At 60.8% G+C, this 55,817-nt stretch carries 51 protein-coding genes and 1 pseudogene; 30 read left to right on the forward strand and 22 right to left on the reverse strand.

The genetic code is table 11. The features are described from left to right. A pseudogene (locus PSEUDOMOFG3G_RS08385) lies at positions 1-265 on the reverse strand (phage infection protein); the annotation flags it as partial. 263 nt (positions 266-528) lie between these two features. Between PSEUDOMOFG3G_RS08385 and PSEUDOMOFG3G_RS08390 the strand changes: the two are divergent. Further along, a complete protein-coding gene (locus PSEUDOMOFG3G_RS08390; RefSeq protein ID WP_076384000.1) occupies positions 529-1,158 on the forward strand; it encodes a glutathione S-transferase family protein in 630 nt (209 codons plus the stop codon). Between the two features lie 105 nt (positions 1,159-1,263). On the opposite strand, the gene PSEUDOMOFG3G_RS08395 is transcribed toward PSEUDOMOFG3G_RS08390, so the two are convergent. The 5 genes from PSEUDOMOFG3G_RS08395 to PSEUDOMOFG3G_RS08415 form a co-directional block, all read right to left on the reverse strand. After that, positions 1,264-1,800 carry a membrane integrity-associated transporter subunit PqiC gene (locus PSEUDOMOFG3G_RS08395; RefSeq protein ID WP_139049624.1) on the reverse strand — a complete coding sequence of 179 codons (537 nt, stop codon included), beginning with the start codon at positions 1,798-1,800 and terminating at the stop codon, positions 1,264-1,266. Between the two features lie 17 nt (positions 1,801-1,817). Next, entirely contained in the window at positions 1,818-3,476 is a 1,659-nt protein-coding gene (locus PSEUDOMOFG3G_RS08400) for an intermembrane transport protein PqiB (RefSeq protein ID WP_107322626.1), read from the reverse strand. Next, positions 3,457-4,116: a paraquat-inducible protein A gene (locus tag PSEUDOMOFG3G_RS08405; protein ID WP_047227758.1), complete on the reverse strand. Its 660-nt coding sequence runs from the start codon at positions 4,114-4,116 to the stop codon at positions 3,457-3,459. The genes PSEUDOMOFG3G_RS08400 and PSEUDOMOFG3G_RS08405 overlap by 20 nt, the downstream gene beginning before the upstream one ends. After that, entirely contained in the window at positions 4,113-4,709 is a 597-nt protein-coding gene (locus PSEUDOMOFG3G_RS08410) for a paraquat-inducible protein A (protein ID WP_047227759.1), read from the reverse strand. Before PSEUDOMOFG3G_RS08410 ends, PSEUDOMOFG3G_RS08405 begins: the two co-directional genes overlap by 4 nt. Positions 4,710-4,778: 69 nt before the next feature. Beyond that, complete coding sequence (locus tag PSEUDOMOFG3G_RS08415; RefSeq protein WP_047227760.1) at positions 4,779-5,219, reverse strand: CBS domain-containing protein; 441 nt, start codon at positions 5,217-5,219, stop codon at positions 4,779-4,781. 247 nt (positions 5,220-5,466) lie between these two features. On the opposite strand from PSEUDOMOFG3G_RS08415, the gene PSEUDOMOFG3G_RS08420 reads away from it, so the two are divergent. After that, a complete protein-coding gene (locus tag PSEUDOMOFG3G_RS08420) occupies positions 5,467-7,830 on the forward strand; it encodes a DNA polymerase II (RefSeq protein WP_076384003.1) in 2,364 nt (787 codons plus the stop codon). A 144-nt stretch (positions 7,831-7,974) separates the two neighbouring features. Here the strand turns inward: PSEUDOMOFG3G_RS08420 and PSEUDOMOFG3G_RS08425 are convergent, their stop codons facing one another. Together PSEUDOMOFG3G_RS08425 and PSEUDOMOFG3G_RS08430 are read right to left on the reverse strand one after the other, a co-directional pair. Next, a complete protein-coding gene (locus PSEUDOMOFG3G_RS08425; protein WP_047227762.1) occupies positions 7,975-8,796 on the reverse strand; it encodes an aldo/keto reductase in 822 nt (273 codons plus the stop codon). A gap of 108 nt (positions 8,797-8,904) precedes the next feature. After that, positions 8,905-10,056, reverse strand: coding sequence for an aldose epimerase family protein (locus PSEUDOMOFG3G_RS08430; RefSeq protein ID WP_139049625.1), 1,152 nt, complete (start codon positions 10,054-10,056; stop codon positions 8,905-8,907). Positions 10,057-10,351: 295 nt separating this feature from the next. Between PSEUDOMOFG3G_RS08430 and PSEUDOMOFG3G_RS08435 the strand changes: the two genes are divergently transcribed. The 3 genes from PSEUDOMOFG3G_RS08435 (at position 10,352) to PSEUDOMOFG3G_RS08445 (ending at position 12,818) form a co-directional block, all read left to right on the forward strand. Continuing rightward, positions 10,352-11,101 carry a hypothetical protein gene (locus tag PSEUDOMOFG3G_RS08435; RefSeq protein ID WP_047227764.1) on the forward strand — a complete coding sequence of 250 codons (750 nt, stop codon included), beginning with the start codon at positions 10,352-10,354 and terminating at the stop codon, positions 11,099-11,101. A 102-nt stretch (positions 11,102-11,203) separates the two neighbouring features. Next, positions 11,204-11,989: a sulfite exporter TauE/SafE family protein gene (locus PSEUDOMOFG3G_RS08440; protein ID WP_047227884.1), complete on the forward strand. Its 786-nt coding sequence runs from the start codon at positions 11,204-11,206 to the stop codon at positions 11,987-11,989. A gap of 280 nt (positions 11,990-12,269) precedes the next feature. Next, positions 12,270-12,818, forward strand: coding sequence for a DUF4174 domain-containing protein (locus PSEUDOMOFG3G_RS08445; protein ID WP_047227765.1), 549 nt, complete (start codon positions 12,270-12,272; stop codon positions 12,816-12,818). A 21-nt stretch (positions 12,819-12,839) separates the two neighbouring features. On the opposite strand, the gene ampC is transcribed toward PSEUDOMOFG3G_RS08445, so the two are convergent. After that, a complete protein-coding gene (gene ampC, locus PSEUDOMOFG3G_RS08450; protein WP_139049626.1) occupies positions 12,840-13,988 on the reverse strand; it encodes a class C beta-lactamase in 1,149 nt (382 codons plus the stop codon). Between the two features lie 252 nt (positions 13,989-14,240). On the opposite strand from ampC, the gene PSEUDOMOFG3G_RS08455 reads away from it, so the two are divergent. Both PSEUDOMOFG3G_RS08455 and PSEUDOMOFG3G_RS08460 read left to right on the forward strand, forming a co-directional pair. Further along, positions 14,241-15,119 (forward strand): Dyp-type peroxidase, encoded by an 879-nt coding sequence (locus PSEUDOMOFG3G_RS08455; protein WP_139049627.1) that lies wholly within the window; start codon positions 14,241-14,243, stop codon positions 15,117-15,119. Positions 15,120-15,209: 90 nt separating this feature from the next. Then, positions 15,210-15,956 carry an SDR family oxidoreductase gene (locus PSEUDOMOFG3G_RS08460; RefSeq protein WP_076384007.1) on the forward strand — a complete coding sequence of 249 codons (747 nt, stop codon included), beginning with the start codon at positions 15,210-15,212 and terminating at the stop codon, positions 15,954-15,956. Positions 15,957-16,106: 150 nt separating this feature from the next. Here PSEUDOMOFG3G_RS08460 and mapR read toward each other — a convergent pair whose 3' ends face one another. The 3 genes from mapR to PSEUDOMOFG3G_RS08475 form a co-directional block, all read right to left on the reverse strand. Then, the gene (mapR, locus tag PSEUDOMOFG3G_RS08465; RefSeq protein ID WP_047227769.1) at positions 16,107-17,516 is read right to left on the reverse strand and encodes a GntR family transcriptional regulator MpaR; all 1,410 of its coding nucleotides are present in this window, start codon (positions 17,514-17,516) and stop codon (positions 16,107-16,109) included. A gap of 164 nt (positions 17,517-17,680) precedes the next feature. Further along, positions 17,681-19,093: a cytochrome c oxidase accessory protein CcoG gene (gene ccoG, locus PSEUDOMOFG3G_RS08470; RefSeq protein ID WP_047227770.1), complete on the reverse strand. Its 1,413-nt coding sequence runs from the start codon at positions 19,091-19,093 to the stop codon at positions 17,681-17,683. Positions 19,094-19,339: 246 nt separating this feature from the next. Then, on the reverse strand, positions 19,340-19,576 hold the full coding sequence (locus PSEUDOMOFG3G_RS08475; protein ID WP_139049628.1) for a DUF3203 family protein: 237 nt from the start codon (positions 19,574-19,576) through the stop codon (positions 19,340-19,342). Positions 19,577-19,712: 136 nt separating this feature from the next. On the opposite strand from PSEUDOMOFG3G_RS08475, the gene PSEUDOMOFG3G_RS08480 reads away from it, so the two are divergent. Next, positions 19,713-20,213, forward strand: a complete 501-nt coding sequence (locus tag PSEUDOMOFG3G_RS08480; RefSeq protein WP_076384010.1) for an MgtC/SapB family protein — start codon at positions 19,713-19,715, stop codon at positions 20,211-20,213. A gap of 87 nt (positions 20,214-20,300) precedes the next feature. Here PSEUDOMOFG3G_RS08480 and PSEUDOMOFG3G_RS08485 read toward each other — a convergent pair whose 3' ends face one another. Next, complete coding sequence (locus tag PSEUDOMOFG3G_RS08485; protein WP_171061344.1) at positions 20,301-20,465, reverse strand: hypothetical protein; 165 nt, start codon at positions 20,463-20,465, stop codon at positions 20,301-20,303. A 221-nt stretch (positions 20,466-20,686) separates the two neighbouring features. Here PSEUDOMOFG3G_RS08485 and PSEUDOMOFG3G_RS08490 point away from each other — a divergent pair, with 221 nt between their 5' ends. From PSEUDOMOFG3G_RS08490 to glgB, 3 genes are all read left to right on the forward strand, one after another. After that, on the forward strand, positions 20,687-22,687 hold the full coding sequence (locus PSEUDOMOFG3G_RS08490; protein WP_139049629.1) for an alpha-1,4-glucan--maltose-1-phosphate maltosyltransferase: 2,001 nt from the start codon (positions 20,687-20,689) through the stop codon (positions 22,685-22,687). Positions 22,688-22,876: 189 nt separating this feature from the next. Beyond that, positions 22,877-26,221: a maltose alpha-D-glucosyltransferase gene (gene treS, locus PSEUDOMOFG3G_RS08495; protein WP_047227774.1), complete on the forward strand. Its 3,345-nt coding sequence runs from the start codon at positions 22,877-22,879 to the stop codon at positions 26,219-26,221. An 11-nt stretch (positions 26,222-26,232) separates the two neighbouring features. Then, a complete protein-coding gene (gene glgB / locus PSEUDOMOFG3G_RS08500) occupies positions 26,233-28,467 on the forward strand; it encodes a 1,4-alpha-glucan branching protein GlgB (RefSeq protein ID WP_139049630.1) in 2,235 nt (744 codons plus the stop codon). Positions 28,468-28,598: 131 nt separating this feature from the next. On the opposite strand, the gene gudD is transcribed toward glgB, so the two are convergent. Then, entirely contained in the window at positions 28,599-29,942 is a 1,344-nt protein-coding gene (gene gudD / locus PSEUDOMOFG3G_RS08505; protein WP_139049631.1) for a glucarate dehydratase, read from the reverse strand. Positions 29,943-29,987: 45 nt separating this feature from the next. Between gudD and PSEUDOMOFG3G_RS08510 the strand changes: the two genes are divergently transcribed. Then, entirely contained in the window at positions 29,988-30,158 is a 171-nt protein-coding gene (locus PSEUDOMOFG3G_RS08510) for a hypothetical protein (RefSeq protein WP_157952136.1), read from the forward strand. Positions 30,159-30,246: 88 nt separating this feature from the next. Then, the gene (locus tag PSEUDOMOFG3G_RS08515) at positions 30,247-30,960 is read left to right on the forward strand and encodes a FadR/GntR family transcriptional regulator (protein WP_139049632.1); all 714 of its coding nucleotides are present in this window, start codon (positions 30,247-30,249) and stop codon (positions 30,958-30,960) included. A 387-nt stretch (positions 30,961-31,347) separates the two neighbouring features. Here the strand turns inward: PSEUDOMOFG3G_RS08515 and PSEUDOMOFG3G_RS08520 are convergent, their stop codons facing one another. The 3 genes from PSEUDOMOFG3G_RS08520 to PSEUDOMOFG3G_RS08530 are packed head-to-tail and all read right to left on the reverse strand — an operon-like array spanning position 31,348 to position 33,940. Continuing rightward, a complete protein-coding gene (locus PSEUDOMOFG3G_RS08520) occupies positions 31,348-32,529 on the reverse strand; it encodes an acetyl-CoA C-acetyltransferase (RefSeq protein WP_139049633.1) in 1,182 nt (393 codons plus the stop codon). Between the two features lie 11 nt (positions 32,530-32,540). Then, positions 32,541-33,206 (reverse strand): CoA transferase subunit B, encoded by a 666-nt coding sequence (locus PSEUDOMOFG3G_RS08525; protein ID WP_003180355.1) that lies wholly within the window; start codon positions 33,204-33,206, stop codon positions 32,541-32,543. A 35-nt stretch (positions 33,207-33,241) separates the two neighbouring features. After that, positions 33,242-33,940, reverse strand: coding sequence for a CoA transferase subunit A (locus tag PSEUDOMOFG3G_RS08530; RefSeq protein WP_047227779.1), 699 nt, complete (start codon positions 33,938-33,940; stop codon positions 33,242-33,244). Positions 33,941-34,107: 167 nt separating this feature from the next. Between PSEUDOMOFG3G_RS08530 and PSEUDOMOFG3G_RS08535 the strand changes: the two genes are divergently transcribed. Beyond that, positions 34,108-35,010, forward strand: coding sequence for a LysR family transcriptional regulator (locus PSEUDOMOFG3G_RS08535; protein ID WP_139049634.1), 903 nt, complete (start codon positions 34,108-34,110; stop codon positions 35,008-35,010). 120 nt (positions 35,011-35,130) lie between these two features. Here PSEUDOMOFG3G_RS08535 and PSEUDOMOFG3G_RS08540 read toward each other — a convergent pair whose 3' ends face one another. Beyond that, positions 35,131-35,970, reverse strand: coding sequence for an NAD-dependent protein deacetylase (locus tag PSEUDOMOFG3G_RS08540; protein WP_139049635.1), 840 nt, complete (start codon positions 35,968-35,970; stop codon positions 35,131-35,133). A gap of 192 nt (positions 35,971-36,162) precedes the next feature. Between PSEUDOMOFG3G_RS08540 and PSEUDOMOFG3G_RS08545 the strand changes: the two genes are divergently transcribed. The 11 genes from PSEUDOMOFG3G_RS08545 to PSEUDOMOFG3G_RS08595 all read left to right on the forward strand — a co-directional run bounded on the left by PSEUDOMOFG3G_RS08545 (position 36,163) and on the right by PSEUDOMOFG3G_RS08595 (position 44,890). Then, a complete protein-coding gene (locus tag PSEUDOMOFG3G_RS08545; protein ID WP_139049636.1) occupies positions 36,163-36,672 on the forward strand; it encodes a ferritin-like domain-containing protein in 510 nt (169 codons plus the stop codon). 61 nt (positions 36,673-36,733) lie between these two features. Continuing rightward, positions 36,734-36,997, forward strand: a complete 264-nt coding sequence (locus PSEUDOMOFG3G_RS08550; RefSeq protein ID WP_047227782.1) for a hypothetical protein — start codon at positions 36,734-36,736, stop codon at positions 36,995-36,997. Positions 36,998-37,038: 41 nt separating this feature from the next. Beyond that, positions 37,039-37,233, forward strand: a complete 195-nt coding sequence (locus PSEUDOMOFG3G_RS08555) for a metallothionein (RefSeq protein ID WP_047227783.1) — start codon at positions 37,039-37,041, stop codon at positions 37,231-37,233. Between the two features lie 291 nt (positions 37,234-37,524). Beyond that, positions 37,525-37,839 (forward strand): general stress protein, encoded by a 315-nt coding sequence (locus PSEUDOMOFG3G_RS08560; protein WP_047227784.1) that lies wholly within the window; start codon positions 37,525-37,527, stop codon positions 37,837-37,839. Positions 37,840-38,169: 330 nt separating this feature from the next. Beyond that, complete coding sequence (locus PSEUDOMOFG3G_RS08565; RefSeq protein ID WP_047227785.1) at positions 38,170-39,051, forward strand: manganese catalase family protein; 882 nt, start codon at positions 38,170-38,172, stop codon at positions 39,049-39,051. A gap of 109 nt (positions 39,052-39,160) precedes the next feature. Further along, positions 39,161-40,090 (forward strand): ZIP family metal transporter, encoded by a 930-nt coding sequence (locus PSEUDOMOFG3G_RS08570; protein ID WP_047227786.1) that lies wholly within the window; start codon positions 39,161-39,163, stop codon positions 40,088-40,090. Between the two features lie 249 nt (positions 40,091-40,339). Then, entirely contained in the window at positions 40,340-40,996 is a 657-nt protein-coding gene (locus PSEUDOMOFG3G_RS08575; protein WP_107322635.1) for a hypothetical protein, read from the forward strand. Further along, positions 40,993-41,424 (forward strand): phage holin family protein, encoded by a 432-nt coding sequence (locus PSEUDOMOFG3G_RS08580; protein ID WP_076384020.1) that lies wholly within the window; start codon positions 40,993-40,995, stop codon positions 41,422-41,424. Before PSEUDOMOFG3G_RS08575 ends, PSEUDOMOFG3G_RS08580 begins: the two co-directional genes overlap by 4 nt. Further along, a complete protein-coding gene (locus PSEUDOMOFG3G_RS08585; protein WP_139049637.1) occupies positions 41,421-42,221 on the forward strand; it encodes a DUF3618 domain-containing protein in 801 nt (266 codons plus the stop codon). The genes PSEUDOMOFG3G_RS08580 and PSEUDOMOFG3G_RS08585 overlap by 4 nt, the downstream gene beginning before the upstream one ends. Positions 42,222-42,347: 126 nt before the next feature. Next, complete coding sequence (locus tag PSEUDOMOFG3G_RS08590) at positions 42,348-43,754, forward strand: saccharopine dehydrogenase C-terminal domain-containing protein (RefSeq protein ID WP_139049638.1); 1,407 nt, start codon at positions 42,348-42,350, stop codon at positions 43,752-43,754. 116 nt (positions 43,755-43,870) lie between these two features. Next, a complete protein-coding gene (locus tag PSEUDOMOFG3G_RS08595) occupies positions 43,871-44,890 on the forward strand; it encodes a hypothetical protein (RefSeq protein WP_139049639.1) in 1,020 nt (339 codons plus the stop codon). Between the two features lie 8 nt (positions 44,891-44,898). Here PSEUDOMOFG3G_RS08595 and PSEUDOMOFG3G_RS08600 read toward each other — a convergent pair whose 3' ends face one another. Next, positions 44,899-45,093 carry a hypothetical protein gene (locus PSEUDOMOFG3G_RS08600; protein ID WP_047227792.1) on the reverse strand — a complete coding sequence of 65 codons (195 nt, stop codon included), beginning with the start codon at positions 45,091-45,093 and terminating at the stop codon, positions 44,899-44,901. A gap of 279 nt (positions 45,094-45,372) precedes the next feature. On the opposite strand from PSEUDOMOFG3G_RS08600, the gene glsB reads away from it, so the two are divergent. Further along, complete coding sequence (gene glsB, locus PSEUDOMOFG3G_RS08605) at positions 45,373-46,281, forward strand: glutaminase B (protein ID WP_047227793.1); 909 nt, start codon at positions 45,373-45,375, stop codon at positions 46,279-46,281. Between the two features lie 55 nt (positions 46,282-46,336). On the opposite strand, the gene PSEUDOMOFG3G_RS08610 is transcribed toward glsB, so the two are convergent. Together PSEUDOMOFG3G_RS08610 and PSEUDOMOFG3G_RS08615 are read right to left on the reverse strand one after the other, a co-directional pair. After that, entirely contained in the window at positions 46,337-46,666 is a 330-nt protein-coding gene (locus PSEUDOMOFG3G_RS08610) for a hypothetical protein (protein ID WP_047227794.1), read from the reverse strand. A 649-nt stretch (positions 46,667-47,315) separates the two neighbouring features. Next, a complete protein-coding gene (locus PSEUDOMOFG3G_RS08615) occupies positions 47,316-49,262 on the reverse strand; it encodes a DNA topoisomerase III (RefSeq protein ID WP_139049640.1) in 1,947 nt (648 codons plus the stop codon). A gap of 241 nt (positions 49,263-49,503) precedes the next feature. Here PSEUDOMOFG3G_RS08615 and PSEUDOMOFG3G_RS08620 point away from each other — a divergent pair, with 241 nt between their 5' ends. From PSEUDOMOFG3G_RS08620 to PSEUDOMOFG3G_RS08635, 4 genes are all read left to right on the forward strand, one after another. After that, positions 49,504-49,911 carry a response regulator gene (locus PSEUDOMOFG3G_RS08620; RefSeq protein WP_047227796.1) on the forward strand — a complete coding sequence of 136 codons (408 nt, stop codon included), beginning with the start codon at positions 49,504-49,506 and terminating at the stop codon, positions 49,909-49,911. Positions 49,912-50,024: 113 nt separating this feature from the next. Next, a complete protein-coding gene (locus PSEUDOMOFG3G_RS08625) occupies positions 50,025-50,546 on the forward strand; it encodes a sigma-70 family RNA polymerase sigma factor (protein ID WP_047227797.1) in 522 nt (173 codons plus the stop codon). Between the two features lie 26 nt (positions 50,547-50,572). Then, positions 50,573-51,502 (forward strand): FecR domain-containing protein, encoded by a 930-nt coding sequence (locus PSEUDOMOFG3G_RS08630; protein ID WP_257220693.1) that lies wholly within the window; start codon positions 50,573-50,575, stop codon positions 51,500-51,502. 101 nt (positions 51,503-51,603) lie between these two features. Further along, the gene (locus PSEUDOMOFG3G_RS08635; RefSeq protein WP_139049641.1) at positions 51,604-54,081 is read left to right on the forward strand and encodes a TonB-dependent receptor; all 2,478 of its coding nucleotides are present in this window, start codon (positions 51,604-51,606) and stop codon (positions 54,079-54,081) included. Positions 54,082-54,123: 42 nt separating this feature from the next. Here PSEUDOMOFG3G_RS08635 and PSEUDOMOFG3G_RS08640 read toward each other — a convergent pair whose 3' ends face one another. Beyond that, the gene (locus PSEUDOMOFG3G_RS08640) at positions 54,124-55,746 is read right to left on the reverse strand and encodes an MFS transporter (protein ID WP_047227800.1); all 1,623 of its coding nucleotides are present in this window, start codon (positions 55,744-55,746) and stop codon (positions 54,124-54,126) included. Between the last annotated feature and the right edge of the window lie 71 nt (positions 55,747-55,817).

Genomic DNA, 55,817 nt, shown 5'->3' on the forward strand with positions numbered 1-55,817 from the left:
GTTGCAGACGATCGGAACCACCTTCAGCAACGCGGTTCTGTTGCAGGCGATCGGAACCACCTTCAGCAACGCGGTTCTGGATCAGACGATCAGAGCCACCTTCGGCAACGCGGTTCTGGATCAGGCGATCGGAGCCGCCTTCGGCAACACGTTTTTCGATCAGTCGATCAGAACCACCTTCGGCAACGACCGGGTGGGAGGAGGCGGCGAATGCGTTGGCTGCCAGTACCGAGAAAGCGAGGCTGAGGATGATTTGGCGTTTCATGATGGTGTGCTCCGGGGATGCAGTGGGTTGGTGTGGAGCCATTGTTGTCCGGAGCGACAATCAAGAGAACTTCATTGGCCTGATGGTGAATATCGACGGCGGTGATACCTCGCCGAGCGGTTGGCAAGCAATATTGATGTTGACTGATCCGCCGACATCGCGGGCAGGCTCGCTTCCATGGAGAGTGCGTGTCGTCTGCCGGGTGGAACACTGGCGGGCCCGCGGGTTCTACCGGCTACCCCCCAAGCGCAGGAGGCAAGTTCATGTATCAGTTATTCGGCTACAGGCAATCCGGCTCTTCGGCTGTGGAGATCGCCCTGTGCCTGTGTGGCGTGCCTTATCGCCGTGTCGATGCCTATTCGACCGAAGACAACGAGGCGTCGAAAGAGCTACAGGCATTGAACCCTCAGAAGCAGGTCCCGACCTTGCAATTGCCGGACGGTTCGGTGCTGACCGAAGCCGCGGCGATTCTGATCCATCTCGGGCTGGTGTTTCCTGAATCGAAGTTGCTGCCGGACGATCCGACCCAACGTGCTCAAGCCATACGGGGCCTGGTCTATATCGTCGCCAATTGCTACACGCCCATCGGCATCATCGATTTTCCAGAGCGCTGGCTGGTCGACGCGGATGAAGCGACCCGGCAGCAATTGGTGTCGGGCACCCGACAGCGGCTACATCGCAACTGGGCGCTGTTTGCCGACCAGTTTGCGGCTCGTCCTTTTCTCAGCGGTGCCGAGCCGGGAGCGCTGGATATCCTGGCCGCCGTGGTCACGAAGTGGGAAGACACGCGGGAGGCCATGCTGAATGCCCGACCGCCGTTCTACGAGCTACTGGAGCGCATCGACCGCCATCCGCGCATTGCGCCGGTGCTGTCGCTGCACTGGCCCTTGTAGGCGCTGTCGAGCGCAGCGAGGCTGCGGTTTTTCCGAGTAGCAAACGAAAGATCAAAACAGAAAGATCGTCCAAACGCGGCCCGAGCCTTCGGCAGCGCCTACGGGTCAAGGGCATGTCATTTTGGTGGCGGCTTGCTCAACGAGGCCGACAAACTGCCGCACATTTTGCTGATGGGCCGTCACCAGCTCATCGATGCTGCTCCCCGCCGGCGTTTGCAGGCTGTTACGGCAGGTCAGGGTATGGGCTTCGTTGCCCAGGTCGCGCAGGCGCCACTGCACGTCCATGCGGGCATATTGGCCGGGGATCGAATCGAAGCGCTGCACATCCACCCGCAGCAATAACTTCGCTGCGCCTGGGTTGCTCAGTTGTTCGTCCAGGCTGCTGCGCAGTTCATCGGCCAGACTGGCGCCCCACCATTGCGTTTCCAGGATCGCCAGCCCGCTGTTGCCTTGGCGGATGACCATTTGCGCGCGGTCCACCTGAGGCGGAACGCTCACCTGCTCGAGCTGGATGTCCATGTTCGTGCGTGGCTGGCCGGCAGGTTGAGCCGGGCTTAGGGTGTGGTACTGGATCGGATCGCCGCGGCAGGCAGCAAGCAGCAGCACCAAGGCAACCAGGGGGAGTTTCAGCATCAGCGGCATGGGGCGTGCTCCTGTGGTCATTCGTTCGCCGGCAATGTGAGGTTCTGCGCCGGTGCATCCTTGGGACGGCCGCGAAGCAGTGATTCGGGATGGCGGCTCAGGTAGTCGGACAGCTCGCGCAACGAACGCGACATGCGCCCAAGATCGTCCAGGGTCTGCGTCAGTTGTTCGCGTTGCGGCGAATCTTCGGCCAGGGTCGAGTTGGCCGATTGCAGGGTCTTGCTCACGTCCTGCAACGTGTTTTGCACGCTTGGCAGGGTCTTGCTGTTGAACTGGGCCAGACCTTTGCGCAATTCAACCAGGTTGCCGTTCAGGTTGTTGGCAACGCTTTCGAGGGGCAGCTTGTTGATTCGCTCGACCATCGCCTGCAGTTGTTCCTGCAGTTGCTGGAGACTGCCCGGGATGGTCGGTATACGGACCGGGCGGGCGTTGGCGTCGAAAGTGACTTTTTCGGCCTTGGGGTAGAAGTCCAGCGAGATGTACAACTGCCCGGTCAGCAGGTTGCCGCTACGGGCCTGGGCACGCAGGCCGCGTTCGACGAAACTGCCGATCAGGCGAGCGCCGGCAGCTTCGTCATCCGGGTTGTGATTGAGCGCCTTGAGCAGTTTTTCATGGGCCTTGCCCAGGCGCTGAGGGTAGAACACCACGCCGACATTGACCGGGAAGCTGCGCAGCTTCTCGTCGAAATCCAGATTGATAGCTACGACCCTGCCCACTTCGATGCCCAGGAATTCGACCGGCGCTCCGACCCGCAATCCGCGCAATGCCTGATCGAAGCGTAAAGCCAGGTATTGCGCCTTGCCATCCGGCGGGGCCAGGGCGCTCTGCTGGTCGGCAAACAGCTCGAACGTCTTGTCCTCGCTAGCGGGGCTGTCGTTGGGACTGTATTCCGGTGCCCGAAATGCGATGCCGCCCACCAGCAGCGCCGAGAGTGACTCGGTCTTGACCGCAAAGCCGTTGGCACCGACGTTCACGTCCACGCCGCTGACGTTCCAGAACCGGGTGTTTTCGGTGACGTAGACATCGTTGGGGGCATTGACGAATACGTCGATGTTGACCCCTTTGCCATCGGCATCCAGCGCATAGGACACCACTTGGCCCACCGGAATCTTGCGCAGGTACACCGGCGAGCCGATGTCCAGTGAACCGAGGTCCTGGGAATGCAGGGTGAAGCGCTTGCCCGGTTCACCGTAGGTGATCGGTGGCGGGGCTTCCAGGCCGGTAAAGGACTTGGCACGAACCTTCGATTGACCGGCGTCGGCCCCGATGAAATCCCCTGACAGCAGGGTATCGATCCCGGAAATTCCGCCGGCTCCGATGCGCGGCCGTACCACCCAGAACACCGAGTCCTCGTGCGTGAAGGTCTCCGCCGTCTTGGCCAGCTTGACCGTGGCGGTGACGTTCTTCTGGTCGTCGCTCAATTGCACGTCGGTGACCTGGCCGATGACCACGTTGCGATATTTGACCGGTGTCTTGTTGGCGGTCAGGCCCTGGCCGGTCTTGAAGGTGATGGTGATGGTCGGACCTTCCTGCAGCCAGTTGTTGACCACCAGGGACAACCCTACCAGCACCGCGATGATCGGCACTATCCATACCAGCGACACCGTCCAGCGGCGGCTGGTGACATGGGCGCGACCTGGTGCCGGTTGCTGCCCGTCAGTGGCTTGCGACTTCATCCATGGCCTCCTCGGATGGTTGGGTGTCCCAGATCAGGCGTGGGTCGAAGCTCATGGCCGACAGCATGGTGAACAGCACCACGAGGCCGAAAAACAGGATGCCCGGTCGCGGCTCGATATCGCTCAGTGCCTGGAATTTCACCAGCGCCGCGACCAGCGCCACCACCAGCACGTCGAGCATCGACCAGTAGCCGATGACTTCCACCAGCCGATACAGTTTCGCCCGCTGGACCTGGGCCCAGGTGCTGCGCCGCTGCACGGTGACCAACAGCAAGGTCAGTACCACGAACTTGATGCCTGGTACCGCGATGCTGGCGATGAAAATGATCAGGGCGATGTCCCAGGCGCCGCCCTGCCAGAACTCGATGACGCCACTGATGATGGTGCTGTCGGCGCCATCCCCGAGCATCTGGGTATTCATCACCGGCAGCAGGTTGGCCGGAATGTAGAACACCAATGCCGCCAGCATGTAGGCCCAGGTACGGGTGAGGGTGTCGGGTTTGCGCCGGTGCAACGGGGCGTCGCAGCGGGGGCAGGTCTCGGGCTCGTCGCTCATGTCACAGGCCAGGCCACAGCTGTGGCACAGGCACAGGTTCAGGTCGCGGGCCAAGGGCGGGGGAGGCAACGGTTCGCGGTTCATAGGTTGTCCCATAAATCGCGCACATCGCGTCCGGCGATGCGGATCATCAGCAGGCTCAGGGCGGCCAGGGCAAACAGGCCGATGCCCGGCAGTACGTCCAGCAGCCCGGCGAGTTTGATCACCGCCACCAGCGCACCCAACAGGCACACCTCCAGCATGCTCCACGGCCGCAGTGCTTCCAGGCTGCGCATGCACAGACTGAACCCCGGCGCCCGTTGATTGGCGTAGGCATAGGCCAGCACCCAGATCAGCAATACCAACTGAAAGACCGGGGCAATGATGATCGCCACCGCGGCCACCAGGGCGATGAAGGTGATGGGGCCCTGGCTCAGGGCCACGATGGAATCCCACAGCGTCGCGCTGTTGCTCAGGCCCTGGAGACGGATGCTCATCACTGGATAGATGTTGGCGAAAGCCCACAACACCGCTGCCGTCACACTCAAGGCCAGGCGCTGTTCAATGGTCAGGCCGTTGTAGCGCTGAATCACCGCGCCACACCGCACGCACGAGGCTTTCTGATGCGCAGCGAGCACCATCGGCTCGTACACCGCATCACAATGTTCGCAAATGATCAGTCGGTCGGTATCGGCCATCGGGATGCTCGGCAGGACAACTCCTTCAATATAGAAGGAGGTTGGGATTGAGCAACCCGCCCGAACGGGTCATTCGCCGCGAATGTATTGCTCCAGTTGTCGGATCAGGTCCGCCTGCTCGGCAATCGCTTCCTTGACCAGGTCACCAATGGACAGCAGACCCACGAGTTTGCCGTCTTCGACCACCGGCAAATGCCGCAAATGTTTTTCGGTCATGATGCTCAGGCAGGTTTCGACATTCTGGTGGGGGTCTATCGTAATCACGGGTGACACCATGATATCGCTCACTTTGGTGCCTACTGAGGAGCGGCCATGCAAGACCATTTTGCGCGCGTAGTCGCGCTCACTGATGATCCCCAGTACTTCGCCGTTCTTCACCACCAGCAGGGCACCGACGTTTTTCTCGGCCATGCGCATCAGGGCCTGCAGCACCATGTCGTCCGGTGAAATGGTGTGCACTTGCTGGTTTTTCTCGTCTTTGATCCGGAGCAACTGCGCGACGGTTTTCATGGGGAAGCCTCAGGTGTTGTTTTTGCAGGTGGTTTAAGAATCGTAGACCCAACGGCGCAGAGCAAGCGGTAAAGCGGCAGTCAGTCGTCCAAAAACGTCATTGTCGGTGAGTTCACCACCGAAGTGAGGCCATGCACTGTTGGGGCGAGGGATTTATCGCCACTGTGGGGGCAAGCCTTGCTCCCACAGATAAATCCCCTCACCACAGGTAGAATCGTCGCTTACGCAAAAAATCGAGGTTGCAGCGGTGGATCTACAGCAGGGCTTCGTCCTGACCCGGCATTGGCGCGATACCCCGGCCGGCACCGAAGTCGAATTCTGGCTGGCGACCGACACCGGCCCCCGGCGCGTGCGCTTGCCGGTGCAGCCGTCGGTGGCATTCGTGCCACAGATTCAGCGCGGTCAGGTCGAAGCCTTGCTGCAAGGGGAGAAGGACGTTGAATTGCGACCCCTGGACCTGCTGGATTTCGAGCATCGACCGGTGCTGGGCCTGTATTGCCGGCAACATGCCCAACTGATGCGCCTGGACACCACCTTGCGCCGTGCCGGCGTGGAGGTGTTCGAAGCTGACATCCGTCCGCCGGAACGCTACCTGATGGAGCGTTTCATCACCGCGCCGGTCTGGTTCGGTGGCACAAAGGCCGCTGAGGGCCTGCTGCTGGACGCCCAGATGAAACCGGCGCCCGAGTATCGTCCGCCTTTGCGTCTGGTGTCCCTGGACATCGAAACCACCGCCCAGGGCGATTTGTACTCCATTGCCCTTGAAGGCTGCGGCGAGCGTCAGGTGTATATGCTCGGCCCGCCCAATGGCGACGATACTGCCGTGGATTTCCAGCTCGAATATTGTGAATCGCGCACTTTGCTGCTGAAGAAACTCAACGATTGGTTCGCCCGTTTCGACCCTGACGCGATCATTGGCTGGAACCTGGTGCAGTTCGATTTGCGCGTGTTGCATGAGCATGCCCGGCGCCTGGCTGTGCCGCTACGCCTGGGGCGAGGCGGGGAGGAGATGCAGTGGCGCGAGCATGGCGCGCGCAACAATCACTTTTTCGCCTCGGCGGCAGGCCGGCTGATCATCGACGGCATTGAGTCGCTGCGTTCGGCGACCTGGAGTTTCCCTTCGTTCAGCCTGGAGAATGTCGCCCAGACGTTGTTGGGAGAGGGTAAGTCCATCGACAACCCGTACCAGCGCATGGACGAGATCAATCGCATGTTTGCCGAGGACAAACCGGCCCTGGCCCGTTACAACCTCAAGGACTGTGAGCTGGTGACGCGGATCTTCGCCAAGACCGAGCTGCTCAAGTTCCTGCTGGAGCGGGCCAGTGTCACCGGTCTGCCGGCGGACCGCAGCGGTGGTTCGGTGGCGGCCTTCACACACTTGTACATGCCACTGATGCACCGCCAGGGTTTCGTCGCGCCGAACCTTGGCCAGCGCCCGCCCGAGGCCAGCCCGGGTGGTTTTGTCATGGATTCCCAGCCGGGGCTCTACGAGTCGGTGCTGGTGCTGGACTACAAGAGCCTGTATCCGTCGATCATCCGCACCTTCCTGATCGACCCGGTAGGCCTGATCGAAGGCCTGCGCCACCCGGACGAAAGCCAGTCGGTGCCAGGTTTTCGCGGGGCACGTTTCTCCCGCACGCGGCATTGCCTGCCGGCCATTGTGGCGCGGGTAGCCGAAGGCCGGGAAACCGCCAAGCGGGAACACAATGCACCGCTGTCCCAGGCATTGAAAATCATCATGAACGCCTTCTATGGCGTACTCGGTTCCAGTGGCTGTCGTTTCTTCGATCCGCGGCTGGCGTCCTCCATCACCCTGCGGGGTCACCAGATCATGCAGCGCACCCGGCAGTTGGTCGAAGCCCGGGGGCATGTGGTGATTTACGGTGATACCGACTCCACGTTCGTCTGGTTGCGCCGGGCCCACGGCCAGGAAGAGGCGGCGTCCATCGGCCAGGAACTGGTGGCATACGTCAATCAGTGGTGGCGCGAACACGTGCGTGATGAGTTCGGGCTGGAGAGCGCACTGGAGTTGCAGTTCGAAACCCATTTCAAACGTTTTCTGATGCCCACCATTCGTGGCGCGGAAGAGGGCAGCAAGAAGCGCTATGCCGGGCTGGTCACCCGCGCCGACGGCAGCGACGAGATCGTCTACAAGGGCCTGGAAACCGTGCGCACCGACTGGTCGCCGCTGGCCCGGCAGTTCCAGCAGGAGCTGTATGGGCGGATCTTCCACCGCAAGCCTTACCAGGATTATGTGCGCGATTATGTGCACCAGACCCTGGCCGGAGCGTTCGATGATCGGCTGGTCTACCGCAAGCGCTTGCGCCGGCCTCTGGAAGACTATGAACGCAACGTACCGCCGCATGTGCGCGCCGCGCGGCTGGCTGACGAGTTCAACCAGCGCCAGGGCCGTGCGCGGCAATACCAGAACGGCGGGTGGATCAGCTACGTGATCACTGTCGCCGGCCCTGAGCCGCTGGAAACCCGCAGCGCGCCGATCGATTACGACCATTACGTGACCAAACAGCTGCAACCGGTGGCGGACGCGATTCTGCCGTTTGTGGATGACGATTTCTCGACCCTGGTGGGGGGGCAGATGGGCTTGTTCTGACGGATGCGCCAGTGTTGCGGGCGGGAGGCTTTTGTGGCGAGGGCGCTTGCTTCCGCTGGGGCGCGTAGCGGCCCCTTCTGGCGGTTGCTGCGCAACCGAGCGGGAGCAAGCTCCCTCGCCACAAAAGCGCTTTGCTCGTGAGAACTAGACCATCGCCAAGCGCTGCTTGCCTTCGGGCTGCGGGAATATCAAATCCAGCGCCGCCAGATCCTGGGGTGCGAGCTTCAGGTTGGCCGCTTCGGCGTTCAAGCGCACATGTTCGCTCTGAACGGCTTTGGGAATGGCAATGACATTGTCTTGGCGCAACAGCCAGGCCAGGGCGATCTGCGCTGGGGTTGCGCCATGGCGTTCGGCGATCTGCCCCAAGGTGTGGTCCTTGAGCAGTTGCCCGCCCTGGCCGACCGGGCAGTAAGCCATGACTGGCATGCGCTGCTGTTGGCACCAGGGCAGCAGGTCGAATTCGATGCCACGCTCCTGCAGGTTGTACAGCACCTGGTTGGTGGCGCAGGCCGGTGAAGCCAGTTCTTCAAGGTCCGCGACATCAAAATTCGACACGCCCCAGCGGCCGATCTTGCCTTCTTCGCGCAGGCGTTCGAACGCTTCGACGGTTTCTTCCAGCGGGTATTGCCCGCGCCAATGCAGCAGATAGAGATCGATGTAATCGGTGTCCAGTCGGCGCAAACTGCGTTCGCAGGCAAGCGCAATGCCTTTGCGGCTGGCATTGTGGGGATACACCTTGCTCACCAGGAAAACCTGGTCCCGCAGGCCGGTGATCGCTTCCCCAACGACCTCTTCGGCGCCGCCCTCGGCGTACATCTCCGCCGTGTCGATCAGCGTCATGCCCAATTCAATGCCCAGGCGCAGGGCCGCCACTTCCTTCTTGTGAAGGGACGCTTCTTCACCCATGCGCCAGGTGCCCTGGCCAATCACCGGTACGGCCTCGCCAGCCAGTTCCAGAGTCCTCATGTCTACCTCCTGTTTGCAGAACATCAGACGTGTGGCAGCAGGATAGACCAGGTGTTCAAGGTTGATCGTCCCCACCGCCGTGGGAACGATCTTTTCGAAGGGCAGGATTTATTGCGCGGAGAACTTCAACACCATGGTCTGGGTGTAGGTCTGGCCGGGGTCAAGCCGGGTCGATGGGAAGTTCGGCTGGTTTGGCGAGTCGGGGTAGTGTTGGGTTTCCAGAGTGAACGCGCCCCAATGCGGATAGACCTTGCCGTGCTTGCCCTTGATCGTGCCGTCGAGGAAGTTGCTGGTATAGAACTGCACGCCAGGCTCGGTGGTGTAGAGCTCCAAGCGCCGTCCGGACTGTGGGTCGTAGACATCAGCGGCCAGTTTGCTCACGTCACCCTTGGCGTCAAGTGCCCAGTTGAAATCGAAACCGCCCTGTTTGGGTTCGGCGAATTTGAGCTGCGGGTGATCGGCCTTGATATGGGTGCCGATGGCGGTGGGCTTGGTGAAGTCCATCGGCGTACCGGCCACGGGGGCCAACTCACCGGTGGGGATAAGCTTGTCGGTCACCGGGGTGTAATGGGCGGCATGCAGGGTCGCGACCTGTTTGAGTATGTCGCCGTTACCGGCACCGGCGAGGTTGAAATAGCTGTGGTTGGTCAGGTTCAGCACCGTGGGTTTGTCGGTGGTGGCCTGGTACTCGATACGTAATTCGTTCTGTTCATTGAGGCTGTAGGTGACATCTGTTTTCAGTGCGCCTGGGAAACCCATCTCGCCATCCGCCGACAGGTAGGTCAGGGTCACGCCCACCGAGTCCTTGTCGTCATGGGGTTCGGCCTTCCAGACGCGCTTGTCGAAACCTTGCGGTCCGCCGTGCAGGGAGTTGCTCTTGTCGTTCTGCGGCACCTGGTAGCGCTTGCCGTCCAACTCGAATGCGCCGCCAGCCAGGCGATTGCCGAAGCGGCCAATGGTTGCGCCGAAATACACATTGCCGTTCTTCTGGTAACCCTGCACATCGTCGAAGCCCAGCACAACATCGGCGGCCATACCGTTCTTGTCCGGCACGATCAGTGACTGGAGGATCCCGCCGTACGTGATGACAGTAGCCTCCATGCCGTGGCTGTTGCGCAGGACGAATTTTTCCACCGCGGTACCGTCGCTGGTCTTGCCGAACGCTGCGCGTTCATTGCTCAGGCCGGCGGCCTGGGATGCAGAGGTGGCGATCATCAGAGACACTCCGAGAGCCGTGAGCAGATGTCTGGATTCAAGCATGGTGTGACCTTCCTTCCTGTCTTGTTGTTGTTTGGAACGCGGGTCGAGTCCGGTGTTTAGTCGGACAGCGATGAAGGTATATTTGGTTAGTAGTCTTTCTATTTGAAAGACTAGAAGGGATATATAGCCATTAATCGCGATTAATCAATTAAAAAGTCATACTAATTGAGCGGAGCGGATCTTTCCCATCTGTGTGGTTTTCCCTCGTCCATCGCACTTTTACGTTTTTTGCCGCTCTATCCATGGCCAGGAAGCGGCGACCCCCACCGCCTCCCCAAGCCCAGACCGAGACTCGATGGCCGGTGTTTTTCATTTCGTGATGGTGTCGCGACGTCGCTGTTCAGCGCTGTTGGCCGGCGTGTTGATGTTGCTTGGCGGCGGTTGCAGTCATCAGCAGGGGCAAGACATGGTCACGCAGTTCAGCAACACCAGGCCTCAGGAACTGCTGCAGACCAGCGTTGACCGCATGGCCACACTGGCGATGCATGACAACCTGCAAAGCCTCTATCTGCTGATGAACAAGCTTTATCTGCGCAACCCCGAAGAGTTGCGCAAGTCCGGATTTCTCGACGCCCGTGCCGCGGAAAAGCAGGTGCGCCTGGCCATCGAGCAGCAACAGCCGTTACCGACCCTGGGCGGCAAGAAGGACCTGGCCGCCCTGAGCTATGCCATGAGCCCTGAGTTCCTGGGGGATCGGGTGGGGGCGTTCATCTACGCCATTGGCAGCATGCTGGTCACGGCCCATGGCAATCGTCTCGAGTTCTACATGACCGACGCGATCGACCCACGCTTTGTCAGCAACGCGGCGCGCAACATCGAAAAAGCCACTTGGATACTCAGCCAACGACTGGACAAAGACGGCAAACCGCTGCTGTTTTCCAATGAGATTTCGGAGGAGGGCAGCAATCTCAGCTTTGCCGTGGAGTTTGGAAAAATCGTTGCGCGCCTGGACCTGCTGACCCAAATGCTGGACGAGCGCTACCGGCGGATCGGTCTGAACTATGCCCAGAGCCTGCTCTTTCTTAACTTCCTGCCGGTTCAGTAACGTCAGAGGAAAAGGGAATAAAGATAGATCACATTGGTATAGGTGGTTATAAGAAAAATCGCTATGCTCGCGACCAGATTTTATTTCATGCGGTCGCGCTTAATGGATTTCGGTAATGTCGGTTTAGTCATAGCGGGCTTGGTCGTCGGCTTTATCGTCGGGATGACCGGCGTGGGCGGCGGTTCGCTGATGACCCCCATTCTGTTGTGGTTTGGTATCAACCCTGCAACCGCAGTGGGTACCGATCTGCTGTACGCGGCGATTACCAAGTCCGGCGGTGTATTGGTTCACGCCAAGAACCGCAACATCGATTGGGCCATCACCGGCTGGCTGACCTTGGGCAGTGTGCCGGCGGTAGGATTGACGCTGTGGTTTCTCAGCAGTCTGCACAGTTCGCCCGACGCCATGAACGCGATCATCAAGCAAGCCCTGGGTTTTGTGCTGTTCGCCACCGCCCTGGCGATTCTGTTCAAGAAACGCCTCCTGCAATTTGCCCATGATCGTGCGGGCGGCCACTACAATCCCACCGGCTCGCGGCTCAATGTACTCACCGTCGTCACTGGCCTGATATTGGGCGTCATGGTCGCACTGACCTCCATTGGCGCTGGCGCACTGGGCACCGTCGCACTGTTCATTCTCTATCCATTCCTGGTCACCAAGCGCCTGGTGGGCACTGAAATCGCCCACGCCGTACCGCTGACCCTGGTCGCTGGCCTGGGCCACGCCAGCATGGGCAACATGGACTGGCACATCCTGGGTTATCTGCTGGTCGGCTCGTTGCCGGGCATCTACCTGGGCAGTCACTTGTCGGGCCGCATTTCTGATGAGGTGCTGCGCCCATGCCTGGCAGTGATGCTGGCGATGATCGGGTTCAAGTTGGCGTTCTAACTAACCTGCGCACCAATCAATGTGGGAGCGAGCCTGCTCGCGATGAGGCCGGTACAGCAGAACATCTGCTTGATTGACTGTGCGCCATCGCGAGCAGGCTCGCTCCCACATAAGTTGTGCCCGACTCCTGTCACGAAATTGTTCATCTCCCACGCCACGGTTGCGCAATGACCCCTCTGGCCTAAGCTTCAAGGCAGGCAGGCGCGGTATTGGGCGACTGTCGCGGAACAATCGCCGCCATGCGCAATCAGTACAGCGTAGATATCAAAAGGAGAGGCGCATGCTCATTCGGTCGTTGACCTTCGCTACCTTGTTGGCCATTGCAGGTCCCTTGTTCGCCGCGGATGGCGACTCACCCTTGGCCGCGGACAAGGGCAAATCCCGCCCCTTGATTGTCATCGCGCCGAGCACCGTCGATCCTGCATGGGTCAGCCTGAAAAAAGCATTGGAGGAACCGGCCGGCAAACAGGGTTTTTCCGAGCGCAACCTGGTGCTTTACACCGTGCTCAACACGATGGGGCAGCGCGATGGCAAAGACCTGGACCCGCAAAGCACCATGGCGCTGATCCGGTCACTCAGGTTGGGGGCCGGTGCCCAGACCAAGATCATCCTGGTGGGCAAGGACGGAGAAAAGAAGCTTGAGCACTCGGGAGCGATTGAGCTGAAGGACATCTTCGACACCGTCGATAAACTGCCCCCAGCAGAAAAGGAAGCGGCGGCGCCAGCCCCGACTCCCGCGCCTGAAGCTGCGCCGGCCCAGGAAGGCAAGGGTGCCAAGGCAGGCAAGACGGGCAAACCGATGACTGCGCCGAAGCCGCTGGAGGATTGATCGGTCAGGCGATGGTGGCGCCTATCGTTTCTCCAGCGCCGTCAGGATCTTGTGCGCGGCCTTCACCCGTTCCTCGATCGGGTAGTTTTTGTTTGCCAGCATCACGATCCCCATATCCTTTCCAGGAACGAACGCCGCATAGGCACCAAAGCCACCGGTCGAGCCAGTCTTGTTGATCCAGCTGTCGGCCGGCGCAGGCAGGGGTGGGTTGAGCGGCTCCACTTTTTGTGGCATCAGGGCCATCTGCGGTGCATTGCCGGCCAATAGCGCGTCAAGCGTGACGGGGTAGGGGTAGAACTCCCAACCCAACCCCTGGGTCATGCCATTGGCCTTGTAGAACCCGGTATGCGTCGTAGCGATGGCCTGTCGCAGATCGGCGTCCAGCTTTTCAGGCCGCAGGTTAGCCTCGATGAAGCGGATCAGGTCCGATGAACTGGTTTTCACGCCATAGGCCTCGGCGTCCAGCGCTCCCGGTCCGACCCGCACTGGCTTGCCGTCCTTCGCGTAGCCTTGGGCGTAACGGCTCAATTGATCCTTGGGCACCCGTACATAACTGTGCTTGAGGCCTAATCCCGGCATCAGTGTCTGTTCCATCACCTCATCGAACGGTCGTTCCAGGCTGCGGGCCGCCAGGTAGCCGAACAGGCCGATGCTCGGGTTTGAATAGAGCCGCTGGGTACCGGCCGGATAGAGTGGTTTCCAGGTCTTGTAGTAACTGAACATCCGGTCCGGATGGTCCGCTTCGCCAGGAAACTGCAACGGCAGGCCACCCGGCGTGTAGGTGGCAAGGTTGAGCAGGCTGATGCCTTGCAGGGCGCTGCCGCTCAGCTCGGGGGCGAAGCGACCGGCCGGGTCCGACAGCGACAGCTTGCCTTGGGCCTGGGCGTAGGCACCGAGGGTGGCGGTGAAGGTCTTGCTGACCGAGCCGATTTCGAACAGCGTCTGGTCGGTCACCGCCCGCTTCGTGTCCTTGGAGGCCACCCCGTAATTGAAGTAATGACGTTCACCATTGTGAGTGATTGCCACGGCCATGCCGGCGATGTCCTGTTGTTTCATCAAGGGCTGGATCACGGCATTGACGGTGTCTTCAACGCGCTCCTGGGCAATGCCCGTTGTTGTGCCGCAGGCGATGAAAAAAGCGCCCGTAAGTATCGATTTGGCAATGTGCATGTCTGACCGTTCTCCATGAGTCCTGAGGGTGCCAGCCGCTCTGCCAGCAGCTTTGGGGGCACCCAATCTAGGGAGTTTTCCGATGTCCGGCAATCGGGATCCTTGCAGTTCGAACCGGGTTCCGAGTCATCTGACCGGGTTGCAAGAGACTTCCTACGAAAATCTTTAGCGTCCTGGCCTTCGACAGCCCATGGCAAACCACACAAACCACTGGTCGCCGGGTAAACTTGCGCTCTTTCTAAAGGAGTCCACATGAGTTACTACCAGCCCGGCATTCTCGCCACCCCTGTTCCGCCTCAGGCCCGTCACTTGTTTTTTGCCCTGGAATCGGTCGAGGCGCTGCCGGCTGCGATCGATAAGCTTTTGTTGCAAGTCGATGATCGAGTAGTGATCGGCCTGGGCGAGTCGCTGGTCCAGGCGCTGGGTGCGCAGGTCGAAGGCCTGCGGGCGTTTCCGGCCCTGGCCGGCGTGGGCGTGGACAACCCTTCGACCCAGCACGCGCTGTGGTGCTGGCTACACGGCGAAGACCGTGGCGAGCTGCTGCACCGCAGCCGTGCCATCGAGGCCGCTCTGGCCCCGGCGTTGCGCCTGGTGCAGATGAACGAAACTTTCCGTCATATGACCGGCCATGACCTGACCGGTTATGAAGACGGCACTGAGAACCCTCACGATGAAGCGGCCATCGCCGCTGCCCTGGCTCAAGGTGTCGATGGAGTGCGCGGTGGCAGTTTTGCGGCGATCCAGCAGTGGCAACACGATCTGGATGGTTTCGCCGCCATGCAACCCCATGAGCGCGACAACATCATGGGCCGGCGCCTGAGCGACAACGAGGAAATCGACGATGCCCCGGAGTCGGCCCACGTCAAACGCACCGCCCAGGAAAGCTTCGCCCCGGAAGCCTTCGTCGTACGCCGTTCCATGCCGTGGATTGAAGGGGATCGCGCAGGCCTGATGTTCCTGGCGTTCGGTTTCTCCCTCGACGCTTTCGAGGCTCAACTGCGGCGCATGAGCGGCCTGGAGGACGGTATCACCGACGGCCTGTATCGCATGAGCCGGCCGATCACGGGGGGCTACTACTGGTGCCCGCCGTTGCTGGATGGACGTCTGGATCTGCGGGCTTTGGCTCGCTGAGCCAAGCGCAAGCACAACGGCTTGTGCAAAAGCGCAGCGTGAACGCTATTCTTGGGCCGGACGTCTATCCGTGCAATGGGGAGAGCAAACGTGGATAAGGTCATCGTTATCACCGGTGGCGGCCGCGGGATCGGGGCGGCCACGGCGCTGTTGGCTGCCGACCTGGGCTATCGGATCTGCATCAATTACCAGTCCGATGAAGGCGCCGCGCAGGATGTGCTCGGACAGGTCCGGGCCAAGGGTGCCCAGGCGATTGCCGTGCGGGCGGATGTCAGCATCGAAGACGAAGTGGTCGCGCTGTTCGACCGTGTGGACGCTGAGTTGGGTCGCGTCACCGCTTTGGTGAACAACGCCGGCACGGTCGCCCACAAGTCCCGACTCGACGAAATGTCCGAGTTCCGCATTCTCAAGATCATGAAGACCAACGTGCTGGGGCCAATCCTCTGCGCCAAGCACGCGGTGCTGCGCATGTCGCCCAGGCATGGCGGGCAAGGTGGCAGTATTGTGAACGTCTCCTCGGTGGCCGCCCGCCTGGGCGCGCCGGGCGAGTATGTCGACTACGCGGCCTCCAAAGGCGCGCTGGACACGTTCACCATTGGCCTGTCCAAGGAAGTCGCTGGAGAAGGTATCCGCGTCAATGCGGTTCGCCCAGGTTATATCTACACCGATTTTCATGCCCTCAGCGGCGACCCGGACCGGGTCAGCAAGCTGGAGTCGGCAATCCCCATGGCCCGTGGCGGCCGTCCCGATGAAGTGGCTGAAGCGATTATCTGGTTGCTGTCGGACAAGGCTTCGTATGCGACCGGGACGTTTGTGGATTTGGGGGGCGGGCGCTGAGCTTTGAAATATCAGTTGTCGGTTCTGCCGCCATCGCGAGCAGGCTCGCTCCCACATGAGATCTGCTGAGTAGCTGAGAGATTCGTCTCGCCGCAAACCCACTGTGGGAGCGAGCCTGCTCGCGATGGGGCAATAACAGACAACCCCATATCAAAACGACCGAATAATCCGTCCCAACGTCTCCATGGCCTTCTCCGACACTTCGGTCCACGGGCTGCCGTAGTTCAAACGGATGCAATTGCCGAAACGCCGGGTCGGTGAAAAGATCGGCCCAGGAGCGATGCTGATGCCTTGGGCCAAGGCCATCTGGAACAGTTTCAGCGAGTCCATCTGCTCCGGCAGTTCCAGCCACAGGAAATACCCACCCGCCGGTTGGCTGACGCGGGTCTGTGCGGGGAAGTAGCGGGCGATGGCGGCGAGCATGGCGCTTTGCTGTTCTTCCAGGGCGTAGCGCAGTTTGCGCAGATGACGATCATAACCACCGTGTTGCAGGTAATCGGCGATGGCCGCCTGGGCCGGCATCGAGGCGCACAGTGACGTCATGAGTTTGAGCCGTTCGATCTTCTGTGCGTAACGCCCGGCGGCGACCCAGCCGATGCGATAGCCCGGCGCCAGGCTCTTGGCGAACGAACCGCAATGCATCACCAACCCTTCGGTGTCGAACGCCTTGGCCGGCTTGGGTGCCTGCTGGCCGTAATAGAGTTCTGCGTACACGTCGTCCTCGATCAGCGGCACCTGATGACGGCGTAACAACTCCACCAACGCCTGTTTTCTTTCCTCGGGCATGGTCGCGCCCATGGGGTTCTGGAAACTGGTCATGCACCAGCATGCTTTGATCGGGTGGCGCTCCAGCGTCTGCTCCAATACATCCAGATCGATGCCGTCGCGTGGGTGTACCGGAATTTCCACTGCCTTGAGCTTGAGCCGCTCCAGCACTTGCAGGCTGGCGTAGAACGCCGGCGCCTCGATGGCCACCAGGTCGCCGGGCTCGGTGACGGCTTGCAGGCACAGGTTCAAGGCTTCCAGGGCGCCATTGGTGACCAGCAGTTCTTCCATGGGCAGCATCAGCCCGCCGACCATGTAGCGCAGGGCGATCTGTCGGCGCAATTGCGGATTGCCCGGTGACATGTCCGTGACCACCATTCGGGGGTCCATATCCCGCGTTGCGCTGGACAGCGAGCGGGACAGTCGTTGCAGGGGAAACAGGGTCGGGCTGGGGAACGCCGAACCGAACGGTACGGTGGCTGGATCCTTGATCGAGTCCAACACCGAAAACACCAGCTCGCTGACGTCGACTTCGGTGCTGTCGTGCACCTGGGTGCTGATCACCGGCTCGGCGAACGGATTCGGTGTATGGGCGTTGACGAAGTAGCCGGAGCGCGGACGAGCCCGGATCAGGCCACGACGCTCCAGCAGGTAGTAGGCCTGGAACACCGTGGACGGGCTGACGCCGTAGGTCTGGCTGGCATAACGCACCGATGGCACACGCTGCCCTGGGCCCAGCACGCCGGAGCGGATCAGCTCAGCGATGTCGTCGGCGAATTTCTCGTAGCGTTTCATAGCGGGCCCGCTCTTGAACAATTCAGGGGGTAACGCACGGCTTGCGCAGTTACCTGTGGGAGCGAGCCTGCTCGCGATGGGGCCGGTACATTCAATGTTGATATTGTTTGACCGTCCGCCATCGCGAGCAGGCTCGCTCCCACAAAGGTTCGGCATCTTAAGCCTCAACGATTTATCGGCGCCACAAAGCGGCTCGTGGCCTCACTGAAAGTCCCAGGCTCATCACTGTCGGCCACCTTGAAGACCATTTCCCGGGAGCCGCTACGGGGCCGTTCGCTGAGCATTGCCACCGACACCGGTACGTCGAGGATTTCCCCCGGCGCCAGGCTCAGTTGCGTTTTGCCCTGCAGGACAAAACCTTCGGCGTCCGCCAGGGACAGCTGATAATCCTGGCGCTGCTGGGTCTTGTTGATGATTTTCAGGCTGTAGATGTTCTCGATCTGGCCCAGGCTGTTTTCGCGGAACAGCCCACGGTCCTTGGTCACGTCCAGCGACACCATGGGGCGTTCTGCCAGCGCCACGGCCAAGGCCCCGATCATCACCAGCAGCACGGCGGTATAGCCAATCAACCGCGGTCGCAGCAGGCGAGTCCTGCCACCTTGCAACTGATGTTCAGAGGTGTACTTGATCAGGCCACGGGCATAACCCATCTTGTCCATGATCGAATCGCAGGCATCGATGCAGGCGGCGCACCCGATGCACTCCATTTGCAGGCCGTCGCGAATGTCGATGCCGGTGGGGCAGACCTGCACGCACATCTGGCAATCGATGCAATCGCCCAAACCCACATTGGCCGGGTTCACTTCGCGCTTGCGCGGGCCCCGGATTTCGCCACGTGCGGTGTCATAGGAAATGGTCAGGGTGTCTTTATCGAACATCACGCTCTGAAACCGTGCATAGGGGCACATGTGCATGCACACCGCTTCACGCAGCCAGCCGGCGTTGAGGTAGGTGGCGCCGGTAAAGAACAGCACCCAGAACAGACTGACACCGGCCATTTGCAGGGTCAGAAGTTCTTCGGCCAGCGGGCGGATCGGCGTGAAATAACCGACAAAGGTCAAGCCGGTGAGCAGGCTGATTGCCAGCCACAACGTATGTTTGGCTGAGCGACGCAGCAGCTTGTTCAAGGTCCAGGGCGCCGCCTGCAGCTTGATCCGCTGGTGCCGTTCGCCTTCGGTGATTTTTTCGCACCACATGAAGATCCAGGTCCAGGAACTCTGCGGGCAGGTGTAGCCGCACCACACCCGACCGGCAAATACGGTGATCGCGAACAGGCCGAAGGCGGCGATGATCAGCAGTGCCGACAGCAGGATGAAATCCTGGGGCCAGAAGGTCGCGCCAAAAATGTGGAATTTGCTTTCGGCGAGGTCCCAGAGCACCGCCTGGCGGTCGCCCCAGTTCAGCCATACAGTGCCGAAAAACAGCAGAAACAGAAGCCCTGCACCGCTGATGCGCAAGGTGCGGAATAAGCCGGTGAAGCTGCGGGTGTGGATCAGGTTATCGGTGGTCCGGGCCTTTATCTTCGTCGGCGCGGGTTCGAAGTGCTGTATCAACTGGACGGGGATTCTTTCGCTCATGGTCGGTCGCTCCTCAGCCTGTAACTGGCCGGCGCACTATGACCATCGAACTGTTTTCATAACAGACTCAGGTATCACGATAAAAACCGGATCAGATGCCCTGAGGCCCTGGCCCTGCGACACTTTGATGCATCCAGATCAGGCGAACAGATCTCGTTGGCGAAGACCGCAGTGGGAGCAAGGCTTGCTCCCACGCAGCCTCTTTGCACAGAGGACGATTTTCTTCAATCAAAGGGACAAAGGGATTCAGATCACCGAATCGCTATCAGTCGCCTTGAGGTTCTCACGCCCATCGACCGCCCCGGCCACGGTCAGGGCATCGGCTTGCGCCTCGGTGATGTACACCCGGCCACCGTTGAGATCCACCGCCGACATGGCTTTTTCCGCATCAGTGATAACGGTCAACTCGCTGGCGGGTCGCTGTTCGTTGAACTCTTCGGTGTCGAAGGTGCAGATGTGGTTGCTATCGATATTGAAACTCATGGTTAGGTTTCCTTCTGGATGTCCTGAACGTTAGGCGTCGGCCCGCAGCCGCGGTTCGTTGCGTCTGATCAGCGGTCGAGCGCACCTCTGGCCTGGCTTGCGGTCCATCGTTTATCGACCGGAAAGAGGACCGTTCATGGACGCCTGGTGGCATGAAGTCTGGATAACCCTGCAATCGGAATTCGCCGATATCACCGATGCGCAGCAGATGACGCGGGTAACCGTACGCCTGCTGATGGCTGCGTTGTTGGGCGGCATCCTGGGTTTTGAGCGTGAACACAAGGGCAAGGCCGCCGGGGTCCGGACCCATATGCTGGTGGCCTTGGGGGCGGCGCTGTTTGTGCTGGTGCCGCAGATGTCCGGCTCCGAGGCTGACGCCATGAGCCGTGTGGTGCAGGGTGTTATCGCCGGCATCGGTTTCCTGGGCGCGGGCACTATCCTCAAGGGCAACGATAGTGACGAAAGCCACGTAAAAGGCCTGACCACTGCCGCCGGCCTGTGGATGACCGCCGCCATCGGCGTCGCCGCCGGGCTGGGGCGCGAGTCCACGGCAGTGCTCAGTACGGTATTGGCGCTGGCGATCTTCAGCGTAATGCCGCTGATTGTCCGGGCGCTGGAGAAGGAGGAAAAGCCGTGACTGCGATCTCCAGCCAGAACACATAATCCTGTGTGGAGCGAGCAAGCCCGCTCCCACAGGTTTTTTGTTATCCACTAGGCTGTTGGTTCAAACCCGCTCCGGCGGCGCCTCGCTCGGCGGGTCGCCCAGAGGAGGCTGGGGATCAAGCGGCGGGTCTTTTTCCGGGATCGGTTCCGGCTCGGGGCCGGGTGGCGGCAGGGTGGGGTCGTCAATGTTGGGGTCGGGTGTTTCAGCCGGGATGGGAATATTCATCAGGACGAGTCTCCGTGACGCACATGGCTTGAGTCGTGCTTAACCTTGTTGACCACCCTGCGCCTGGTTTGATCCCGCTGCCATCGGGGCAAATCACTCTGAACTTTTAACCGTCGATTCGGTTCGGAGTTTAAGTGAGTTTTTTCAGGGATCCATCCTTTCAAGGACTACTGGGCCTTTACCGCCACAACGTCCATGGGGCGTAAAAGGAGCGATGCTCGATGACTGCTGAACAACACCCGACTGACCTGTCGTACAACCCGCATTTGCCATTGTCCCAGGCCCTGTTACTGCCGCGTATTGCCATTGAAAGCACCATGCCGGTCATCGAAGGCGGGCAATTCGCCGCCAAGGCCGTGGCCGGGCAGGACGTGACGGTGACCAGCAAAGTCTTCGCCGACGGTCATGACAAATTGGCCGTGCATATCCTTTGGCGGGCGCTGAAGGATGAGTCGTGGAACAACGCGGTCATGACCGAGCTGGGCAACAACGGTTGGCAAGGCCAGTTCAATGTGCCCGAGCAGGGCTTCTATGTGTTTCGCATCGAGGCCTGGATCGATCAGTTCGCCAGTTTCCGATACGAGCTGGAGAAAAAATTCGCGGCCGGCGTGCCCATCAGCCTGGAATTGCAGGAAGGACGCAATCAGGTGCAGATGGCGGCCGAGCGCAGCGAAGGTGAGCTGAGGGAGCAATTGACCGCGTTGCACCATGAGCTTTCCGGCCTGTTGCCAGCTGAGCAGGTGGCATTGTTCCTGGCACCCCGCAGTGCCGGTCTCATGTCCCAGGCCGATCATCGCCCCTATTTGAGTATCAGCCCGCAATACCCTCTGGACGTCGAACGCAAGTTGGCCGAGTTCGCCAGTTGGTACGAGCTTTTTCCCCGCTCGATCACCGATGATCCCAAGCGTCATGGCACCTTCAATGACGTGCATTCGCGTCTGGCGGTGATCCAGGACATGGGGTTCGATGTGCTGTACTTCCCGCCGATCCACCCCATCGGTCGCAGCTTTCGCAAGGGCCCGAACAACTCCCTCACCGCCGGTCCCGACGATCCGGGCAGCCCTTATGCCATCGGGAGCGAGGAGGGCGGTCACGAAGCGATTCACCCGCAGTTGGGCTCGCGCGAGGATTTTCGGCGTCTGGTGGCCGCGGCGGCCGACCATGGCCTGGAGATCGCGTTGGACTTTGCTATCCAGTGTTCCCAGGACCACCCGTGGCTCAAGCAGCATCCGGGCTGGTTCAGCTGGCGGCCGGACGGCACGATCAAATATGCGGAAAACCCGCCGAAGAAATACCAGGACATCGTCAACGTCGATTTCTACGCCGCGGATGCGATTCCCAGCCTGTGGCTGGAGCTGCGGGACGTGGTGGTGGGGTGGGTCAATGAAGGCGTGAAGATCTTCCGTGTCGACAATCCCCACACCAAGCCGTTGCCGTTCTGGCAGTGGTTGATTGCCGATGTGCGGGCCCAGCACCCGGAAGTGATGTTCCTCGCCGAAGCCTTCACCACGCCGGCCATGATGGCGCGCCTGGGCAAGGTCGGTTATTCCCAGAGCTACACCTATTTCACCTGGCGCAATACCAAGACCGAACTGGCGACGTATTTCACCGAGCTCAACGAATCTCCGTTACGCGAGTGCTACCGGCCGAACTTTTTCGTCAACACGCCGGACATCAACCCGGCGTTTCTCCATGAGTCGGGGCGCGCCGGGTTTCTGATCCGCGCGGCCCTGGCGACCATGGGCTCGGGCCTGTGGGGCATGTACTCGGGGTTTGAATTGTGCGAATCGGCGCCAGTGCCGGGCAAGGAGGAATACCTCGACTCGGAGAAGTATGAGATCCGCCCCCGGGACTTCACCGCGCCGGGCAACATCATTGCCGAAATCGCCCAGCTCAACCGCATCCGCCGGCAAAACCCGGCGCTGCATACGCACTTGGGCCTGACGATCTACAACGCCTGGAACGACAACATCCTGTACTTCGGCAAACGCACCGCCGATGGCAGCAATTTCATTCTGGTGGCAGTGAGTCTCGACCCGCATACCCCGCAGGAAGCCAATTTCGAGTTGCCGCTGTGGGAGATGGGGCTGCCGGACGATGCCCAGACCCAGGGCGAGGATTTGATGAGCGGGCATCGTTGGACGTGGTATGGCAAGTACCAGTTCATGCGTATCGACCCGGCCTACCAACCGTTCGGGATATGGCGGATCAGCGTGGCGTAAGGCTGTGGGAGCAAGGCTTGCCCGCGATGAAGTTGACGCGCTCTTCAGGGGAATCGAGGCGCCTGCATCGCGAGCAAGCTTTGCTCCCACAAAGTGAGGATAAATCCCCTCGCCACAAAAGGCCCCACGACACCAAAAGACCTCACAAGCCTGTTTCAGCGGCTTTACAGAATTTCTCAGGAGTTGCAAATGGCGAAGAAACCCCGGTCTGCCACCTTTATCAAAGACCCGCTCTGGTACAAGGACGCGGTGATTTATCAGGTCCACGTCAAATCCTATTTCGATTCCAATAACGACGGGATCGGTGACTTTCCCGGATTGATCGAAAAGCTCGACTACATCGCCGATCTGGGCGTCAACACGATCTGGCTTCTGCCGTTCTATCCTTCGCCCAGGCGCGATGATGGCTACGACATCGCCGAGTACCGAGGTGTCAGCCCCGACTACGGCACCATGGCCGATGCGCGGCGTTTCATCGCCGAAGCCCACAAGCGTAATCTGCGGGTGATCACCGAGCTGGTCATCAACCACACCTCCGACCAGCATCCATGGTTCCAGCGCGCGCGCAAAGCCAAGCCGGGTTCGAAGGCGCGGGATTTCTACGTCTGGTCCGACGACGACCACAAGTACGATGGCACGCGGATCATTTTCCTCGACACCGAGAAATCCAACTGGACTTGGGATCCGGTAGCCGGCCAATACTTCTGGCACCGTTTCTATTCCCACCAGCCGGACCTCAACTTCGATAACCCCCAAGTGATCAAAGCCGTACTGTCGGTGATGCGCTACTGGCTGGACATGGGCATCGACGGCCTGCGCCTGGACGCGATCCCGTACCTGATCGAGCGCGACGGCACCAACAACGAGAACCTGCCCGAGACCCACGACGTCCTCAAGCAGATCCGTGCCGAGATCGATGCCAATTACCCCGACCGTATGCTGTTGGCCGAGGCCAACCAGTGGCCGGAAGACACCCAGCTGTATTTCGGCGATGTCGACGCCCAGGGTTTGAACGGTGACGAATGCCACATGGCATTCCACTTCCCGCTGATGCCACGCATGTACATGGCGCTGGCCCAGGAAGACCGCTTCCCCATCACCGACATTCTCCGCCAGACCCCGGAAATTCCGGCCAATTGCCAGTGGGCGATTTTCCTGCGCAACCACGATGAGTTGACCCTGGAGATGGTCACCGACAAGGAGCGCGACTACCTGTGGAATTACTACGCGGCCGACCGTCGGGCGCGGATCAACCTGGGGATTCGTCGACGTCTGGCGCCGCTGATGGAGCGCGACCGCCGCCGTGTCGAGTTGCTCAACAGCCTGCTGCTGTCGATGCCCGGCACGCCGACCTTGTACTACGGCGATGAAATCGGCATGGGCGACAACATCTACCTGGGCGACCGCGACGGCGTGCGCACGCCGATGCAGTGGTCGATCGACCGCAACGGCGGTTTCTCCCGCGCCGACCCGGCCAGCCTGGTACTGCCGCCGATCATGGACCCGCAATACGGTTACCAGTCGGTCAACGTCGAGACCCAGGCCGGCGATCCTCATTCATTGCTGAACTGGACCCGGCGGATGCTGGCGGTGCGCAAGCAGTCCAAGGCCTTTGGTCGTGGCACGCTGAAGATGCTCTCGCCAAGCAACCGCCGGATCCTGGCTTATACCCGCGAATACACCGGCCCCGATGGCAAGCACGAAATCATCCTGTGCGTGGCCAACGTGTCTCGTAGCGCCCAGGCCGCCGAACTGGACCTGTCGGCCTATGCCGGGATGGTCCCGGTGGAAATGCTGGGGGGCAATGCCTTCCCGCCCATCGGCCAACTGAATTTCCTGCTGACCCTGCCGCCGTATGGGTTCTACTGGTTTGCCCTGGCAACAGAAAACCAGATGCCGAGCTGGCATGTGGAGCCGGCCCAGAGCTTGCCGGACTTCACCACCCTGGTGCTGAAGAAACGCCTGGAAGAACTGCTTGAAGCACCGTCGCGCACCACGCTGGAGCAAACCATCCTGCCGAGCTGGCTGCAGAACCGTCGCTGGTTTGCCGGCAAAGACAGCGCGATCGAGAAGGTCAATATTGTCTATGGCGTGCGTTTCGGCGATCCGCAGCACCCGGTGCTGCTCAGCGAAATCGACGTCACCAGCGCTGGCCAGACACTGCGTTACCAACTGCCCTTCGGTCTGCTGGCCGAAGACCAGGTGGGCGCGGCGTTGCCGCAGCAATTGGCGCTGTCTCGGGTTCGCCGGGTCCGTCAGGTCGGTTTGATCACCGATGCGTTCAGCCTGGAAAGTTTCGTGCGGGCGGTTCTGCAAAGCATGCAGGCCAATACGGTGCTGCCTTGCAGCGAAGGCGAGCTGCGGTTTGAACCCACCGAAGGCCTGGCCCCATTGAACCTGGGAGACGAGCCGGAGGTGCGTTACCTGTCCGCCGAGCAGTCCAACAGTTCGGTGGTGGTGGGCGGCAGTCTGGTGCTCAAACTGATCCGCAAAGTGGCGTCGGGCGTACACCCGGAGCTGGAAATGAGTGCCTACCTGACAGCCGCAGGTTTCAGCAATATTTCGCCGCTGCTCGGTTCGGTGATTCGCCGTGACACTGAGGGCGAAGATGCGCTGCTGATGATTGCCCAAGGCTACCTGAGCAATCAGGGCGACGCCTGGGAATGGACCCAGAACAACCTCGAACGCGCGCTGCGTGATGAGCTGGCCGATGCCGTGTCCGAGCAGGAACAGCACTACAACGCCTTGGGCGAACTCAAGGACTTCGCCGGCATGCTCGGCCAGCGCCTGGGGGAAATGCACGAGGTACTGGCTCAGGCCACGGATGACCCGGACTTCGCGCCCCAGGCCACCAACGCCAAGGAGGCCCAGGCCATCGGCAAGGATGTGGCCGCGCAGGTAGAAAACGCCTTGCGCCTGCTCAAGCAGAACCAGGGCCAATTGAACCCGGCGGACCAGGCCTTGGTCGCCCGCTTGCTGGAACACAAGAAGACCGTTCTGGCGCACATCCAGGAACTGGCCGGCAAGGCTGTCGGTGGCTTGCGCATCCGCGTCCACGGCGACCTGCACCTGGGGCAGGTACTGGTGATCAAGGGCGACGCCTACCTGATCGACTTCGAGGGCGAGCCGGCACGACCCCTGCATGAGCGCCGCGGCAAGCACAGCCCGTACAAGGACGTCAGCGGCGTGCTGCGCTCCTTCGATTACGCAGCCGCCATGGCGATCCACCTGAACACCGTCGACAGCACCGCCGACGCCGACGCGGCGCGGCAACGGGTGGCTGATCGTTATTTGAAAGAGGCCCGTCAGGCATTTGTTGAGGCATATCGGCTGGCGGCAGCTAGTCTTGCCCATGAGTGGAAGGATGCTGAAGGCGAAGACGCCGCACTGGCGTTGTTCGGCCTGGAGAAGGCGGCCTATGAAGTGGCCTATGAAGCCGAGAATCGCCCCGCCTGGCTGCCCGTGCCATTGCACGGTCTGTACGGGTTATTGAGCGGGCTGAAACCCTTTTCCGACTTAGCCGGACCGATTTAGTGGAGAGAATCATGAGTGTCTCGAACAAAGAACCACAGGGGCAGGCCAAAGAGTCGTTGCTGCCGTCCCCCCATGACATCGACGCGCTGGTGCGCGCAGAACATCAGGACCCGTTTTCAATCCTTGGCCCTCACGGCGATGGTGCCGGCGGACAGTTCATCCGGGCGTATCTGCCCGGTGCCTTGAGCGTGCAAGTGCTCGCTCGCGATGGCGGCGACGTTCTGGGTGATTTGCAGCTCAGCGAAACCCCGGGGCTGTTTGTCGGCCATTTCGACCGCGCCCAACCCTACCTGTTGCGCACCCGCTGGGCCGGCGGTGAGCAGGTGGCCGAAGACCCCTACAGCTTCGGGCCACTGCTGGGGGAAATGGACCTTTATCTGTTTGCCGAAGGCAATCATCGCGACCTCAGTTCCTGTCTGGGGGCGCAGTTGACCACTGTCGATGGCGTCGACGGCGTGCGCTTTGCTGTATGGGCACCGAATGCGCGGCGAGTCTCGGTGGTGGGCGATTTCAACGTCTGGGACGGGCGCCGGCATCCAATGCGCATCCGTTATCCGTCCGGGGTGTGGGAGTTGTTCATCCCGCGGCTTGGCGCGGGCGAGGGTTACAAATATGAAATCCTCGGCGCCCACGGCATTTTGCCGCTCAAGGCTGACCCGGTGGCACTGGCCACTCAAATGCCGCCGGATACCGCTTCCAAGGTCGCCGCGCCGCTGAAAATCGAGTGGCAGGATGGGCAATGGATGCAAGATCGTCGCGAGCGGCAGTTGCCTGGCGCACCGCTGTCGATCTACGAGTTGCACGCCGGCTCCTGGCAGTGCGAAATCGACGAGGCGGGAGAAGTTGCCCGGCAATACACCTGGCACGAAATGGCCGAACGGCTGATTCCGTACGTCAAGGACCTGGGGTTCACCCACATCGAGCTGATGCCGATCATGGAGCATCCTTTCGGGGGTTCCTGGGGTTACCAGCCGCTTTCACAGTTTGCCCCGACGGCGCGTTTCGGCTCGCCGGACGATTTCGCGGCGTTCGTCAATGCCTGTCACCAGGCCGACATCGGCGTGATTCTCGATTGGGTGCCGGCGCATTTCCCCACCGATACCCACGGTCTGGCCCAGTTCGACGGCACCGCGCTGTACGAATACGGCAACCCGCTGGAAGGCTTTCACCAGGATTGGGACACCCTGATCTACAACCTGGGACGCACCGAAGTCCATGGTTTCATGCTCGCTTCGGCGCTGCATTGGCTGAAGCACTTCCACATCGACGGCCTGCGTGTGGATGCCGTCGCCTCGATGTTGTATCGCGACTATTCACGCAAGGCCGGCGAATGGGTGCCCAATCGCCACGGTGGACGGGAGAACCTGGAAGCCATCGACTTCCTGCGGCACCTCAATGACGTGGTGGCGCTGGAAACCCCCGGTGCGTTGGTTATCGCCGAAGAGTCCACCGCCTGGCCCGGCGTCAGTCAGAGCACGCAACAGGGCGGCCTGGGTTTCGCCTATAAGTGGAACATGGGCTGGATGCACGATTCGCTGCATTACATCCAGCAGGACCCGGTGTACCGCGCCCACCATCACAACGAACTGAGTTTCGGCCTGATGTACGCGTGGTCCGAGCGCTTTGTCCTGCCGATTTCCCATGACGAAGTGGTGCATGGCAAACGCTCGCTGATCGACAAGATGCCGGGAGATCGCTGGCAGAAATTCGCCAACTTGCGGGCCTATCTGAGTTTCATGTGGGGCCATCCCGGCAAGAAGCTTCTGTTCATGGGCTGCGAGTTCGGCCAATGGCGCGAGTGGAACCACGACCAGCAGCTGGACTGGTACCTGTTGCAATACCCGGAGCACCGTGGGGTGCAGAAGCTGGTGAGCGACCTGAACCGTCTCTATCGCGAAGAGCCGGCGCTGCACGATCAGGACGACGCGCCTCAGGGGTTCCAGTGGCTGATTGGTGATGATGCGGTGAACAGCGTCTACGCCTGGTTGCGCTGGAGCAAGGAAGGCCGACCGGTGTTGGTGGTTGCCAACTTCACGCCTGTGCCGCGCGCGGCATACCGCATCGGCGTGCCGTTTGCCGGGCGCTGGGTGGAATTGCTCAACAGTGACGCCGACACCTATGCCGGTTCCAACTACGGCAACAGCGGCGGTGCCTTCACCGAAGAAGTGCCCAGCCATGGCCAGGCGCTGTCGCTGGAACTCAACTTGCCGCCATTGGCGGTGTTGATTCTGCGGCCGGAGGGTTAGGAGCAGGTCCTATCATGCCCTAACCCTGTGGGAGCGAGCCTGCTCGCGATGCGGTTGCGATGTTGGATGTGCCGCCTTCATCGCGAGCAGGCTCGCTCCCACCTGGATAGGTGCTCGGCCAGAAGGTTCGTTCAGCGCACCAGGCACGGCTGCTTGTTGTTGAACGTCCAGCCCGGAATCAGATACTGCATTGCGACCGCATCATTACGTGCGCCAAGCCCCATCCCTTTGTACAGTTCATGAGCCTTGGCCAATTGGTCGGTGTCCAGCTCGATCCCCAGTCCCGGTTTTTTTGGCACCTGTACGCAGCCACCCTGGATCTGCAACGGAGCCTTGGTCAGCCGCTGCCCATCCTGCCAGATCCAGTGCGTGTCGATCGCCGTGATGTCACCCGGTGCGGCCGCCGCTACATGGGTGAACATCGCCAGGGAAATGTCGAAGTGGTTGTTGGAGTGCGAGCCCCAGGTCAGACCCCATTCGTTGCACATCTGCGCCACTCGAACGGAACCTTGCATGGTCCAGAAGTGTGGGTCGGCCAGGGGAATGTCCACCGACTGCAAGGTGATGGCATGGCCCATTTCGCGCCAATCGGTGGCGATCATGTTAGTGGCGGTTTTAAGACCGGTGGCGCGGCGGAACTCGGCCATCACCTCACGGCCCGAATAACCGTTCTCGGCACCGCAAGGATCTTCGGCGTATGCCAGGACCTTGTGCTGGTCCCGGCAGAGGCGGATGGCCTCCTTGAGTGACCAGGCGCCGTTCGGGTCCAGGGTGATACGTGCCTGAGGGAAGCGTTCGGCCAGGGCGGTGACGGCTTCGATTTCTTCGTCGCCCTTGAGCACGCCGCCCTTGAGCTTGAAGTCCTGGAAGCCGTAACGCGAATGAGCGGCTTCGGCCAGGCGCACCACGGCGTCGGCGTCCAGGGCTTTTTCGTGGCGTACGCGGAACCAGTCGTTGTCGGCGTCCGGCTCGCTGCGGTAGGGCAGGTCAGTTTGCTGGCGATCACCCACATAAAACAGATAACCGAGCATTTTCACTTCATCACGCTGCTGGCCTTCGCCGAGCAGGGCGGCTACCGGTACATCCAGGTGCTGGCCCAGCAGGTCCAGCAACGCCGCTTCCAGGCCGGTGACCGCGTGAATGGTGATGCGCAGGTCGAACGTCTGCAAGCCACGACCACCGGCATCCCGGTCGGCGAAGGCTTGGCGTACGGTGTTGAGAATCTTCTGATAGGTGCCGATGGGGCTGCCGACCACCAGCGAGCGGGCGTCTTCGAGGGTCTGGCGAATGCGCTCGCCGCCGGGCACTTCGCCCACGCCGGTGTGGCCGGCGTTGTCTTTGAGAATGACGATGTTGCGGGTAAAGAACGGGCCATGGGCGCCACTGAGATTCAGCAGCATGCCGTCATGACCGGCCACCGGCACGACCTGCATGCTGGTGATGATGGGGGCTTTGGTGGCTTCTTGGGTCTGCATGTTTTTCCCACTCGTTGTTTTTATGCGGGGCATCGCAGGAGGGCGATGTTGATAGACATCATACAACTTGATTTTTTTATCTTACAAGGGAGGCTGGTCGGTTTTTTTGGATGGTTTGCCTTAAAAAACTCGGAAATACCTTTATTTGCTGGATTTTTTAGCAAGGAAAAGAAACATGGGGAAGATCAGTTTAGCGCTGGCGGAACCGTTCGATGACTGAGATGATTGCACTTGTCATACAAGCTAAGGGCCGTGGAGTTTTTACCTCACGGCCCGCCTGCTCCGTTTCGAGGACCCACGGCCCATGCACCCAGACATCGAGGCAACGCCGCGCAAACGCACCCACAACCTGGCCCATGACCTGGTGGCGAAGCTAAGCCAGAGCATTTTGCTGGGGCAGTTGAAACCGGGGGAAAAACTGCCGTCGGAAGGTGCCATTGTGCAGGCCCATGGTGTCAGCCGCACGGTGGTGCGCGAGGCGATATCCAAGCTGCAGGCCTCGGGGCTGGTGGAAACTCGCCACGGCATCGGCACCTTTGTGCTGGAGCAGACCGGTGAGCCGGGCCTGAGGCTCAATGTCGACACCGCCGCAGGTGTGCGGGGGATCTTGGAACTGCGCCTGGGCCTGGAAACCCAGGCAGCGGCCCTGGCGGCCTTACGGCGCAATGAACGCCAACTGCAGCAGATGCGCCAGGCCCTGGATGATTACCAGCGGTTGCTCAGCAATAACGACAGTTGCGTCGACGCCGACCGGCGCTTTCATTTGCTCATCGCTGAAGCCACGGACAACACCTGTTTTGTCGAAATCATGCAGCACCTGGGCAGTGCGATGATTCCCCGAACCCGGGTGAACGTAGTCGAACGCGGTCAAGCGGACCTAGGGAAACTGGCGCAGTTGGCTAATTTGGAGCACGAGGCCATTTTCAATGCCATCAAACGCCAGGATCCGGACGCCGCCCGCGCCTCCATGTGGCTGCACCTGACCAACAGTCGCGACCGGTTTGGCGCGGGGGCCTGAAGGCTCATCGTCGCCTGACCCACCGCCATCGCGAGCAGGCTCGCTCCCACAGTGGATCGGTGGTGTTCTTCGATTTTGTGCTTAAAACCCAATCCCCCTGTGGGAGCGGGCTTGCTCGCGAATGGGCCGGCACATTCAGCATCGATGCAAGCTGACCCACCGCCATCGCGAGCAGGCTCGCTCCCACAATGGATCGGTGGTGGACGCCAATCTTGCAACCGCCCGAGATCCCTGTGGGAGCGAGCCTGCTCGCGATGAGGCCGGCAGATCATGCTCAAAACCAGCAGGCCAAAAAAAACCGGCGCAACCCAGGTTGCGCCGGTTGTGTTGCCAGTGGATGGGCGGATGTTCGTGGGTCCGCTCAACCACTGTTGAACCCTTTGCCGGTTACGCTCGTTCCAGCGCCAAGGCCACGCCTTGACCACCGCCGATGCACAGCGTGGCGAGGCCTTTCTTGGCATCGCGCTTGATCATTTCATGGAGCAGCGACACCAGCACTCGGCAACCTGAAGCACCGATCGGGTGGCCCAGGGCGATGGCGCCGCCATTGACGTTGACCTTTTCCATGTCCCATTTCAGCTCTCTGGCCACGGCCAGTGACTGGGCGGCGAAGGCTTCGTTGGCTTCGATCAGGTCCAGTTGGTCCAAAGACCAGCCGGCCTTGTCCAGGCAGCGGCGGGTAGCCGACACCGGGCCGATGCCCATGATTGCCGGGTCTACCCCCGCATTGGCATAGGCGCTGATTTTCGCCAGTACCGGCAAGCCCAATGCCTTGGCTTTTTCCGCGCTCATCAGCAGCACGGCGGCGGCGCCATCGTTCAGCGACGAGGCATTGCCGGCGGTAACGCTGCCGTCCTTCTTGAACGCCGGCTTGAGCTTGCCCAGGGATTCAGCGGTGGTGCCGGCCCGGGGTTGTTCGTCGGTGGCGAAGGCCACAGGATCGCTTTTGCGCTGGGGAATCAGGATCGGCGTGATCTCATCGGCAAACCGGCCACCTTCAATCGCCGCCACGGCCTTCTGCTGGGAAGCGGCGGCAAAGGCGTCCTGCTCCTCGCGGCTGATCTCGTACTTGTCCACCAGGTTTTCGGCGGTGATGCCCATGTGGTAATCGTTGAACGCATCCCACAGACCATCGGTAATCATGCTATCGATCATCTGCGCATGGCCCATGCGCAGGCCAGTGCGGGCAGCCGGCAGTACGTACGGAGCCAGGCTCATGTTTTCCATGCCGCCGGCAATGATCACCTCGGCATCGCCACAGCGGATCGCCTGGGCACCCAAGTGCAAGGCCTTGAGCCCCGAGCCGCAGACCTTGTTCAGGGTCAGCGCCGGCACCGCGTGGGGCAGGCCGGCGAGGATCGACGCCTGGCGCGCCGGATTTTGTCCGGAACCTGCGGTCAGCACTTGGCCAAGAATCACTTCATCGACCTGCTCGCCGGACAAACCGGTCTGTTCCAGCAACCGACGAATCACCGCGGCACCGAGTTGCGGTGCGGGAATGGAGGCCAGCGAACCCTGGAAACTGCCAATGGCGGTACGGGTGGCGGCGACAATCACGACTTCTTGCATCGAATCTCTCCTCACTGGGCAGCGAACTGCATTTCAGGCACGTGGTCCGGCACGATCAGTTTGCCGGCAGTCTTGGCGACGATTTCCTCGACGCTGACGCCTGGGGCACGTTCTTTGAGAATGAAGGCGCCGTCCTGGATTTCCAGGTAGGCCAGGTCGGTCAGCACGCGCTTGATGCAACCGGCACCGGTCAGCGGCAGGCTGCACCGGGGCAGCAGTTTCGACTCACCGTCCTTGGACGCGTGAGTCATGGTGACGATGATGTTCTCGGCACCGGCCACCAGGTCCATCGCGCCGCCCATGCCCTTGACCAGCTTGCCAGGGATCATCCACGAGGCAATGTTACCTTCCACGTCTACCTCGAAGGCGCCCAGCACGGTCAGGTCGATGTGCCCGCCACGGATCATGGCAAAGGATTCTGCCGAAGAGAAGATCGAGGCGCCGATACGTGCGGTGACGGTCTGCTTGCCGGCGTTGATCATGTCGGCATCGACCTCCGCTTCGGTAGGGAACGCGCCCATGCCGAGCAGGCCGTTTTCCGACTGCAGCATGACTTCCATGCCTTCGGGGATGTAGTTGGCGACCAGGGTCGGAATGCCGATGCCCAGGTTCACGTAGTAGCCGTCCTGCATTTCGCGGGCGACGCGTTGAGCCATTTGTTCGCGGGAAAGTGCCATGTTGTTATTCCTTCATTCGGGCCGGGGGCAGGGGATCACTTACGCACGGTGCGCTGTTCGATGCGCTTTTCGAACGTGCCGCAAATGATCCGGTCGACGTAGATGCCTGGGGTATGGATCTGCGTCGGGTCCAGCTCGCCCGGTTCGACGATTTCTTCGACTTCAACCACAGTGATCTTGCCGGCCGTGGCCGCCAACGGGTTGAAATTCTGGGCGGTGTGGCGATAGACCACGTTGCCGAAATGGTCGGCTTTCCAGCCTTTGACGATGGCGAAGTCGCCGGTGATGGATTCTTCCATCAGGTACTGACGGCCATGGAATTCACGCACTTCCTTGCCTTCGGCCACTGGCGTGCCGACCCCGGTGGCGGTGAAGAAGGCCGGAATGCCCGCGCCGCCGGCGCGCATTTTTTCGGCGAGGGTGCCTTGCGGGGTGAGCACGACTTCGATTTCGCCGCTCAGCAGCTGCTTTTCGAAAAGAGCGTTTTCGCCGACGTAAGAGGCAACCACCTTGCGGATCTGCCGATCTTCCAGCAATACACCCAGACCGAAACCGTCGACGCCACAGTTATTGGAAACCACGGTGAGGTCGCGGATACCCTTGCGCTTGATCTCGGCGATCAGGTTCTCCGGGATGCCGCAGAGGCCGAAGCCGCCGGCGATCACCGTCATGCCGTCTTGCAAGCCTTCCAGCGCTTCTTCGTAGCTACTCACACGTTTGTCGAAACCTGCCATAGACACCTCTTTTATTCTTGATGGGGTCGCAATGAAACGCAGTGTTGCGCCAAGTCATATATTTGTTAAGTTGATTTTTAGGTTGGATTGATTGATAAAACTCAATAATTGCCGATATCCGTTTGCGGCTTGAAACTGACCGCTTGCCGCCGGGAGCACAGCGACCCATGACCCTCAAGCAAATCCGCGCTTTTCTCGCCGTGGCCCAAAGCCTGAGCTTCGCCGTGGCCTGCGAGCGGCTGCACCTGTCCCAGTCGGCGCTGAGCTTGACCATCAAGGCCTTGGAAGAAGGCTTGGGCGGGCGTCTGTTCAGTCGCAATACCCGTAACGTGGCGCTGACGCCCGAAGGCGAATCGCTGCTGCCCCTGGCCCGGCGCCTGGTTGCCGATTGGGACAACGCCGAGGATGAAATGCGCCAACGCTTCACCTTGCAACGCGGCCGCGTCACATTGGCGGCAATGCCGTCCTTTGCCGGCAACCTGCTGCCACCGATCCTCAAGACCTTCCGCGCCCGCTATCCGAATGTCAACGTCACGGTCAACGATGTGATCAACGAACAGGTGCTGGAAATGGTTCGTGATCGGCACGTTGAACTGGGGGTCGCGTTCGAGCCGATGCAGAGCTCGTCGCTGGCCTTTACCCCGTTGTATCTGGACCGCTTCGTCGCGGTGGTGCCGCTGGACTCGCCACTGGCGCAGCGCAGTGAGATCCAGTGGCAGACGCTGCTGGAGCAGCCATTTATCACGCTGCAAAGGCCCTCCACCGTGCGGGTGATGCTGGAGGAGCATTTGCAAAGCCGAGGCATGAAACTGCCGGTGGAATTCGAGAGCCATCAGTTGGCGACAGTTGGACGGATGGTCGCCAGCGGGTTGGGGGTGAGTGCGGTCCCGGCGCTGTGTGTCGGGCAGATGCATGAGCTGGGCGCCCGCTGCATCACCCTCAGCGATCCAGTGATTGAACGGGCCATCGGTGTGCTGACCAAGCCGGGGCATGAACTGTCGGCGGCGGCGCAGGTGTTGTTCGATACGCTCAGGGATCAGGACATCGGTGCGCAGTTGACCACGCGGTAAACCACGATTCCCTTGTGGGAGCGAGCCTGCTCGCGATAGCGGTGGTTCAGCTAGCCTTTATGCTGGATGTGCCGCCGCAATCGCGAGCAGGCTCGCTCCCACAGGGGGGCTGCGGTGCTGTTAGAACTGGCGTTGAGTCAGCAGCGGCAGCAGTTGCTCACAAGGCTCTTCAAGCTTGAGATCCAGCAACTCATCGGCCCGTGTCTTGCCTCGGTTGATCGCCAGCAGCGGCTTGCCCCGTTCCTTGATCGCCCGGCACAGGCGAAACGCCGACCAAGCCATCAGCGAGGAGCCCACCACCAGCAGGCCGTCCGCCTGTTCGACGGCTTGCATGGCGCGAGCGGCGGTGACGGCGGCGACGTTTTCGCCGAAAAACACCACGTCGGGTTTCAAGCGCTCGCCGTCGCAATGAGGGCAGCGGGGCACCTGGAAGCGCGCCTCGAACGCGGCATCCAGCAGGGTATCGCCGTCCGGCGCCTGAACCGCGTCGACACCGGCCAGGTAAGGATTCTGCGCTTGCATCAATAGCTGGATCTGCTGGCGCTCGCTGTGCTGCTCGCAATCCAGGCACACCACCCGATGCAGGCTTCCGTGAAGTTCGATCACGTCGTGGCTGCCAGCCTGGTCATGCAGGGTGTCGACATTCTGGGTGATCAGGCCGCTGATGCGTTGGTGCGCCTGCAACATCGCCAACGCCTCGTGGGCCACGTTCGGCCGGGCCTGACGGACCCGCGGCCAGCCCAGCATCGCCCGCGCCCAGTAGCGCCGCCGTGCTTCGGGTTTGGCGAGAAACTCCTGGTACATCATGGGTTGCCGACCCCGTCGCACACCCTCGCTGTCCCGGTAGTCGGGAATGCCCGACGGGGTGCTGATGCCGGCACCGGTGAGCACCAGAAAACGGCGCCCGGCCATATGCTCCAGCAATTGATCGATCGGTTGACGGTGAAAGTCGTCGGGCATAGAGGTCGCTCCGCTGGCCTGGAGTCGTTGAGGTTAGCACCGTGGTTCGTCGAGAGGGCGGTCGGAATGCCTTTCGTCGCACTGCGTTGTTGTTTCTTCAAACTTTCCCCGGTTGCGCGACATCCACCTCTTGACGGCACTTCAAAACTGTCGCGCTGCAAGGCAGTGACGACCCTGGCTAAGGAGAAGCAAATGGCTACGCCTAAAGAGAACCTGTTGGATTGGCTCAACGACGCCCATGCCATGGAACAGCAGGCGGAAAAAATGCTCAAGGCCCAGGCCGAGCGCCTGGAACACTATCCGCAGCTCAAGGCCCGGATTGAGGAGCACCTGCAGGAGACCCTCGGGCAACAAAAACTGGTGGAACAATGCATCCAGCGCCTGGGTGGCAGCACTTCAATGCTCAAGGACATGGCCGGCAAACTCATGGCCTTCGGTCAGGCGGTGGGCGGTATGACGATGAGCGATGAAGTGGTGAAAGGGGCCATGAGTGGCTACGTGTTCGAGAACCTTGAAATCGCCTCCTACACGGTACTCATTGAAGCTGCAAAAGTGGCCGGCGATATGGAAACACAGAGGGCTTGCGAACAGATCCTGCCGCAGGAAGTCGCCATGGCCGAGTGGCTGCGCGAGCACCTGCCGCAGATCACCCAAGCGTTTCTGGAGCGTTCGGCCAACCCGCACACCGAAGCCAAACGCTGAGCGTGAAAAAGCGGCCGGCCAGGTGTGTCGGTCGCTTTTAACGCGCCGAGAGAGGAGGCGTATGAAACAGACCACCGGTGAAGTACGGGCCATCAATCGACAGAGAGCAATGGTCGGTGTGTACGTCGAGGAAGAAGACAACCACACAGTCCTTGAGCTCGATTCCGCCAACGACATCGATATTGGCGACGTCATGGAGTGGGACAGCGGCAAGGCCCTGGGCACCCAGTCTTATCGCAACCTGACCAAAGGTTGGACCGCCGAGGTCTATGTGGCGAACCATGGCGTTGCGGCGGCGAACCTTGAGGTTCAATTGCTGGTGTGATCCTGACGACAGCTTTAAAACCGGAACCCAGGAGAACGAAGATGAGCGAGTTAAAGTGCGGTTGCCCCGATTGCCAATGCGATGTGGACCCGCAACAGGTGTTCAATCGCGATGGCGAGGCCTATTGCAGTCAAGCCTGCGCCGACCAACATCCAAACGGTGAACCTTGTCCGGCACCGGATTGCCATTGCGAACGCAGCGGCAAGAATGGCGGGCCAGACATGGATGGCAATTAACGGGATGAAGCGCTGGAGGACACCTTTGCGCCCAGCTATCCCATTTCATCCTGAATATAAACCGAGATTGCGGCCCGCTAACGATGGGTATCGCTCAAGTTGAGTAGTTGAATTCATTATTGGGCGTCATTTCTTTGAAAGGCCGTTGTAACTCGACGCCGCAGTGAGAGTGTGGGATTGCATGAGCCGTTCGTCGCTGTTTTCAAGATGTGTTTAAAACCTTGTCGGCGCCAGACTTTCAGATTGTTAGGAGTCAGCAGGTTCGCAACATCAACTAACGAGGTGAATGAAATGGCTAACACAGGAAATAAGAATCCTGGCAATTTCGCTAACGATCGTGAAAAGGCATCGCAAGCGGGGAAGAAGGGCGGCCACGTGTCAGGTGGTAACTTCGCGAATGATCCGCAGCGCGCATCCGAGGCCGGGCGCAAGGGGGGGCAAGCTTCGGGCGGCAATTTTGCCAATGACCCGGAACGAGCCGCCGCCGCCGGCCGAAAAGGTGGCCAAGCCTCGGGTGGCAATTTTGCCAAAGACCCTGAGCGGGCCTCCGAGGCCGGTCGAAAGGGCGGTCAGGCATCCGGCGACAACGTTACCAGCGACCGCTAGTCAGTTTCCGAAATAAGTCAAAAATGCCCTGGAAACAGCGAGGATGATGGGCGCAACTCTGAATACCCAATGACGTTACGGGCTCTGTGTTAATGGCATGGGGCCTGTCGGATTTATATACAACGGGATCGCGGCAAGGAATGTCTTCAAGCGAGAGGGAGTGTAAGTTGTTCAGTTACCTGGCATTTCTGCAAGTGCGCCTTACCGATTACCGTTCGTCTCGTTTATTAAATAAAAGATAAATTTTAACTGTTTAACTTCTTCAGATTTTCTGTGGGCCTGCCCCCGGCAGTGTCCCTTTGGCTTGTGTCCTGAACGAGGAGTTTCATCATGTTCTTACATAACAAAAGACTGCAGTACACCGTACGTGTCGCCGAGCCTAACCCAGGGCTGGCTAATCTGTTGCTTGAACAGTTCGGCGGTGCCCAGGGCGAGTTGGCGGCGGCGTCGCGCTACTTCACCCAGGCCCTGTCCGAGGATGATCCCGGCCGCAAGGATCTGTTGATGGACATTGCCACCGAAGAGCTCAGTCATCTGGAGGTGATCGGCTCGATCATTGTGATGCTCAATAAAGGCGCCAAGGGCAGAATGGCCGAGGGTGTGGAAAAGGAAGGCCAGCTGTACCGGGACATCAACGGAGCCGGCAACGACTCTCACATCACCAGCCTGCTTTATGGCGCCGGTTCCCCGCTGACCAATTCGGCCGGTGTACCTTGGACAGCCGCTTACGTCGACACCATAGGTGAGCCGACAGCGGACATGCGGTCCAACATCGCCGCCGAGGCACGGGCGAAAATCATCTATGAGCGCCTGATGAATCTCACCGATGATCCTGGGGTAAAAGAAGCGCTGGGCTTTTTGATGACCCGTGAAATCGCGCACCAGATGTCCTTTGAAAAAGCCCTGCACTCGATCCAGCCGAATTTCCCTCAAGGTAAACTGCCAGGCATGCCAGAGTTCACCAACGTGTACTTCAACATGTCCCAAGGCGAGCCTTCGGTGCGTGGTCCATGGAACCAGGGCGATGAGTGGGAATTCGTCGAGAACCCAACGCCGGCGGTGGATGGCGGCGATGGTCTGGCAAGTGTGCAACTGAGTAAAAAAGACGAAGCGCTGCTGATGGACATGAAGGCGCGGACCATGTCCAACCCGGAAAGCGACCCCATGACAGGTGCCGACTTGGGTTCAGGGATGCAAGGTGACAAACTGTAGGAAACCGGCGAGGGGGCCTGGCTCCTTCGCCTGAAAATTGCGTTTGAGCGTACCCCTCGTTGCGGGAACGATCAGACATGACCTGGCGTAAAACCAGTAAGGATATTCGATGGACCAGCCCACCTCCCGGATCCGATCGCCCTGGCGTACCTGGCTGGATCCTGTGCAAAACAACCTGCTGCTGGGGGTGAGCTTCTGGCTGGGGCTGGCGGTGATCGCCGCGTTGTTGCTCTACAGCGGTTACAACGCATTGGTGGGGGCCGACCGGCACAACCTGGGCTACGCCGTTCTGGGCGGCACCGCCGGTTTCGCCGCCACGGCCCTGGGCGCGTTGATGGCGGTGGTGCTGCGTGATATCTCCTCGCGGACCCAGGACATCATGCTCGGTTTTGCTGCGGGCATGATGCTCGCCGCCAGTTCGTTTTCGCTGATCCTGCCGGGTATCGAAGCGGCACAAAGTATCGTGGGCAATCAACTGCTCGCCGCGTTTGTCGTTGTGGTCGGCCTGGGTCTGGGCGTGCTCCTGATGATCGGCCTTGACCGTTTCGTGCCCCACGAACATGAAGTGAGTGGCCGGCGCGGTCCGCAATCGGAACGCATCAACCGTGTCTGGTTGTTCGTGCTCGCCATCACCTTGCACAATTTGCCCGAGGGCATGGCCATCGGCGTCAGTTTTGCTAACGGTGATCTGCGGGTCGGCATGCCCCTGACCACTGCCATTGCGATCCAGGACATCCCCGAAGGGCTTGCCATCGCCATGGCGCTGCGAGTCACCGGGATCAGTGCGCTGCGTGCCGCGCTGATCGCGGTGGGCTCGGGGCTGATGGAGCCACTGGGCGCGGTGATCGGGCTGGGCATGTCTTCGGGCGTGGCCGTGGCGTATCCCATTAGCCTGGGGCTGGCGGCGGGGGCCATGATCTTCGTGGTGTCCCACGAAGTGATTCCGGAAACCCACCGCAACGGCCACGAAACGCCAGCCACGCTGGGGTTGATGATGGGGTTTGCGGTGATGATGTTCCTCGACACGGCACTGGGTTAGCAGGCCGTCGAGCACTGAACCACGAAGGGTATCAGCAGGATCGAAATCGGGCCTGGCGAATGCGCCAGCGCCCGATTTTTTTGTGCCCGCAGACAAACCAGCGGCCTGTGATACCGCACGGCGTCCCGCAGTGAAACTCGTTTGAACTACGCCTCAACCTGCTCCGTCATCTGTACTGAGAGGCACGTAGTCGGGCACCCCTCGGGGCTTCCCGGTATCGAGTATTCATCACGGAGGCGATGGGCAGACATGACTATCCCGGACAACAACCCCGAGCGAGAAAACGGCACGTCGGGCCAGGCCCGACCCGAGGATCACCTGAACCACATCAAGGAGGACGTGAGCGAGGCCATCGGCAGCGCTCGTGAGCAGGCCGATGCGCATTTCGGCCAATACCGCGATACGGCAGCGGATCAGATCGATGCACTGGCGCGTGGTGCCAAGTCAGCCGTGTCGGAAATCGAAGCCAACGACACCCTGGGCCTGTCCCACTATTTGGCAGACATGGCCGATTCGATGAGCGGCCTGTCCAGCAAATTACGCCACATGAGCGCCGAGCAATTGCTGCACGATGGTTCTCGACTGGCTCGGGAAAACCCGGGTCTGTTCCTGGTCGGCAGCGTAGCGGTGGGGTTTGGCCTGTCGCGGTTTCTGAAGGCCGGCAGCTCGCCTGTCCCGGCCGAAGTAGTCGATCCCGCCGCCGGCCACTCAAGCCCGCCAAGCGGAGGATTTGCCGCCCGTGGACCCTTTGATCCGAACCCGGATCCTATCGCACCGGGCGTCAATTCTGCCGGCGGCCACGCCACCGCCAGCACTCCCGCTGCGTCCGGCACCCAGGACCAGCCCAGTGATGCCACTACCGGCTCGTTGCCCGGTTCGGCCAATACCCGAGGAGAATTGCAATGAACCGACCAGACCCAGATATTCAGCGTCCCGTCGGGACGTCGGTGCCCGATAACGATGCGTCAGTGATGGGGCTGTTAAAGCAATTGACCCATGAAGTCCCATCGCTCTTTACCAAGGAGCTGGCGCTGGCCAAGGCCGAATTCCAAGCGAGCCTGAACACTTTGAAAGCGGGTATCGCCGGGGTGGCCGGTGGTGCGATGGTGCTGCTGGCCGGTTTCATTATCCTGCTGATGGCGGTGGTCTACGGCTTGAGCACGATCATGCAGCCCTGGCTCGCAGCGTTGATCGTCGGCGCAGTGGTCATGATCATTGGTTTCATCATGGTGCAGTCGGGCAAGAAGCAATTCGAACCGTCTCACTTCAAGCCTGAGCGAACGCTGGATGCGTTGAACAAAGACCAGGAAGCCCTGCGGAGGAAAGTCTCATGAAGGATGAACTCAAAACCGAATCCCAGAAGAGCCCGGAAACCATCGAGCGCGAGATCGACGAGCAACGGGCCCACATCAGCCATATCGTCGATGCCCTGGGCAGCAAGTTCACGCCGGGGCAGATGCTCGACCAGGCCCTGACCCTGGCCAAAGGCAACGGGTCGCAGTTTTTTGGCAACCTGGGCACCACCGTACGCAACAACCCGGTACCCACCGTGCTGACCACCGTGGGGCTGTGCTGGCTGATGCTGGGTCAGAACCGTCCGCCACGGGTCGGTTATCGCGTCGGGCCGGACCAGGATGCCAGCGGCTGGAGCGAAGGGCTTGCCGGTGGCCTGGACAGTGCCAAGGAGCATCTGCACAGCACCACCGACTCGTTGCGCGACGGGTTTCATCATCTCAAGGACAAGGCTTCGCATCTGGCCGACGGTTTGGGCGCCAGCGCCAGCCATGCCCGGAGCAAAGCTCACGAGACGGGTGAGCGCGTGGCCCATGGCTCGCAGGACCTGGGTGATCAATTCAGCCGTCTGCTCAAGGAGCAACCGTTGATGATGGCGGCCGCGGGAATCGCGCTGGGCGCCATGCTCGGCGCCGCACTGCCCAGTACTGCCACTGAGCAGCGGGTGATGGGCAAGACCAGCGCCGATCTGGCCGACAAGGCCAGGCAAGCGGCACGCGAGGGGTATGCAACGGTGCGCGATAGCGTGAGCAAGACCACCGAGCATCGTGACGAAACTTCACCGCGTGCTCAGGCGCGTTCCGGTACGGACCTGTCTGAGGGGCTGGGCACGTCTTAAGTTGAACGCGGTCCGCGGCGCAGGGCCGGCAACGCCTGCGCCGGGTGCCTGTCGAGCCTGACAGTAGCCAAAGTCCGGTGACCGGTATTTCATGGCTCCATCGTCAACGTTCCGGGGAGACTGCACATGAAGCACCGGGTCAGGTTTTCGGGCCATCTGATCTTCATCGGATTTGGCTCCATTACCCGGGCCACGCTGCCGCTGCTGTTGCGGCAGGATCACGTCCCGGTCAATCAGATCACGGTCATTGCGCCCGTGATCGAGAAAAATATCTGGTTCAAGGAGCGGGGCATTTGCTTTGTCCGCAAAGCGCTGACTGAACACACCTTCACGCAGACCCTGGACCGCTTCATCAAACCCGGCGACTTCATCGTCAACCTGTCGGTGGAAGTCAGTTCGCTGGCCTTGATGACTTATGCCTTCGGCAAGGGCGCGCTGTACCTGGATACCTGCATTGAGCCTTGGGCCGGTGGCTACGATGACCCTTCATTGGATTTATCGCATCGCACCAATTACGCGTTGCGCTACCAGATGCTGGGCCTGCGCAAAAAACTGGGCCATGGCCCGACCGCCGTCGTGGCCCATGGCGCCAACCCCGGTTTGATCACTCATCTGCTCAAGGCTGGCCTGGTGGAACTGGCCGTGCAATTGAACCATCGCTTGCCACAGAACCGCGAAGGCGTGGACTGGGCCAGGCTGTGCATGGAGACCGGCATCAAGGTGATTCATTTTGCCGAGCGCGACACTCAGCGCTCCAGCCGCCTCAAGCAGGACGATGAGTTCGTCAATACGTGGTCGGTGGAAGGCTTGATCAGCGAGGGCCACCAACCGGCCGAGTTGGGCTGGGGCACCCACGAGCGCACCTGGCCAACGTCTGCCAGACGCCACCGCTTCGGCAGTCGCAATGCCATCTACCTCGAGCGCCCGAGCGCCACTGTGCCGGTCAAGACCTGGACACCGTTGGGCGGGCCGTGCCTGGGGCTGATGATCACCCATCACGAAACCGCCTCTACAGCAGATCTGCTAACACTCAAGGACCAGCAGAAACTGATCTATCGCCCCACACTGCATTACGCCTATCACCCGTGCAACGATGCCTTGCTGTCGATCCATGAGTTGATCGGTCGAGGCTGGCAGAGCCAACAGCAGCAACGGATTCTCAACGGTGAAATCGACAGCATCGGAGCCGATGCGCTGGGCGTCTTGCTGATGGGGCATGAACTCAATGCCTACTGGTTCGGCTCGGTATTGACCATCGATGAAGCCCGGGCGCTCTTGCCCTTCAACAATGCCACCAGTTTGCAAGTGGCGGCGGGGGTTTTGTCGGGGATTGTCTGGGCGGTGGAAAACCCGGATCGCGGCATCGTCGAGCCAGAGCACATGGACTACGAACGTGTGCTGGAAGTGGCCAGGCCTTATCTCGGCACCTTGGTGGGCAAGCAGACCGACTGGAGACCGACCGGCGCGGTGCACACGTGTTCCCTGGACGGGGCGGCGGATGATTGGCAGTTCGAGCATTTCACGCGGTTTTGAGCCGCCATCGCGAGCAGGCTCGCTCCCACATGGGTTGTGTGTATTCCTTCTAAGCCCGTGTTCCTCGCGACCTATACTCAACCCCGTGGATGACTTGACCTCGGGATGGCGCAATCGTGCTGCGTTCACTGATGCTGGCCGTTTTGTTGGTTCTGGCGGGGTGCGCCACGTCGCCGCGCGAGCAGCAGGTCGCCACCGTGGCGGTTTCCCAGGACACCTGGCGGCAGGTTGACCGGCAGATCGTCGCCGCGTCGAAAAGCGCTATCGAACAGGCCGGGCTCTACGCGCGCGGCTCGATGGAGCATTGGCGCCGGCTCGTGTATGAACGGACCGAGATTCAATTCATCCCCTGGTTCAGCAGCTACTGGACCCAGGAATGGCTGGCGGTGAAGGTCAGTTGGTATGCCGCCAGTGCCGAAGGCGAAGAGGACTCCGCGGCCAGACGTCTGGCGGTTTATCTGCAAGAGCAGTACCGCGAGCAGGTGCTGGCACCTGTGGCGGTGGAAATCGACCCCGAGGCGATCAGGGCCAACGCGACGGGCTACTACGTGCGCCTGCTCAATCAACAGGTCCAAGTGATTGCCCGCCAGCACCGAATCCCGCCGGAGCTGATGAGTCGGCGCCTGCACGGCATTCCTGCCATCAGCCTGGGGCCGCCAGCGGCGCGTAACGCCTCGTTGTATGAGATGGCGCATACCGAGCCCCTCAATACATTGCCGGCGTACGCCGCGCTGATCGACCACGTCAACAAAGCCGCTGTGACAGGTTCGGGGCCATCGGATGCGGTGATCGCCACGGTGGCACAACGCACCAGTGAAAAAATCGAAGCGCAATTCGCCACGCGAGGTACGGCCGGGGCGGCGGCAGCCGTGGCCGGGAAAGCGGCGGGGGCGTTGATCTCAGTTGGCGTGGCGGGGATTCGCGCGATCATTCATGAGGGCGAGCGCCCGGAAATGGAGACTCAAATCCGCAAGAGCCTCAGCGCAGCGTTCGACGAAGCCTGGTTCCAGTCGCTCAAGCATCCCCTCAGCGGGGTGATGGCACCGGTGTACTACCTGGCCGAGGAAATCGAAGGCAGCCTGGTGGCGGCGGACCTGGCCAATCGCGCGGTGGATTTGCCAGCCATCAAACCGTGACGGACGGTTCATTCTGCCCCGAGGGTGACGCGGCAACCCTTGCGATGACGGATCTGTTCGTCCGAGGGCCGCTCCTTGATGAATTCGAAGCGCGGCTCTCCTTCGCTGTAGATCACCAGCCAGCCCCATTCCAGCTCACTTTCATCTTGACCGGGTCTGGGAGGCGAGGCCCACCAGGGTTCCTTCTGCATGATCTGTCGCATCGATGTCTCCTGCCGATTTATCCCTTCAACTATAGACCGCTCGATTGGATGACAAGCGCCCATGAAATCTCTTGAATTCTGTGGGAGCAAGGCTTGCCCGCGAAGCAGGCGATTCGGTTCCAGACAGACCGCGTGAGCTTGATCGCGAGCAAGCTTTGCTCCCACGGATCGCCTCGCAACAGATGTTGCTGGTCTATTGAGTGTGCTCTGATCGCACCCATCAGCGTCTAGCGTCTGTATCCCCGCACTCGAACGGGGAATGATTGGACCCATGCGCATATGCAAGCATTGTTGAACGAGATCCTCGATGCGGTTCGCCCCCTGATCGGTCAGGGCAAGGTGGCCGACTACATTCCCGCCCTTGGCACCGTTGCGGCCAACCAGTTGGGCATTGCCGTCTACGGCAACGATGGCGAAATGTATTGCTCAGGTGACGCTGAAACGCCGTTTTCGGTGCAGAGTATTTCCAAGGTTTTCAGCCTGGTGCAGGCCATCGGCCATTCCGGCGAGGCAATCTGGGAGCGTCTGGGCCATGAGCCCTCCGGCCAGCCCTTCAATTCTCTGGTGCAGCTGGAATTTGAACGCGGTCGGCCGCGCAACCCGTTCATCAACGCCGGCGCTTTGGTGATCTGCGACATCAATCAGTCGCGTTTTGCCGCACCAGCCCTTTCGATGCGTGATTTCGTACGGCGCCTGTCGGGCAATCCACAGGTCATGGTGGACGGCAAGGTCGCTGAGTCGGAATACCAGCACCGCGCCCGCAATGCGGCGATGGCCTACCTGATGCAGTCCTTCGGTAATTTTCATAACGACGTGGAAGCGGTGCTGCGCAGCTATTTCAGTCACTGCGCGTTGCGCATGAGCTGCATCGATCTGGCCCGGGCGTTCTGCTTCCTGGCCAACGACGGCTTCTGCAAGCACAGTGGCGAACAGATCCTGAGCGCCCGCCAGACCCAGCAGGTCAACTCCATCATGGCCACCAGCGGGCTGTACGATGAAGCCGGCAATTTTGCCTATCGCGTTGGCCTGCCGGGCAAGAGCGGGGTAGGCGGCGGAATTGTTGCCGTGGTGCCGGGGCGTTTCACGGTGTGCGTCTGGTCGCCGGAACTCAATGTCGCGGGCAATTCCCTGGCAGGCATGGCGGCGCTGGAATTGCTCAGCCAACGGATCGGCTGGTCGGTGTTCTAACGCCCAAAAAAAGGGCCCGTTCCAATCAGGAACGGGCCCTTTGTTTTGAGCGCGATCAGCAGAGGCGGTCGATGACCCGAACTTCAGAGGTGTTCTGCATCGACTGCCACGCCTGGGTCAGCGTTTGCAGCACGCGACCCATGAAGTCTTTGTCGGCCGCGGCCTTCTTGCCGACGTAGCCCTGGCCACGACGGTACATCTTCAACCGGGCACACAGGTCCTGCTGATTCTTCTCGAATTCGTCTTCCTGGGTGAACGGCGACAGGCAGTCCATATGGACCTGGCCATTCTTGCTGATCCACAGGATATGGCTGTCCAGGGTGTCTTTGTGTGCTGCGAACATGCGAGCCAGTTCATCAATAGATGGTTGATTATTCAGATTCATGTGTAAGCCCCTTGACCATTTGGTTGATCTGTCTGGTGGTTCGCAAAAACTTCGCTTCTTTCGGTAAGTGCCTGTCCAGTGCTGCATGGCTAGCACCGAAACCAGGCCGTCAGCACCCGGCCGTCTGACTTCGACGGGGTCGTGCATCGGTTGTGTAGTGTTATCGAAGGGCTGCTACGCAAATGCGCTACAACGAAGAGAAACAGCGAAGAACCTTCAGGCATTGTCAACTTTCGAGGGTCGACCACGCGCGTCATGAGGATCGTCGCCGACGTTTCTCGTCCTTGTCACCGGACGGTCATGCCAGGTCAGCACCTTCAATCTGCCTTGTGGGCAGTCCCTTATCCAAAAAACAGCTCGGCGGTCAGACGAGCTTGCTCAAGCATTTACCTGTACTCCCGATCGGGGAGACGTCTGCATCATGCAAGGCCAAATCGGAGGCGTCAACGGTTTTGTAGTGATTATTTTTGGTCACTACATATTGTCGGACAAAATGGTTTTGTTATGAAAATTCTGGATCAGGGCAGATATCCCTGTGGGAGCGAGCTTGCTCGCGATGGCGGTGTATCAGTCGGTATCCATGGTGACTCACATAACGCTATCGCGAGCAGGCTCGCTCCCACAGGGCGACGCGTCGAACATGTATTTATCAGGTCGTCTTGGCTTTGCTCGCCTTGCGAGGTGTACCGCTGGCCTTGCGCTTGGCCGGCTTGCGTTTGCTTTTCCATGGGGTGGCCCCACGGCCGGCAGGGCTGGCCGGGCCGTGGATGGTCAGGTTCATGCCCTGGCAGCGGGCGATGTGCTTGCTCATCCAGGCGGCCTGGCGGGTCACGAACTCTTCCAGGCTCATCTCTCCGCTTTGCACCATGTCCAGCGCCTGCTCCCAGATGGCGGTAGTGCCTGGATCGGCGATGGCGCGGGGCACCGCATCGATCAGGCTGAAGGCCGCCGGTGTGGCGGACAGGGCCTTGCCGTTTTTCACCAGGTAACCGCGGTCGAGCAGGCCCTGGATGATCGAGGCCCGGGTCGCTTCGGTGCCGATGCCGGTGGTGTCCTTGAGCTTTTGCTTGAGCAGCGGATCCTCCACCAGCCGGGCAACGTTCTTCATCGCCTTGATCAGGTCGCCCTCGGTGAACGGTTTGGGGGGCTGGGTCCACAGGTCCTTGAGTTTGACCTCGTCCACGGCGCAGTCGCGACCTTCGACCAGGGCCGGCAAGGTTTGTGGTACCGGTGCTTCACGGCCTCGTGCCGGAGCCAGCGCTTCGGGCAGGGCGCGTTTCCAGCCGGGTTCGATGATTTGCTTGCCCACGGCCCGCAATGCCTGGGCGGCGCAGTCGAAGTCGGCCTGGGTCCGGTCGTATTCGTGGTTGGGCAGGAACTGCGCCAGATACCGCGCCCGTATCAGCGTATAGACAGCCCGCTGCTTGCCGGCGAGCTTGTCGAGGTTCTTCGCCGCAGCGGTAGGGATGATGCCGTGGTGGGCGCTTACCTTGGCGTCGTTCCAGGCCCGGGATTTGCGTTGGGGCTGCAAGTGTTCGCGCAGCGGCGCAAGACCCGGGTCGGCCTGGGCGAGGGCGGCGAGGATGGCCGCAGCTTCGCTGTGCTGGCTCAAAGGCAGGAAACCGCAATCGCTGCGCGGATAGGTGATGAGCTTGTAGGTCTCATAGAGCGACTGGGCAATGTCCAGGGTTTCCTGGGCGCCGAGGCCGAGTTTCTTCGAGCAGACTTCCTGCAGGGTGCCCAGGTCGAACGGCAACGGCGCCGCTTCGCGCAAGCGCTCGGTGCGCACTTTCATCACCCGGGCGGTGGCAGCGTTGCCCATGGCTTGGGCGGCGTCCTGGGCGAGGGCCTGGTTCAAACAACGTTCCTGATCGTCGCAGGCATCCGGGTCGGCGCGCCACTGGGCGGTGAACACAGTGCCGTCGTGGCGCAGTTGCACGTCGATGGCCCAATAGGCGACCGGTACGAAATCCGCGATGCTGCGGTCGCGATCCACCACCAGGCGCAGGGTGGGGGTCTGCACGCGGCCCACCGGCAGCACGCCCTGATAACCGGACTGGCGCCCCAGCAACGTGAACAGGCGGCTCATGTTCATGCCGATCAGCCAGTCGGCCCGGGAGCGGCCGAGGGCCGAATGGTAGAGGTTGAAGGTTTCGGCGCCCGGCTTGAGTGCGGCCAGGGTCTTGCGGATCGACGCTTCGTCCAGGGCCGACAGCCACAGACGCTGGATCGGCCCACGGTAGCGGCAATGCTCCACCAGTTCCCGGGCAATCATTTCGCCTTCACGGTCGGCGTCGGTGGCGATGACCAGCGTCTTGGCTTCCCCCAACAGGCGCTTGACCGCCTTGTACTGGCCTGCGGTTTTCGGCTTGACCGTCATTTTCCACTGCGTCGGCACGATAGGCAGGTCTGCCAGTACCCAGCGCTTGTAGCGGGCATCGTAGGCGTCGGGCGGGGCGGTCTCCAGCAGATGGCCGATGCACCAGGTGACTGTGATGTTCGCGCCCAGCCAGCAACCGTCACCGCGGCGCGTGGCACCGAGCACGGCAGCGATGTCTTTGGCCTGGGACGGTTTTTCACACAGGTACAGCTGCATAGCGCCCTTTTCCTAAGCAGATTTCATGGGGCTGTAGCATGGTCATGGATGGGCGTCGGAGCAAGTTTTATCTGTATGGATATACAGATAAAACGTTGCGATGCGTTGCTCCAGGGCGGTTATCGCAACGTTTGGCGGTGTATTTGCACGCAGAATGAATTTCTCGCAAGGGCATCGCTCATAACTTGCAGAGCGGTTGAAACCGCAAAGAACGTTTATGGGGTCAAGGAGAGTCACTTACATGAATTCGATGCCAAAGGGCAACGGACAGGCGGCCGCGCGTTTGATTCTCGTCGTTGAAGATGATCAGACCATTCTGGAGTTCCTGTGTGAGATCCTGCAAGACGAGGGCTTTGCCGTGGAGCCCCGGGAAAGCGCCGACGCGGCGCTGGAATTCCTCAAGCAGAGCGCGGACGATGTGGACTTGTTACTCACCGATATCACCATGCCCGGCAAACTGAACGGCGCGGACCTGGCCAATTTGACCGGCGACCGGTGGCCACAGATACCCTTGTTGATCATGTCCGGTTTCGAAACCCCGGAAAGCGCCGGGATCAAGCATCACGCCTCGTTCATCGCCAAGCCCTGGGCGCTGGGGCAGATGCTGGATCTGGTGGAGAGCACGGTGAAAAATCACTCTGTGCACTGAGCAATGCCAAGAGGGTGAGGTGGCAGGTCCGATACCGTGCATGTTTGGGTTGCAAGCGGCGATGCGCTCCATGACAATGCGAGTAATTATCAGTCGCGAATTATTCCATTGCCATGCCCGCCAACGATCTGTCCTTACGCAGTGCCGTCGACGTTCTGTACAGTGATCATCACAGTTGGCTCCAAGGCTGGCTGCGCAAGCGTTTGGGCAATGCTTTCGATGCCGCGGACCTGACTCAGGATACCTTCGTGCGTGTCATTAAGGCTCGCTCCGCGTTGGATATTCGTGAGCCGCGACCGTACCTGTCGATGATCGCCAAGGGGCTGTTGATCGATCTGTTTCGCCGCCGTTCGTTGGAACAGTCCTACCTCGAAGCCTTGGCCGCCATGCCGCAAGAGCAGCACCCGTCGCTGGAAGAACAGGCCATCCTGCTCCAGGCCCTGATGGAGATCGACCGCTTGCTGCTGGGGTTGGGGCCGCGAGTCAGGCAGGCGTTCATCCTGTCGCAGTTCGACGGCCTGACCTACCCGCAAATTGCCGAGCGCCTGGGCGTCAGCGTACGTACGGTGAATAACCACATGGCCAAGGCCATGGAACATTGCTGCCTGATGCAGATTCAATTGCAACTTTCATGAACCTGCCAGCCGAAGAGTTGTAAGCCATCCGTGTGGCGGCGCAGTGGTACGCCCGGCTTCACTCCGGCATCACGACCGACGCGGATCGAGCGGGGTGGAATGCCTGGCTGAGTGCAGACCCGCTGCATAGCCAGGCCTGGCAACGAATGACAGCGGTGGCTGAACAGATGGCGAGTGTGCCGGGCGCCCTGGCGGCACCGACCTTGAACGAACGCCACAATCGATCCCGTCGCCAGGTATTGCGCAGCGTCTTGTTGCTCACGTCCGCCAGCGGCCTGGGTTGGTTGGGCTGGCGCAGCCAGGCTACGCAGAACCTGCTTTGCGATTACCGCACCGCAGTGGGCGAGCGCCGCGAGTTTCAGCTGGCGGACGGCAGCACCGTGCTGCTCAACACCGACACCTCGGTCAATGTTCGTTTCGATGGGCGCCAGCGGCTACTGGAGCTGTTGTGGGGGGAGATCCTCGTCACGACGGCGATCGATCCCTTGCAGCGGCCTTTCAAGGTCATCACCGGTCATGTCGAAGTGCTTGCGCTGGGCACGCGTTTTATCGTCCGAGGCCAGGCGCGGGGCGGTGAGGTGGCGGTGCTTGAAAAAGCGGTCGAGGTGAGTCTCCCGACGATTGGCTCGAGGATGCGCGTCGAAGCCGGCCAGCGCCTGGATTTCAATGATCGGTCGCTGGGTACGCTGCGCGGCAACGATGTGTCGGTCGGTGCCTGGCAGAAGGGAAGCATCATCGCCATTGACCGTCCTCTGGCGGCGCTGCTGGACGAACTGTCGCGTTACCGCAACGGCGTGTTGCGTTGTGATCCGGCCATTGCCGACTTGAAGGTTTCCGGCGTGTTTCCCGTCGATAACACCGATCTCGCCCTGGCGGCGCTGGAGAGTGGCTTTTCGTTACGCGTGACCCGCTACAGCCGATTTTGGGTCCGGGTATCGAGCGGCGATCAGCGCTGACGTGGCGGCGCGATAAAAAAGAACACTGTCCTGCACTTTTTATCTCCATCGTTCGGCTCTTCCTCAGTGAGTTTTTATCGACCGTTTGGGGGAGGGGAAGCATGTCTTGGGTAAGCGCGCCAGGTCGTCTGGTGTTTGCAGTGAAAATCGGCTTGCTGGCAGCCGTGACCGGCAGCGTCGGGGTCGTGAATGCCAGTCCGGCTCCAGGTGCCTCGGCGCAGCAGCGTTCGGTGCAGGCCTACGATATCGGGGCCGGCAGCCTGGTGGATGTCCTGACCCGGTTCTCCAGTGCCGCCGGTGTCGCCATTTCGTTTGATGCCCGGCAACTCCAGGGCCTGCAATCGCCCGGCCTGAGAGGTTCGTTCGGCGTGGGCGATGGATTTGCCCGCATTCTTGGCGGTAGCGGCCTGCAAGCCGACCGCCAGGCCAACGGCACGTACGTGCTGCGCTCCGTGCCCGCCAACGGTTCGGCCATGCAACTGGGAGCAACCACCATCGAGGCGCAGATGCTCGGAGCGACCACCGAGAACAGTGGCTCCTACACGACGGGGGCGGTCACGATCGGCAAAGGCGAGCACTCCCTGCGCGAGACGCCGCAATCGGTGACAGTGATCACTCGCAAGATGCTCGATGACCAGAACCTGAACACCATTGATCAAGTGATGGAAAAAACGCCCGGCATTACCGTCTACGACTCGACCATGGGCGGCAAATATTTCTACTCCCGTGGGTTCCGGATGTCCGGTCAGTATCAATACGACGGTGTTCCGCTGGACATGGGCAACAGCTATGTCCAGGCCGACAGTTTCAGCAGTGACATGGCGTATTACGATCGGGTCGAAGTCCTGCGCGGTGCCGCCGGGATGATGAAGGGCGCCGGCGGCACGTCCGGTGGCGTCAATTTCGTCCGTAAACGCGGCCAGGCCACGGCCCAGACCGAACTCAGCCTCTCGGGTGGCACCTGGGACAACTACCGCGGGCAGGTCGATACCGGTGGCCCGCTGAACGATTCCGGCACCCTGCGGGGCATGGCGGTGATCGCCGAACAGAGCCGGCATTATTTCTACGACGATGCTCGGCGCAAGGACCAGATTTACTACGGTGCCCTGGACTTCGACCTGACGCCCGACACCACCCTCGGCCTGGGCCTGGCCTATGAGGACGTCGATGCGAGTCCTTGCTGGGGCGGGCAGCCGCGCTACAGGGATGGCAGCGATTTGAAACTCAGTCGCTCTACTTGCCTGGATCCGTCGTGGAACACTTGGCGTAGCCAGCGGACCACGGTGTTCAGCGATCTCAAGCATCAACTCAATGACGACTGGGCCGTGAAGGTGGCCGGTGTCTATACGAAAAACACCCAGGACATCAAATACGCCTTTGCATCCGGCTCGGTGACGCCGGGTGTCTCGACCACCAATGTGCTGGGCAGCATGTACGACTATGACCAGGTCGATTACGGCCTCGACGCCTATCTGGACGGCAAGTTCGACGCCCTCGGGCAGCAGCATGAATTGATCGTCGGCTTCAACGCCAGCCGTTCGGACAAGGACGATTTTTTCTCGGTCGCCTTCCTGCCGCAGCAACAGAACGTATTCGATCCGGATCGACACATTCCGGAACCGGATGACAGTTACTTCATCGAGAACTCAACGCGCGGTGGCCCGGTGAAAACCGTCACCCGGCAACAAGGCCTGTATTCGACCCTGCGCCTGAAACTGGCGGACCCGTTGACGTTTGTCGTGGGCAGCCGGGTGAGTTGGTACAACTCCAAGACCGACTCGGTGTTCCTCACCGGCGGTTCGGAACACGCCAAGAGCACGGAGACAGGCCAGGTCACCCCGTTTGCCGCCGTGTTGCTGGATCTCAACGAACACCTGACGGCCTACGCCAGTTACTCGGACATTTTCACGCCCCAAGGCAACTACCGTTCCGAAAGCGGTTCGGCACTCAAGCCCCTGGTGGGTGAAAGCTATGAGCTGGGGATCAAGGGCGAATGGTTCGAGGGACGCCTGAACAGCGCCTTCAACCTGTTCCGCACGTTGCAGAAAGACCAGGCCCAGACCGACTACAACTCAAGCTGTGCGTCCTCGGACGGTTACTGCTACGAGAACGCCGGCAAGGTTCGCGCCCAGGGTTTCGAAGCCGAGATCAGCGGTGAAGTCATCGAGCGCCTGCAACTGCTTGCCGGTTACACCTACACCCAGACCAAGACCCTGAACGACATTGATACCAGCCTCAACGGCGGCTCGTTCAACAGCTATGTGCCGCGTCATGTGCTGCGTCTGTGGGGCGATTATGCCCTGGGTGGGGCGTTCGAACGGTTCAGCGTCGGTGCGGGGGTCAATGCCCAAAGCGACAATTTCCGGGTATCGCCGGCGACGGGGGAGAAGATCACCCAGGCCGGTTATGCCGTGTGGAATGGTCGCGTCGGCTACCGCATTGATGACACCTGGTCGCTGGCCCTCAACGGCAACAACCTGTTCGACAAGCGCTACTACAGCACCATCGGGACCGAGAGCTTCGGTAACTATTACGGTGAGCCGCGCAACCTCACCATGACTCTGAAGGCGCACTTCTGATCCGCTGGCGAGGGAACAAACGCCCTCGCCACGGTTTTGCCCTCAGTTTTTATCCAGGTCCACGTTCCGGGTTTCCCGCAGGCAAATCATGCCCACCACCAGGCTCACCCCGGTGATCATCACCGGGTACCACAGCCCGTAGAAAATGTCCCCGGTGTAGACCACCAGGGCAAACGACACGGTGGGCAGGAAACCGCCGAACCAGCCGTTGCCGATGTGGTAGGGCAGGGACATGGAGGTGTAGCGGATCCGAGTGGGAAACAGTTCGACCATCAGCGCCGCCAGTGGGCCGTAGCACATGGCTGAAATGATGATCAGCGCCACGATCAGTGCCACGATCATCGGCCGGTTGATCTGCTGGGCATCGGCCTGTTGTGGGTAGCCCGCCAGGGTCACCGCGCCGCGCAGGGCGGCTTCGTCGTAGCCTTCAAGCTTCACATCACCGACGCTGACCTGCACATCACTGCCGGCCGGCGCCGCGACACTGCTGTAGGGCAGGCCTTGCTTGACCAGGAAGGTCTTGACCTTGTCGCATGGGCTATCGAAACGGGCCTTGCCCACCGGGTCGAACTGGAAGGTGCACGTGGCCGGATCGGCGATCACGGTGATCGGCGCCTGACGGCTCGCCAGGTCAATGGCCGGGTTGGCGTAGTGGGCCAGTGTCTTGAAGATCGGAAAGTACAACGCCGTCGCCAGCAACAGGCCAATCATCAGTACCGGTTTGCGCCCGACCTTGTCCGACAGCCAGCCAAAAAAGATGAAGAACGGTGCGCCGATGACCACGCTGACGATCAGCAGGCTGTTGGCCAGGGCCGGATCCATCTTCAGGAACTGGGTGAGGAAAAACAGCACATAGAACTGCGCGGCATAGAAGGTCACCGCTTGCCCGGCGTTGATGCTGAACAGCGCGATCAGCACCACCTTGAGATTTTCCCACTTACCAAAGGATTCGCGGATCGGCGCCTTGCAGCACTTGCCTTCTTCTTTCATTTTCAAGAAGGACGGCGATTCATGCAGGCTCAGGCGGATCCAGGTGGAGATGCCCAGCAACACGATCGACAGCAGAAACGGAATGCGCCAGCCCCAGACTTCGAACTGATCGCCCGTGAAATAACGACAGCCCAGTACCACCAGCAGCGAAAGCAGCAGCCCGAGGGTGGCGGTGGACTGAATCCAGCTGGTGTGGAAACCGCGCTTGCCCATCGGCGCGTGTTCGGCGACGTAGGTGGCAGCACCGCCGTACTCACCGCCCAAGGCCAGGCCCTGGAGCATGCGCAGCACCACGAGGATGATGGGCGCGGCAATGCCGATGCTGGCGTAGTTGGGCAACAGGCCGACGCAGAACGTCGCCAGGCCCATGAGTACGATGGTGGCCAGGAAGGTGTATTTGCGTCCGATCATGTCTCCCAGCCGTCCGAACACCAGTGCGCCGAAAGGCCGCACGATGAAACCGGCGGCGAATGCCATCAGGGCGAAGATGAATGCCGTGGTGTCGTTGACCCCGGCAAAGAACTGCTTGCTGATCACCGCCGCCAGGGCGCCATAGAGGAAAAAGTCATACCACTCGAACACCGTCCCCAAGGACGAGGCGAAGATGACTTTCTGGGTTTCCTGGCTGGTGCCGGCGCTGCGCGTGGCTTCCAGGGACTGAACATGTTCAGACATTTGGGTATCCCTCACAGTGATTGTTTTTGTTGTTCCACTGTCGACGCCGGGGTGGCGTCTCCTGCTTTGAT

The organism is Pseudomonas sp. FG-3G, assembly GCF_901007645.1.
In the GTDB taxonomy this organism is placed as follows: domain Bacteria; phylum Pseudomonadota; class Gammaproteobacteria; order Pseudomonadales; family Pseudomonadaceae; genus Aquipseudomonas; species Aquipseudomonas rhizophila.

Bases quoted from the DNA above. Each gene is read 5' to 3' on its own strand.
- PSEUDOMOFG3G_RS08440 (WP_047227884.1), top strand. From the start codon at position 11,204: ATGGATTTCGGTAATGTCGGTTTAGTCATAGCGGGCTTGGTCGTCGGC.
- PSEUDOMOFG3G_RS08610 (WP_047227794.1), bottom strand. From the start codon at position 46,666: ATGAATCTGAATAATCAACCATCTATTGATGAACTGGCTCGCATGTTC.
- PSEUDOMOFG3G_RS08530 (WP_047227779.1), bottom strand. From the start codon at position 33,940: ATGGCAGGTTTCGACAAACGTGTGAGTAGCTACGAAGAAGCGCTGGAA.
- PSEUDOMOFG3G_RS08545 (WP_139049636.1), top strand. From the start codon at position 36,163: ATGGCTACGCCTAAAGAGAACCTGTTGGATTGGCTCAACGACGCCCAT.
- PSEUDOMOFG3G_RS08475 (WP_139049628.1), bottom strand. From the start codon at position 19,576: ATGAGTTTCAATATCGATAGCAACCACATCTGCACCTTCGACACCGAA.
- ampC (WP_139049626.1), bottom strand. From the start codon at position 13,988: ATGCACATTGCCAAATCGATACTTACGGGCGCTTTTTTCATCGCCTGC.
- PSEUDOMOFG3G_RS08625 (WP_047227797.1), top strand. From the start codon at position 50,025: ATGCCCGCCAACGATCTGTCCTTACGCAGTGCCGTCGACGTTCTGTAC.
- PSEUDOMOFG3G_RS08400 (WP_107322626.1), bottom strand. From the start codon at position 3,476: ATGAAGTCGCAAGCCACTGACGGGCAGCAACCGGCACCAGGTCGCGCC.
- gudD (WP_139049631.1), bottom strand. From the start codon at position 29,942: ATGCAGACCCAAGAAGCCACCAAAGCCCCCATCATCACCAGCATGCAG.
- mapR (WP_047227769.1), bottom strand. From the start codon at position 17,516: ATGAAACGCTACGAGAAATTCGCCGACGACATCGCTGAGCTGATCCGC.
- PSEUDOMOFG3G_RS08415 (WP_047227760.1), bottom strand. From the start codon at position 5,219: ATGAAAACCGTCGCGCAGTTGCTCCGGATCAAAGACGAGAAAAACCAG.
- glsB (WP_047227793.1), top strand. From the start codon at position 45,373: ATGCAAGCATTGTTGAACGAGATCCTCGATGCGGTTCGCCCCCTGATC.
- PSEUDOMOFG3G_RS08640 (WP_047227800.1), bottom strand. From the start codon at position 55,746: ATGTCTGAACATGTTCAGTCCCTGGAAGCCACGCGCAGCGCCGGCACC.
- PSEUDOMOFG3G_RS08535 (WP_139049634.1), top strand. From the start codon at position 34,108: ATGACCCTCAAGCAAATCCGCGCTTTTCTCGCCGTGGCCCAAAGCCTG.
- PSEUDOMOFG3G_RS08510 (WP_157952136.1), top strand. From the start codon at position 29,988: ATGTTGATAGACATCATACAACTTGATTTTTTTATCTTACAAGGGAGG.
- PSEUDOMOFG3G_RS08600 (WP_047227792.1), bottom strand. From the start codon at position 45,093: ATGCGACAGATCATGCAGAAGGAACCCTGGTGGGCCTCGCCTCCCAGA.
- PSEUDOMOFG3G_RS08565 (WP_047227785.1), top strand. From the start codon at position 38,170: ATGTTCTTACATAACAAAAGACTGCAGTACACCGTACGTGTCGCCGAG.
- PSEUDOMOFG3G_RS08395 (WP_139049624.1), bottom strand. From the start codon at position 1,800: ATGCCGCTGATGCTGAAACTCCCCCTGGTTGCCTTGGTGCTGCTGCTT.
- PSEUDOMOFG3G_RS08410 (WP_047227759.1), bottom strand. From the start codon at position 4,709: ATGGCCGATACCGACCGACTGATCATTTGCGAACATTGTGATGCGGTG.
- PSEUDOMOFG3G_RS08490 (WP_139049629.1), top strand. From the start codon at position 20,687: ATGACTGCTGAACAACACCCGACTGACCTGTCGTACAACCCGCATTTG.
- PSEUDOMOFG3G_RS08455 (WP_139049627.1), top strand. From the start codon at position 14,241: ATGAGTTACTACCAGCCCGGCATTCTCGCCACCCCTGTTCCGCCTCAG.
- PSEUDOMOFG3G_RS08580 (WP_076384020.1), top strand. From the start codon at position 40,993: ATGAACCGACCAGACCCAGATATTCAGCGTCCCGTCGGGACGTCGGTG.
- PSEUDOMOFG3G_RS08550 (WP_047227782.1), top strand. From the start codon at position 36,734: ATGAAACAGACCACCGGTGAAGTACGGGCCATCAATCGACAGAGAGCA.
- PSEUDOMOFG3G_RS08620 (WP_047227796.1), top strand. From the start codon at position 49,504: ATGAATTCGATGCCAAAGGGCAACGGACAGGCGGCCGCGCGTTTGATT.
- ccoG (WP_047227770.1), bottom strand. From the start codon at position 19,093: ATGAGCGAAAGAATCCCCGTCCAGTTGATACAGCACTTCGAACCCGCG.
- PSEUDOMOFG3G_RS08590 (WP_139049638.1), top strand. From the start codon at position 42,348: ATGAAGCACCGGGTCAGGTTTTCGGGCCATCTGATCTTCATCGGATTT.
- PSEUDOMOFG3G_RS08405 (WP_047227758.1), bottom strand. From the start codon at position 4,116: ATGAACCGCGAACCGTTGCCTCCCCCGCCCTTGGCCCGCGACCTGAAC.
- PSEUDOMOFG3G_RS08520 (WP_139049633.1), bottom strand. From the start codon at position 32,529: ATGCAAGAAGTCGTGATTGTCGCCGCCACCCGTACCGCCATTGGCAGT.
- PSEUDOMOFG3G_RS08430 (WP_139049625.1), bottom strand. From the start codon at position 10,056: ATGCTTGAATCCAGACATCTGCTCACGGCTCTCGGAGTGTCTCTGATG.
- PSEUDOMOFG3G_RS08615 (WP_139049640.1), bottom strand. From the start codon at position 49,262: ATGCAGCTGTACCTGTGTGAAAAACCGTCCCAGGCCAAAGACATCGCT.
- treS (WP_047227774.1), top strand. From the start codon at position 22,877: ATGGCGAAGAAACCCCGGTCTGCCACCTTTATCAAAGACCCGCTCTGG.
- PSEUDOMOFG3G_RS08515 (WP_139049632.1), top strand. From the start codon at position 30,247: ATGCACCCAGACATCGAGGCAACGCCGCGCAAACGCACCCACAACCTG.
- PSEUDOMOFG3G_RS08635 (WP_139049641.1), top strand. From the start codon at position 51,604: ATGTCTTGGGTAAGCGCGCCAGGTCGTCTGGTGTTTGCAGTGAAAATC.
- PSEUDOMOFG3G_RS08425 (WP_047227762.1), bottom strand. From the start codon at position 8,796: ATGAGGACTCTGGAACTGGCTGGCGAGGCCGTACCGGTGATTGGCCAG.
- PSEUDOMOFG3G_RS08485 (WP_171061344.1), bottom strand. From the start codon at position 20,465: ATGAATATTCCCATCCCGGCTGAAACACCCGACCCCAACATTGACGAC.
- PSEUDOMOFG3G_RS08435 (WP_047227764.1), top strand. From the start codon at position 10,352: ATGGCCGGTGTTTTTCATTTCGTGATGGTGTCGCGACGTCGCTGTTCA.
- PSEUDOMOFG3G_RS08480 (WP_076384010.1), top strand. From the start codon at position 19,713: ATGGACGCCTGGTGGCATGAAGTCTGGATAACCCTGCAATCGGAATTC.
- PSEUDOMOFG3G_RS08575 (WP_107322635.1), top strand. From the start codon at position 40,340: ATGACTATCCCGGACAACAACCCCGAGCGAGAAAACGGCACGTCGGGC.
- PSEUDOMOFG3G_RS08585 (WP_139049637.1), top strand. From the start codon at position 41,421: ATGAAGGATGAACTCAAAACCGAATCCCAGAAGAGCCCGGAAACCATC.
- PSEUDOMOFG3G_RS08445 (WP_047227765.1), top strand. From the start codon at position 12,270: ATGCTCATTCGGTCGTTGACCTTCGCTACCTTGTTGGCCATTGCAGGT.
- PSEUDOMOFG3G_RS08390 (WP_076384000.1), top strand. From the start codon at position 529: ATGTATCAGTTATTCGGCTACAGGCAATCCGGCTCTTCGGCTGTGGAG.
- PSEUDOMOFG3G_RS08555 (WP_047227783.1), top strand. From the start codon at position 37,039: ATGAGCGAGTTAAAGTGCGGTTGCCCCGATTGCCAATGCGATGTGGAC.
- PSEUDOMOFG3G_RS08525 (WP_003180355.1), bottom strand. From the start codon at position 33,206: ATGGCACTTTCCCGCGAACAAATGGCTCAACGCGTCGCCCGCGAAATG.
- PSEUDOMOFG3G_RS08540 (WP_139049635.1), bottom strand. From the start codon at position 35,970: ATGCCCGACGACTTTCACCGTCAACCGATCGATCAATTGCTGGAGCAT.
- PSEUDOMOFG3G_RS08560 (WP_047227784.1), top strand. From the start codon at position 37,525: ATGGCTAACACAGGAAATAAGAATCCTGGCAATTTCGCTAACGATCGT.
- glgB (WP_139049630.1), top strand. From the start codon at position 26,233: ATGAGTGTCTCGAACAAAGAACCACAGGGGCAGGCCAAAGAGTCGTTG.
- PSEUDOMOFG3G_RS08570 (WP_047227786.1), top strand. From the start codon at position 39,161: ATGGACCAGCCCACCTCCCGGATCCGATCGCCCTGGCGTACCTGGCTG.